Source organism: Micromonospora sp. CNB394, from assembly GCF_000374985.1.
Classification (GTDB): Bacteria; Actinomycetota; Actinomycetes; order Mycobacteriales; family Micromonosporaceae; genus Micromonospora; species Micromonospora marina.
The window spans coordinates 1-55761 of record NZ_KB895859.1 but is presented as its reverse complement, the minus strand read 5'-3'; the positions used below and the strand labels follow the sequence as shown (position 1 = coordinate 55761).

General features: G+C 73.1%; 52 protein-coding genes. 28 read left to right on the top strand and 24 right to left on the bottom strand.

What is annotated here, in order from left to right:
• A partial coding sequence (locus C569_RS0125900; RefSeq protein WP_018788650.1) for a Clp protease N-terminal domain-containing protein occupies window positions 1-261 on the bottom strand: 261 nt, incomplete at its 3' end.
• 328 nt (window positions 262-589) lie between these two features.
• On the opposite strand from C569_RS0125900, the gene C569_RS0125895 reads away from it, so the two are divergent.
• The 16 genes from C569_RS0125895 (at window position 590) to C569_RS0125815 (ending at window position 20898) form a co-directional block, all read left to right on the top strand.
• Complete coding sequence (locus C569_RS0125895) at window positions 590-2488, top strand: BTAD domain-containing putative transcriptional regulator (protein WP_018788649.1); 1899 nt, start codon at window positions 590-592, stop codon at window positions 2486-2488.
• Window positions 2489-2694: 206 nt separating this feature from the next.
• Window positions 2695-3897, top strand: a complete 1203-nt coding sequence (locus C569_RS0125890; protein WP_018788648.1) for a DUF6004 family protein — start codon at window positions 2695-2697, stop codon at window positions 3895-3897.
• A 128-nt stretch (window positions 3898-4025) separates the two neighbouring features.
• The gene (locus C569_RS0125885) at window positions 4026-4922 is read left to right on the top strand and encodes a 50S ribosomal protein L11 methyltransferase (protein ID WP_018788647.1); all 897 of its coding nucleotides are present in this window, start codon (window positions 4026-4028) and stop codon (window positions 4920-4922) included.
• Window positions 4922-5563, top strand: a complete 642-nt coding sequence (locus C569_RS0125880; protein ID WP_026268650.1) for a hypothetical protein — start codon at window positions 4922-4924, stop codon at window positions 5561-5563. The genes C569_RS0125885 and C569_RS0125880 overlap by 1 nt, the downstream gene beginning before the upstream one ends.
• Window positions 5564-5568: 5 nt before the next feature.
• Entirely contained in the window at window positions 5569-6855 is a 1287-nt protein-coding gene (locus tag C569_RS0125875; protein WP_018788645.1) for an AarF/ABC1/UbiB kinase family protein, read from the top strand.
• A 92-nt stretch (window positions 6856-6947) separates the two neighbouring features.
• A complete protein-coding gene (locus C569_RS0125870) occupies window positions 6948-7646 on the top strand; it encodes a winged helix-turn-helix transcriptional regulator (RefSeq protein ID WP_018788644.1) in 699 nt (232 codons plus the stop codon).
• Between the two features lie 247 nt (window positions 7647-7893).
• Window positions 7894-9171, top strand: a complete 1278-nt coding sequence (locus tag C569_RS0125865; protein ID WP_018788643.1) for an aminotransferase class V-fold PLP-dependent enzyme — start codon at window positions 7894-7896, stop codon at window positions 9169-9171.
• Between the two features lie 22 nt (window positions 9172-9193).
• On the top strand, window positions 9194-10333 hold the full coding sequence (locus tag C569_RS0125860; protein ID WP_018788642.1) for a PLP-dependent aspartate aminotransferase family protein: 1140 nt from the start codon (window positions 9194-9196) through the stop codon (window positions 10331-10333).
• A gap of 38 nt (window positions 10334-10371) precedes the next feature.
• Window positions 10372-11274 (top strand): homocysteine S-methyltransferase family protein, encoded by a 903-nt coding sequence (locus C569_RS0125855; protein WP_018788641.1) that lies wholly within the window; start codon window positions 10372-10374, stop codon window positions 11272-11274.
• A 65-nt stretch (window positions 11275-11339) separates the two neighbouring features.
• Entirely contained in the window at window positions 11340-11993 is a 654-nt protein-coding gene (locus tag C569_RS0125850; RefSeq protein ID WP_018788640.1) for a hypothetical protein, read from the top strand.
• Window positions 11994-12354: 361 nt separating this feature from the next.
• Window positions 12355-13692, top strand: a complete 1338-nt coding sequence (locus C569_RS0125840) for an aminotransferase class V-fold PLP-dependent enzyme (protein ID WP_018788638.1) — start codon at window positions 12355-12357, stop codon at window positions 13690-13692.
• Window positions 13689-15395 carry an ABC transporter substrate-binding protein gene (locus C569_RS0125835; RefSeq protein WP_018788637.1) on the top strand — a complete coding sequence of 569 codons (1707 nt, stop codon included), beginning with the start codon at window positions 13689-13691 and terminating at the stop codon, window positions 15393-15395. The genes C569_RS0125840 and C569_RS0125835 overlap by 4 nt, the downstream gene beginning before the upstream one ends.
• Window positions 15392-16612: a hypothetical protein gene (locus C569_RS0125830; RefSeq protein ID WP_018788636.1), complete on the top strand. Its 1221-nt coding sequence runs from the start codon at window positions 15392-15394 to the stop codon at window positions 16610-16612. The genes C569_RS0125835 and C569_RS0125830 overlap by 4 nt, the downstream gene beginning before the upstream one ends.
• Before the next feature lie 49 nt (window positions 16613-16661).
• Window positions 16662-18374 (top strand): ABC transporter substrate-binding protein, encoded by a 1713-nt coding sequence (locus C569_RS0125825; RefSeq protein WP_018788635.1) that lies wholly within the window; start codon window positions 16662-16664, stop codon window positions 18372-18374.
• Entirely contained in the window at window positions 18371-20098 is a 1728-nt protein-coding gene (locus tag C569_RS0125820; protein WP_026268649.1) for an ABC transporter substrate-binding protein, read from the top strand. The genes C569_RS0125825 and C569_RS0125820 overlap by 4 nt, the downstream gene beginning before the upstream one ends.
• Window positions 20099-20109: 11 nt before the next feature.
• Window positions 20110-20898 (top strand): hypothetical protein, encoded by a 789-nt coding sequence (locus C569_RS0125815; protein WP_018788633.1) that lies wholly within the window; start codon window positions 20110-20112, stop codon window positions 20896-20898.
• Between the two features lie 21 nt (window positions 20899-20919).
• On the opposite strand, the gene C569_RS0125810 is transcribed toward C569_RS0125815, so the two are convergent.
• Together C569_RS0125810 and C569_RS0125805 are read right to left on the bottom strand one after the other, a co-directional pair.
• A complete protein-coding gene (locus tag C569_RS0125810) occupies window positions 20920-22293 on the bottom strand; it encodes a metallopeptidase TldD-related protein (protein WP_018788632.1) in 1374 nt (457 codons plus the stop codon).
• The gene (locus tag C569_RS0125805) at window positions 22290-23795 is read right to left on the bottom strand and encodes a TldD/PmbA family protein (protein ID WP_018788631.1); all 1506 of its coding nucleotides are present in this window, start codon (window positions 23793-23795) and stop codon (window positions 22290-22292) included. Before C569_RS0125805 ends, C569_RS0125810 begins: the two co-directional genes overlap by 4 nt.
• Before the next feature lie 989 nt (window positions 23796-24784).
• Between C569_RS0125805 and C569_RS0125800 the strand changes: the two genes are divergently transcribed.
• Together C569_RS0125800 and C569_RS0125795 are read left to right on the top strand one after the other, a co-directional pair.
• The gene (locus C569_RS0125800) at window positions 24785-25849 is read left to right on the top strand and encodes a lytic polysaccharide monooxygenase (protein WP_026268648.1); all 1065 of its coding nucleotides are present in this window, start codon (window positions 24785-24787) and stop codon (window positions 25847-25849) included.
• Between the two features lie 140 nt (window positions 25850-25989).
• Window positions 25990-26574, top strand: a complete 585-nt coding sequence (locus C569_RS0125795; protein ID WP_018788629.1) for a hypothetical protein — start codon at window positions 25990-25992, stop codon at window positions 26572-26574.
• Window positions 26575-26631: 57 nt separating this feature from the next.
• On the opposite strand, the gene C569_RS0125790 is transcribed toward C569_RS0125795, so the two are convergent.
• Window positions 26632-27381: a maleylpyruvate isomerase family mycothiol-dependent enzyme gene (locus C569_RS0125790; protein ID WP_018788628.1), complete on the bottom strand. Its 750-nt coding sequence runs from the start codon at window positions 27379-27381 to the stop codon at window positions 26632-26634.
• A 142-nt stretch (window positions 27382-27523) separates the two neighbouring features.
• Between C569_RS0125790 and C569_RS33405 the strand changes: the two genes are divergently transcribed.
• Window positions 27524-27769, top strand: a complete 246-nt coding sequence (locus C569_RS33405) for a nitroreductase/quinone reductase family protein (RefSeq protein WP_018788627.1) — start codon at window positions 27524-27526, stop codon at window positions 27767-27769.
• A 368-nt stretch (window positions 27770-28137) separates the two neighbouring features.
• Entirely contained in the window at window positions 28138-29367 is a 1230-nt protein-coding gene (locus C569_RS0125780) for a serine protease (protein WP_026268647.1), read from the top strand.
• 73 nt (window positions 29368-29440) lie between these two features.
• Here the strand turns inward: C569_RS0125780 and C569_RS0125775 are convergent, their stop codons facing one another.
• The 4 genes from C569_RS0125775 to C569_RS0125760 are packed head-to-tail and all read right to left on the bottom strand — an operon-like array spanning window position 29441 to window position 32792.
• Window positions 29441-30328: a cytochrome c biogenesis CcdA family protein gene (locus C569_RS0125775; RefSeq protein WP_018788625.1), complete on the bottom strand. Its 888-nt coding sequence runs from the start codon at window positions 30326-30328 to the stop codon at window positions 29441-29443.
• Window positions 30329-30330: 2 nt separating this feature from the next.
• The gene (locus C569_RS0125770) at window positions 30331-30918 is read right to left on the bottom strand and encodes a redoxin domain-containing protein (protein ID WP_026268646.1); all 588 of its coding nucleotides are present in this window, start codon (window positions 30916-30918) and stop codon (window positions 30331-30333) included.
• 46 nt (window positions 30919-30964) lie between these two features.
• Window positions 30965-31468 carry a hypothetical protein gene (locus tag C569_RS0125765; RefSeq protein ID WP_018788623.1) on the bottom strand — a complete coding sequence of 168 codons (504 nt, stop codon included), beginning with the start codon at window positions 31466-31468 and terminating at the stop codon, window positions 30965-30967.
• Window positions 31461-32792: a molybdopterin-dependent oxidoreductase gene (locus C569_RS0125760; protein ID WP_196806784.1), complete on the bottom strand. Its 1332-nt coding sequence runs from the start codon at window positions 32790-32792 to the stop codon at window positions 31461-31463. The genes C569_RS0125765 and C569_RS0125760 overlap by 8 nt, the downstream gene beginning before the upstream one ends.
• Window positions 32793-32977: 185 nt before the next feature.
• Here C569_RS0125760 and C569_RS0125755 point away from each other — a divergent pair, with 185 nt between their 5' ends.
• Complete coding sequence (locus tag C569_RS0125755) at window positions 32978-34039, top strand: NAD(P)-dependent oxidoreductase (RefSeq protein ID WP_018788621.1); 1062 nt, start codon at window positions 32978-32980, stop codon at window positions 34037-34039.
• Window positions 34040-34087: 48 nt separating this feature from the next.
• On the opposite strand, the gene C569_RS0125750 is transcribed toward C569_RS0125755, so the two are convergent.
• Window positions 34088-35569, bottom strand: coding sequence for a hypothetical protein (locus tag C569_RS0125750; protein ID WP_026268645.1), 1482 nt, complete (start codon window positions 35567-35569; stop codon window positions 34088-34090).
• Between the two features lie 144 nt (window positions 35570-35713).
• On the opposite strand from C569_RS0125750, the gene C569_RS0125745 reads away from it, so the two are divergent.
• From C569_RS0125745 to C569_RS0125735, 3 genes are read left to right on the top strand one after another with little or no spacing between them, the layout of a single operon-like run.
• Window positions 35714-36388, top strand: coding sequence for a glycosyltransferase family 2 protein (locus C569_RS0125745; protein ID WP_018788619.1), 675 nt, complete (start codon window positions 35714-35716; stop codon window positions 36386-36388).
• A complete protein-coding gene (locus tag C569_RS0125740) occupies window positions 36385-37059 on the top strand; it encodes a DUF2064 domain-containing protein (protein WP_018788618.1) in 675 nt (224 codons plus the stop codon). Before C569_RS0125745 ends, C569_RS0125740 begins: the two co-directional genes overlap by 4 nt.
• A complete protein-coding gene (locus C569_RS0125735) occupies window positions 37056-37703 on the top strand; it encodes a bifunctional 2-polyprenyl-6-hydroxyphenol methylase/3-demethylubiquinol 3-O-methyltransferase UbiG (RefSeq protein ID WP_018788617.1) in 648 nt (215 codons plus the stop codon). The genes C569_RS0125740 and C569_RS0125735 overlap by 4 nt, the downstream gene beginning before the upstream one ends.
• Before the next feature lie 42 nt (window positions 37704-37745).
• Here the strand turns inward: C569_RS0125735 and C569_RS0125730 are convergent, their stop codons facing one another.
• From C569_RS0125730 to C569_RS34545, 3 genes are all read right to left on the bottom strand, one after another.
• Window positions 37746-38564, bottom strand: coding sequence for a formate/nitrite transporter family protein (locus C569_RS0125730; protein WP_018788616.1), 819 nt, complete (start codon window positions 38562-38564; stop codon window positions 37746-37748).
• Window positions 38561-38707 (bottom strand): hypothetical protein, encoded by a 147-nt coding sequence (locus C569_RS34550; protein ID WP_231394892.1) that lies wholly within the window; start codon window positions 38705-38707, stop codon window positions 38561-38563. The genes C569_RS0125730 and C569_RS34550 overlap by 4 nt, the downstream gene beginning before the upstream one ends.
• A 499-nt stretch (window positions 38708-39206) precedes the next feature.
• Window positions 39207-39728, bottom strand: coding sequence for a MarR family transcriptional regulator (locus C569_RS34545; protein ID WP_018788614.1), 522 nt, complete (start codon window positions 39726-39728; stop codon window positions 39207-39209).
• A gap of 70 nt (window positions 39729-39798) precedes the next feature.
• Between C569_RS34545 and C569_RS0125715 the strand changes: the two genes are divergently transcribed.
• Together C569_RS0125715 and C569_RS31080 are read left to right on the top strand one after the other, a co-directional pair.
• The gene (locus C569_RS0125715; RefSeq protein ID WP_036346944.1) at window positions 39799-40539 is read left to right on the top strand and encodes a potassium channel family protein; all 741 of its coding nucleotides are present in this window, start codon (window positions 39799-39801) and stop codon (window positions 40537-40539) included.
• Window positions 40532-41626 carry a PP2C family protein-serine/threonine phosphatase gene (locus C569_RS31080; RefSeq protein WP_018788612.1) on the top strand — a complete coding sequence of 365 codons (1095 nt, stop codon included), beginning with the start codon at window positions 40532-40534 and terminating at the stop codon, window positions 41624-41626. Before C569_RS0125715 ends, C569_RS31080 begins: the two co-directional genes overlap by 8 nt.
• A 4-nt stretch (window positions 41627-41630) precedes the next feature.
• On the opposite strand, the gene C569_RS34910 is transcribed toward C569_RS31080, so the two are convergent.
• The 12 genes from C569_RS34910 to C569_RS0125655 form a co-directional block, all read right to left on the bottom strand.
• The gene (locus tag C569_RS34910) at window positions 41631-43403 is read right to left on the bottom strand and encodes a serine/threonine-protein kinase (protein ID WP_018788611.1); all 1773 of its coding nucleotides are present in this window, start codon (window positions 43401-43403) and stop codon (window positions 41631-41633) included.
• A 140-nt stretch (window positions 43404-43543) separates the two neighbouring features.
• Window positions 43544-43672, bottom strand: a complete 129-nt coding sequence (locus tag C569_RS34795; protein ID WP_018788610.1) for a hypothetical protein — start codon at window positions 43670-43672, stop codon at window positions 43544-43546.
• A complete protein-coding gene (locus tag C569_RS31070; RefSeq protein ID WP_018788609.1) occupies window positions 43669-44070 on the bottom strand; it encodes a hypothetical protein in 402 nt (133 codons plus the stop codon). The genes C569_RS34795 and C569_RS31070 overlap by 4 nt, the downstream gene beginning before the upstream one ends.
• An 80-nt stretch (window positions 44071-44150) precedes the next feature.
• The gene (locus C569_RS0125695; protein ID WP_081636027.1) at window positions 44151-45446 is read right to left on the bottom strand and encodes a low temperature requirement protein A; all 1296 of its coding nucleotides are present in this window, start codon (window positions 45444-45446) and stop codon (window positions 44151-44153) included.
• A 75-nt stretch (window positions 45447-45521) separates the two neighbouring features.
• On the bottom strand, window positions 45522-46508 hold the full coding sequence (locus C569_RS0125690; protein ID WP_196806783.1) for a S1C family serine protease: 987 nt from the start codon (window positions 46506-46508) through the stop codon (window positions 45522-45524).
• Window positions 46509-46853: 345 nt separating this feature from the next.
• Window positions 46854-47318 (bottom strand): hypothetical protein, encoded by a 465-nt coding sequence (locus C569_RS0125685; protein WP_018788606.1) that lies wholly within the window; start codon window positions 47316-47318, stop codon window positions 46854-46856.
• A 10-nt stretch (window positions 47319-47328) separates the two neighbouring features.
• The gene (locus tag C569_RS0125680; protein ID WP_018788605.1) at window positions 47329-48561 is read right to left on the bottom strand and encodes an ABC transporter permease; all 1233 of its coding nucleotides are present in this window, start codon (window positions 48559-48561) and stop codon (window positions 47329-47331) included.
• Window positions 48558-49301, bottom strand: a complete 744-nt coding sequence (locus C569_RS0125675; protein WP_018788604.1) for an ABC transporter ATP-binding protein — start codon at window positions 49299-49301, stop codon at window positions 48558-48560. The genes C569_RS0125680 and C569_RS0125675 overlap by 4 nt, the downstream gene beginning before the upstream one ends.
• Complete coding sequence (locus tag C569_RS0125670; protein WP_018788603.1) at window positions 49298-50455, bottom strand: efflux RND transporter periplasmic adaptor subunit; 1158 nt, start codon at window positions 50453-50455, stop codon at window positions 49298-49300. Before C569_RS0125670 ends, C569_RS0125675 begins: the two co-directional genes overlap by 4 nt.
• 75 nt (window positions 50456-50530) lie before the next feature.
• Entirely contained in the window at window positions 50531-52096 is a 1566-nt protein-coding gene (locus tag C569_RS31060) for a cell wall metabolism sensor histidine kinase WalK (protein WP_018788602.1), read from the bottom strand.
• Entirely contained in the window at window positions 52089-52808 is a 720-nt protein-coding gene (locus C569_RS0125660; RefSeq protein ID WP_369754102.1) for a response regulator transcription factor, read from the bottom strand. Before C569_RS0125660 ends, C569_RS31060 begins: the two co-directional genes overlap by 8 nt.
• 67 nt (window positions 52809-52875) lie before the next feature.
• Window positions 52876-54222 (bottom strand): efflux RND transporter periplasmic adaptor subunit, encoded by a 1347-nt coding sequence (locus tag C569_RS0125655; protein ID WP_018788600.1) that lies wholly within the window; start codon window positions 54220-54222, stop codon window positions 52876-52878.
• A 209-nt stretch (window positions 54223-54431) separates the two neighbouring features.
• On the opposite strand from C569_RS0125655, the gene C569_RS0125650 reads away from it, so the two are divergent.
• Entirely contained in the window at window positions 54432-54803 is a 372-nt protein-coding gene (locus tag C569_RS0125650) for a hypothetical protein (RefSeq protein WP_018788599.1), read from the top strand.
• A gap of 138 nt (window positions 54804-54941) precedes the next feature.
• Window positions 54942-55761, top strand: an 820-nt coding sequence (locus C569_RS0125645; protein ID WP_018788598.1) for a hypothetical protein, incomplete at its 3' end; no start/stop codon positions are given.

Here is a 55761-nt window from a genome sequence, read left to right as displayed (position 1 = left end):
CACCTTCTTGGCCCGCGGCGTGAACGGGATATGCCCGCTCGGCGCCTGCTGACCCTGACCGATGATCTCCTCAACCTGCTGACGCACGCCCTCCAAAGAGATACCAAGACTCTCCAGGGCCTTAGCCGCAACACCCTCACCCTCATGGATCAGGCCCAGCAAGATGTGTTCCGTACCGATGTAGTTGTGGTTGAGCATCCGGGCCTCTTCCTGGGCCAGGACGACAACCCGTCGCGCTCGGTCGGTGAACCGCTCGAACATGCCCTCGTGCTCCTCGTTTGAGTCGTCTGACCACAGGAATACTAAGATTTCATATAGCGCCTTGTCTATCGTGGGGGTGGATTGGTCGTCCAGGCGACGGCATCACCAGCACAGCCCGCAACTTCCATCAATAGGTTCGCCATATGAAAAAGAACTCTCTGGTCGTCGACCCTCCGGTCGGCGGCCTTCGGTGCACGTCGGGGTGCCGATCAGGCTGCTCAGGCGGGTGACGCTGAATGGTCCGGCGAGTTGCGGGCGTGATAGCTGACTGTGGCAAAGCGGTAACCGGATGTGTCAGTCTCGGGCTCACGCTGAGCCTGGGGGATAGATGACGGACACTCGCGCCTGCTACCGGGTGGATCTGCTGGGGCCGTTGCACGTGCAGCGGAAGGGACATCGGTTGGAGCCCGGCCCGGCCAAGCAGCGGGCGATCCTCTCCCTGCTGGCGTTGCGGCTCGGCGACAGCGTTCCGGTGGGCGAGGTCGAGGAGGCGGTCTGGGGTGGCGCGGTCCCACCCAGCGCCCGCTCGCTCGTGCACACGTATGTGGCCCGGCTGCGTCAGGTCCTGGAGCCGGGGCATCCGCCGCGGCGGCGTGTGCGGGTCATCGCGTCGACCGTGTCCGGTTACTCGTTGCGCGCGGAAACCGTCGAGACGGACGTCGCCCGGTTCCGCCGGTACGTCGCCCGGGCCGAGAAATGGATCGGTGAGGGCGGTCGCGAGGAGGCGTTCGACCTGCTCGGGAAGGCGCTGGACCTGTGGCGCAGCCCGACCCTCGGTGAGCTGCGCTCGCTGCTGCACGACAACATCGAGGTGGAGGCGCTGGGCGCCGCGTGGGTGGCGACCGCGCACAGCTACGTCGGTCTGGGCCTGCGGCTGGGCCGCGCCGCCGCGGTGCTCGACACCGCCACCCGGCTGGCCCGGCTGGAGCCGCTGCACGAGGTGATCCAGGCCGACTACCTGGCGGTGCTCGGCAGCAGCGGGCACCGGAGCGTGGCGCTTCGCCGGTACGCGGACATCACCGAGCGACTCCGTACCGAACTGGGCGTCGACCCGGGGGAGGAGCTGCGGGCGGTGCACCGGGCGCTGGTACGCCCGCCCGGGCGGCCGCCGGTGCCCCGCCCGGCACCCGCGGTTCCCGCCGCACGGCGGCGGCCCGACTGCGGGCCGATCTCCGGGCCGCTGCACTGGCGGGCCGGGGACATCGCCGACCTGGCGGCCCTGCTGACGAAGTACCGCGCGGTGACCGTCACCGGCGCACCCGGCTGCGGCAAGTCGGCGGTCACCCTGCGCACCGCGCACCAGGCCGCCCACGTCTTCACCGGCGGAGTCCTGACCGTGGACACGCTCGACCTGAGCGACCGGCGGCAACTGGAGCGGCGGCTCGCCCGGATGCTCGGGGGCAACGGCGCCGAGGATCCGGTAGACCTGCTGCGCGACCAGCCCACGCTGGTGGTGCTGGACAATGCCGAGCACCTGGTCGACGCGTGCGCGGTGGTCGCCGACCGGCTCTTGCTCGCCGGCCCGAACGTGGCGGTGCTGACCAGTTCGTGCCAGCCGCTCGGGCTGCCGTACGAGCGGGTCCAGCGCCTGCATCCGCTCCCGGTGCCGCAGCTGGGTGAATGGCCCTCGGTCCTGTCCAACCCGGCCGTCGCGCTGCTCGCCGAACGGGCGGCCCAGGCCCGTCCAGGGTTTCACCTGGACCGGCGGGACGCGGATGTCGCCGTGGAGATCTGCCGCCGACTCGACGGGCTGCCGCTCGCGTTGCAGATGGCGGCGGCCTGCCTGTCCACCGACAGCCTGGACGGGGTTCTGCGCAAGCTGGAGGGGCCACTGGAGGGACTGCGCCCACCCGCGGCCGGCCCGGGGCCACGCCACACGTCGTTGCGCGCGATGCTCGACCGCAGCGTCGCGCGCCTCGACGTCGTCGAGCGGTGTCTCTTCCATCGCATCGCGTTGCTGCCGGGGGTGTTCGACCTGGCTGCCGCCCGGCGGTTCTGGCGGCCCCATCCGTCCGGCCCCACCGACGTCGGGGTGGTGCTCGCCGCCCTCGTGGACAAGTCCCTGGTAATGCCGGTCGGGACCAGCGGCGGGCGGTACCGGATGCTCGGCCTGCTGCGGAGGCTGGCGCTGGAGGTGGGCCCCGGTGGAGCCGCGACGGGGCCCGCCGCGGAGCTGCCCCTGCCGTTCACCCGCCCGCTGCTGCCGGCCTGGGCCGGGCCGGACTGACCGTTGGTCGCGACGACGGCCCGTTCCCCGCCGGGGAGCGGGCCGTCGTGTTCCGGAGATCCGGTGACACCTGACGATGTCTCAGGCATTGACAGTATGCTTTAAAAACACATAGCTTGAAGTTCGGCGGGACCGGTCGGGTCCGGTCCACCAGCGGCCCTCAGACCGCCGCTGACCCCTGCCGACAGACATTGGAGGTGTCTGGCTTGAGCTCCACCAGAGAGACCTACGAGTCCCTGAACCTCGAACCCAAGCCAATCCGCCCGCACATCCTCGCCGCGGCCACCGTGGTCTTCGGCGAGGACTACTACTCGGGCCGCCGCGAGACGATCAACCTGTCCGGCTTCGTGCAGCTCAACAAGTGGCCCATGCCGGGCTTCGAGCACAAGGTCGACGAGAACGGCTACGCGCAGTTCGGCACCGAGCTGATCAGTGCGCCCGAGGTGGGCATCAAGGGGTTCAGCTACGAGTTGGACGACCGGATCCAGGTTCTGTCCAACCCGTTCCTGCCCAACAGCGGGCACGTGCGGCAGATCGTGCCGGGCAAGAACTTCCCGGCCGAGTTCTACATCCGCCGCTTCGGCATCCTGGAGTCGAGCACGCTGCGGCTCGCCCACCGCAACGTGATCGACATCTACGGCGTGGTCGACAGCGTCCCGCCGTTCAAGAAGCCGCTGACCGGCCCCTACCTGGGCAAGCCGCGCGGTGACGGTCCCTTCGACGTGATGGCCGCGCCGAACGTCGTCAAGGGCACCACGCTGCCGGAGGCGTGGTACCCGGCCAACGACGAGAACCAGCCGGTCGGCATCACGCCGAACCTGTTCTTCGCGCCCAGCGCCGGCCCGTGCATGTCCATGCTGGTGGACCCGTCCATGATCATGCAGACCTCGCTGGAGGGGCAGATCGAGGTCGAGGTCAACGGCAGGACGGTGCGGATCGACCTGGCCGGGGACTACCGCAAGGCGGCCGGCGCCGAGGTGCTGCTCTTCGGCCCGGACAAGCACGACGAGGGTCCGGGCGTGCTCGCCCAGCTGGCTCGCGTCGCGGTCGTCGGGCACAGCCCGGAGCTGGGTGGCCGGGTCATGCTGCGGGCCAGCTGGCCGCGGGTCTCCGGCGGCACGCTGGGCGAGGGCAACGAGGACAGCCTGAGCCGGCTCAAGTTCCCCGGCGACCTGCACATCGACGCCGAGTTCGAGCTGGTCACGCCGCACGAGACGCTCTACGCCGCCAACTCCGTGCACGTCAACGGCAAGATGCGCGGCATGGAGGCCACGGGTACCGAGCTCAAGCTGGACGGCTCGGACACCGCCCTGGTGACCGTGGACGAGCAGCCGAAGGCCCGCCTCACCGGCGTCAACCTGGTGATGCGGGACGCGCTGGTCGGCGAGCACGCCGCGGTGAACGCCTGACCGACGGGTCCGCTTGACGGGCCTGCTGGCTGAGGGTTCTACTGGTAAAACCAATAGCAACGTACCGTCACGATGTCCCTCCCGGCCGCTACGGCGGTCGGGAGGGACGCGCGCTCAGGGGGTACCGCGTGGACCAGCGACTGCTGCTCATGCACCAGATGATGCTCGGCGACGCGCCTCGGCTGCGGGCGTACGACAGGGCGCTGGAGTCGGCCGTCACCCCCGGCGACGTGGTGGTCGACGTGGGTGCGGGGCTGCTCGTGCTCTCCCTGCTGGCGCTGCGGCACGGCGCCGAGCACGTGTACGCGATCGAGGCCGACCCGGCCACCGCCGCGGCGGCGGCCCGCATCATCGAGGCCAACGACCTCAAGGGACAGCTCACCCTGGTCACCGGCGACGCCCGCACGGTCCGGCTGCCGCGCCAGGCGGACGTGCTGGTCTCGGAGATGATGGGCAACCTCGGTCCGGAGGAGGAGATGGCCGAGGTGCTGCACGTGCTCGCCCGTCGGCACCTGCGCCCCGGCGGCCGGGTGGTGCCCCGGCGGCTGCGGACCTGGCTGGCGGCCGCCGAGTTCGCCGCCGAGGGTTGGGGGATGTGGGGCACCGACTTCTTCGGCTACCGTCTCGACCCGGTGCAGGAGCTGGTGGCCCCCGCGGCCCAGCTGCACTTCTTCCAGCGACCTCCGACGCTGCTGACCGAGCCCACAGTGGTGCTCGACCAGCCGCTCGACGGCCGGTCGCCGTCCCGGCAGACGCTGCGGCAGCGGCTGCCGGTCACCGCGCCGGGGCGGCTGCATGCCGTGCTCGGCTTCTTCACCGCCGACTTCACCGACGACGTCACGCTGACGAACTTTCCGTCGTACCCCGGTTGCAACTGGGCGGTCTGGGTGTGGCCCCTGCGGCACACCGGCGTGGCCGAGGGTGACGAGCTGTCCGTCGCCCTGCGACGCCCGGCCCGGCGCGACGTCCGCGCCGTGACCGGTTGGCGGCTGGAGTGCGGCCTGTCCCGGCAGAGGAGGTCCTGATGCCCTTCGCAGTGGGTACCGTCCGCGACATTCCCGTCCGTGGCGCGCTCAAGCTCTGCGGCCTGACCTGGTCCGCGGAGTGCCTCTGGTTCTCCGAGGCGGTCTCCAGCCAGATCGCCTCGCTGGACCCGATCAGCGGCAAGGTGGTCCGCCGGCTCGACTGCCCCGGCGTGCGCACCGACCTGACCACCATCGGCGGGCGGCTGCTCCAGGTCGCGGGCGACGACCGCGTGCTGCGGCTGGTCGATCCCGAGGACGGCGAGCTGCTCGGCGAGTTCGGCAACCCGCGCCCCGGCAACGTGCTGTGCGGGCTGGAGGCGACCCGGCACGGGCTCTGGCTGGGCTACGAGGATCTGCGCCAGGTCGACCTGCGCGACCCGGACGGCTTCGGGCTGATCGACACCTTCCCGGTCCGGCAGCCGATCGCCGGCCTGACCGTCTCCGACAGCTACCTCGTCTACGCCGACCACCACGCGGCCACCATCAACCTGTACGACGTCGCGGCCCGCCGGGAGGTGGCCGCCTATTCGGTGGCGGGCAACCCGACCGGCATCACCTGGGACGGCCGCCGCATCTGGTACTGCGACTTCACCACCCTGCAACTCCGGGCGATCGAGGTGCCGGGCATCACGAAGGGTTGACGCCGATGGCGACGACACGCGCGCTACTGGCCCGTTCGACCCGGATCGGCCTGGTCGGCGCGGCACACCTGCTGCCGGTGCTGCCACCCGCGCTGGTGAAGGCTGCGCGGGGCGACCGCCCGGCGGCCCGCCGACTGCTGTACCGCCGCCTCACCACCCTGCTGATGCGGCTCGGCCCGGCGTTCGTCAAGGCCGGGCAGGTGCTCGGCACCCGGCGCGATGTGCTCCCGTCCGCGCTCTGTGACGAGCTGTCGGTGCTCCAGGAGCGGGTCGACCCGATGACGCCCGAGCAGACCAGCCGGGCGCTCGCCGACGCGTACGGCAGCGGGACGCCCGCCGAGTTCGCGGAGGTCGACCTGACGCCGGTGGCCAGCGGCAGCGTGGCCTGCGTCTACCGCGGCCGGATGCCCGACGGCGCCGATGTGGCGCTCAAGCTGCGCCGCCCCGGCATCGAGTCGACGATGGCGCTCGACCTCGCTCTGATGCGGCGTGGCGCCCGGGTGATGGCCCGGCTGTCCGTGTTCCGCGGTGTCCCGCTGCGGGAGGTGGTCGAGAACATGTGCGACGCCGTGTTCGGCCAGCTCGACTTCGCCCGGGAGGCGGAGAACCTTCGCCGGTTGAGGGAGAATCTGGCGGTGGTGCCCCGGGTCCGGGTGCCCGCTGTCCGCGACGACGCCTGCCGGCCGCGCTGCCTGGTCATGGAGTTCGTGCCCGACCTCGACGTGGACGTAGCGCGCTCGATGTCGGCGGCCGTGCGCAAGCGGTTCGCCGCCTCCGCGATGACCACGATCTACCACATGCTCTTCGTTGACGGGTTCGTCCACTGCGACATGCACCCGGGCAACCTCTACTTCACCCGGGGCGCCCAGGTGGTGGTGCTCGACGCCGGATTCAGCGTGCAGCTCACCGAGGAGTTGCGCCGGCTCTTCGCCGAGTTCTTCATGAACATGTCGATCGGACGCGGCCGGTACTGTGCCGAGATCGTGGTCCGTAGCGGCACCGGTCTGGGCCCGGACGCCGACGTGGACACCTTCCTGGACAGAATGGCCGACCTGGTGGAGCGCAGCCACGGGCTGCCGGCCCGGGAGTTCAGCCTGATCGCGTTCGCCGCCGAGATGTTCGACCTGCAACGCCGATACGGCGTGCACGCCGCGCCGGAGCTCATCTTCCCGCTGCTCTCGCTGCTCGTGATCGAGGGGACGGTGCGCGAGCTGGACCCGGATCTCGACTTCCAGGAGCTGGCCAAGCCGGTGCTGATGCGCGGGCTCTTCGGCCGCCGGGCCGCCGCGTGACACCCGTCCGAACGGTCGGCCGGGCCTGGCCGGTCGCCTCGACCGTGTGCCCCCACCTGCGCAAACAGGCGACTTAAATATACGATAGCGGGATGGCACAGACTGGCCTTGCTGGCAAGCGCTCCTATCACCAGTACTGCGGGCTCGCGTCCGCGCTCGACGTGCTGGGTGAGCGTTGGACGCTGCTGATCGTCCGTGAGCTGCTGATGGGTCCCCGGCGTTACAGCGAGTTGCTGGCCGACCTGCCCGGCATCGGCACGAACCTGCTCGCCGACCGGCTCAAGTTCCTCGTCGACTCCGGCGTGCTGCGGCAGGTCGACGTGCACGGCACCGGCGGCCGGCTCTCCTACGAGCTGACCCCGACCGGGCAGGCGCTGCGACCGATGGTGCTCGGCCTGGCGCACTGGGGCCTGGAGTTCGTCGGCGACCTGAACGCCGAGGACACGGTCCGCCCGCATTGGGGGTTCCTCGCCGTGGAGGCGATGTTCCGGTGGGACAGGGTCTCCCCGGTCGACGAGAGCTACCAGTTCCAGGTGGACGACGAGGTCTTCCGCATCGATGTCGCCGGCGGGGTGCCGTGCGTGGCGAAGGGGCCGTCCGAAGACCCGGCGATGGTGGCGACCACCGACGCCGCCACGTTCGTCCGTATCGGCGCGGGTCGGGTCACGCCGCTGATGGCGATGGTCGGCGGCCAGCTCAAGCTGGAGGGCGACATCGACGCCGTGCTGCGCTGCTGCGAGCTGCTCGGCCTGGACGCCGGTGCGGCATCCCAGGCGGCCTCCGGTCACTGACCCGCGCCAGGGGGTGACGGGACTCGATCGCTATATTATTCTGAACTAGCCTCGGCGTTCGTCGGGGCCCGTCGTCGTCCGGCACGCCGCGCCCGTGCGGCACCTTCCGAGCACTGTGGTCCCACGGGGACTACCGGTCCGCTCCTCCGTCGCCAGAGCGCCGGTCGCGCCCGTGCGCGTCGTGGGGCGACCCCGCGCGGCGCGTGCGCCGGCACCGACGACCGGCCGTCAAGCGACAGGAGCCGGCATGACGGACACGGTGCGACATCGCCCGGAGGCGCTGCCCAAGGCGGTACGAGAAGACTTCCCACTGCTGGCCCGCCGGGCCGGTGACCTCGTCGCCTACCTGGACAACGCCGCCACCACGCAGAAGCCTCGCGTCGTGCTGGACGCGATCACCGACTACTACACCGGGGCCAACAGCAACGTCGGGCGCGGCTACCACCGGCTCGGGCTCGCGTCCACCGAGCGGTACGAGCAGGCCCGCGAGCGCGTCGGGCGGGCGATCGGCGCGGCGCACCCGGAAGAGGTGCTCTTCACGGCCGGCACCACCTCCGCGGTGAACCTCGTCGCCGACACCGCCGGCCCGCGCGTCGCCGGGCCGGGCCGGCAGGTGGTGGTGACCGGCATGGAGCACAACAGCAACCTGCTGCCCTGGCGCCGGCTGTGCGACCGGACGGGCGCCACGCTGACAGTGGTGCCCGCCGGACCCGACGGCCGGGTCTCCGCCGCCCGGTTCGCCGACGCTCTCGGCCCGGACACCGTCCTGGTCGCGGTCAGCCACGTGTCGAACGTGCTCGGCACCGTCAACCCGGTCCGGGAGATGACCGCCGCCGCCCGCCGGGTCGGGGCGCTCGTGCTGGTCGACGGCGCTCAGGCCGTGCCGCACCGTCCGGTCGACGTGCGCGAGATCGACGCCGACTTCTACTGCTTCTCCGGGCACAAGGCGTACGGGCCGATGGGCGTCGGCGTGCTGCACGGCCGCCGGGACCGGCTCGCCGGGCTGCCCCCATACCAGGTGGGCGGCGGCACCGTGAAGGGCGTCGCGGCCGACCAGCCGGTCCGCTACCTCGACGGGCCGGCGCGGTGGGAGGCCGGTACGCCGCACGTGGCCGGCGCGGTCGGCCTGGCCGCCGCCCTGGACTACCTGCGCGATCTCGGCCGGGACGCGATCCGCCGGCACGACCGGGCACTGGTCGGGCACGCCGTCGACGTGCTCACGGCTGTCGACCGGGTGCATGTGGTCGGTGACCCGGTCGCGGACCCCAGCGGGATCGTCTCGTTCGTGGTCGAGGGCATCCACCCGTACGACGTCGGGGCGCACCTGGACCGGCACGGCGTGGCGGTGCGCTGCGGCGTGCACTGCGCCAGCACGTTCCTCGACGAGCTGGGGCTGCTCGGCACGGTCCGGCTCTCCTTCGGCGTCTACAACACCACCGCCGAGATCGACCTCGTCGGCGAACTGCTCACCGGCGTGAAGCCCGGACCCTGGACCACCGACCACCCCGACGTCCGGTTCCTCTGAGCAGCGCCCGGAGGGGAGCGTCATGAGGTTCGACACCCGGCTGGTGCACGTCGGCCAGCAACCCGTCCCCGGCACCGGCGCCGTCGTGCCGCCCATCCACCTCAGCACCACATACGACCGCACCGCCCAGGACCCGCCGCGCTACTTCTACGCCCGGGGCGAGCAGCCCAACCGGGAGGCGCTGGAGGAGTGCCTCGCCGCGCTGGAGGACGCCCGCCACGCCACCGTCTACACCAGCGGCCAGGCCGCCGCGACGTCGGCGTTGTCGGTGGTGCCCGCGGGCCGGCTCGTGCTCGCCTCCGACGACGTGTACGGCGGCACCCACCAGCTGCTCGCCGCCGCCGCGGAACGCGGTGTGACGGTACGGCAGGTGGATCTCGCCGACCCGGCCGAACGGGACCGGGCACTCGCCGGGTGCGGCCGGGAACTGGCCATGGTGTGGCTGGAGACGCCCACGAACCCGCTGCTCAAGGTCGCCGACATCGCCGCGGTGGCCGACCTCGCGCACCGGCACGGCGCCCTCGTCGTAGTGGACAACACGCTCGCCGGGCCGGTGCTGCAACGACCGCTGGCGCACGGTGCCGACATCACGCTCTACAGCACCACCAAGTCCGTCGCCGGGCATCTCGACGTGCTCGGCGGCGCGCTGGTCTACCAGGACGAGGAGCTGCACCGGCGGTTCCTGGCGTACCGCACGGTGGCCGGCAACGCGCCCGGCGGGTTCGACTGCTACCTCACCCACCGGGGCCTGAAGACGCTGTCGTTGCGCACCGCCCGGCAGGTCGAGAACACCCGGGCGGTCGTGGCGGTGCTGCTGGCCGAGCCGAGCGTCGACCGGGTCAGCTATCCAGGCCTGCCCGCGCATCCGCAGCACGCGGTCGCGGCCCGGCAGATGACAGCGCCCGGCGCGCTCGCCGCCTTCGAGTACCGCGGCGACCCGGCCAAGCTGCTCGACCGGGTGCGCCTGTTCACCGCGGCGGTCAGCCTCGGCGGGGTCCGGTCCCTGATCGAGTGCCCGGCGCTGATGACCCACCGCCCGGTGCCGCCCGAGGTGCGCCGGCGGCTCGGGCTGACCGACCGGCTGATCCGTATCTCACCCGGCATCGAGGATCCGGCCGACCTCGTCGAGGACCTGGTCACCGCGCTGCGCGACGGTGCCTGACCCGCTGACGGCCGTTCCCGCCCCGCGAAGGAGGAGACATGTCCGCATTCACGATCGGCGGCGCCCCGGTGGTGCTCGACGGAGGGCTCGCCACCGAGTTGCAGCGCGCCGAGCTGCCGTACCAGGCCCCGTGGTGGGGCACCGCGGCGCTGCTGGCGGACAGCCGGCGGCGCGTGCTGCGTGACGTTCACGAGCGGTTCCTGACCGCCGGGGCGCAGGTGCTCACCGCGAACACGTTGCGCTGCAACCTGCGGGCGCTGCGCCGCGCCGGCCTGGAGGACGCCGGGCTCGGCTGGATGGTGCACGCCGCCGTCGGCGTCGCGCTCGCCGCCCGCAACGCGGCCGGCGCACCAGGTACCCGGATCGCCGCCTCGATGGCCCCGGTTGAGGACTGCTACCGGCCGGACCTGGTGCCGGCCGACGACGAACTGCGCGAGGAGCACCGCTGGCTGGCCGTGGAGCTGGTCCGGGCCGGGGTGGAGCTGGTGCTCGTGGAGACCATGAACACCGCCCGCGAGGCGCGGATCGCGGTGGAGCAGGTGCGCGAGGTGGGCGCCCGGGCCTGGGTCGGCTTCGTCTGCGACGACCGGGCCCGGCTGCTGTCCGGCGACTCCCTGGTGGACGCCGCCCGCGCGGTGCGCGCCGCCGGGGCCGAGCTGGTGCTGGTGAACTGCACCGCCCCGGAGGCGACCGAGCGCTGCCTGCGGGCGCTGTGCGACGCCGACGACGGCCCGTTCGGCGCGTACCCGAACCTGGAGGACCGCCGCGACGGCGTGCCCGGCCCGCGACCGCTGCTCGACCCGGAGGAGTTCGGCGACCTGGTCGCCCGGTGGGCGGTGGAGTACCGGCTCGCCGTGACGGGTGGGTGCTGCGGCGCGTCGCCGGAGCACATCGCCGCGCTGGCGGCCCGGTTGAACGCCTCGGTGGCGGCCGTCGACTGACCGCCGCCAGCACGTCCGCCGGCCCGGCGCGGGCCGGGTCGGCAAGACGAAGGGAGAACGAGACGGTGAGCGGCTCGACGATCGCACCGCCGGTCGAGGTGGTGCGCAGCCTGCCCGGCCCGGCCGGCTACATGTGCGGCCTGACCTGGGACGGCACCTGGCTCTGGCACTCCGACCAGGATGCCGCGCGGATCTTCGCGATCGACCCGGCGGACGGCTCGGTGCGCCGGTCCTTCGCGTACCCGGACGTACGGGCCGATCTGGGGTACGCGGACGGGAAACTGTGCCAGATCGGCGGCCGCCCGAAGCGGATCCTGCTGATCGACCCGGTCACCGGCCGGACCGTCGGGTCGAAGCCGGTGCGGCCCTCCAACGGCCGGGTCACCGGCATGGAGACCGGGCCGGAGGGCGTGTGGCTGTGCCTGCGTGCGCCCGCGGTGATCCAGCTGCGGGACTTCGAGACCATGACTGTGCAGCGGGAACACCAGGTGGTGGGGTCGCCCTCTGGCCTCACGTACGCCGAGGGGCACGTGCTCTACGCCGAGTTCGAGGACGGCCTGCTGCACGCGGTGGACGCCGGGTCGGGCCGGATGCTCTCCACGGTCCGGCTGCCGGGGCATCCGACCGGGCTGGCCTGGGACAGCGAGCTGGTCTGGTACTGCGACTTCGCCGACCGGCGGTTCAAGGCGGTACGGCTGCCGGACGTGCTCGGCGGTTGACCGTTCCGGTGGGGGCGGTACCGGCCGCCCCCACCCGCCCGGCGTCAGGGCACCCGGTCCCGGGCGTCGAACTGGTCCTGCCTGCGGTCCCGGTCACCACGGGTGTCGGGCGCCGGTGGCCGGCAGCGGTCGGCGCAGCCGCACGAGCAGCCGGACGCGGCGGACCGTTCCGTTCGGTGTGGGGCCTCGGTGTCCGGCCAACCGCCGGTGTGGCACGCGTTCATCGCTTCTCCCTGCTCTGCGGAGGTGACGCGCCGGGAAGCCCGGCGCGGTCGGACGGGCGGGCAGCAGGACAGCTCTTTACTTGAGAATCATATGGTAAGTTCGCTGGCGGGTGCCAGCTCCTGACAGGAGGGACGCCATGCGCGTCAGCGTGACCGACGACCCCGCGACCACGACGACCTCCCGCACCGGCGGACCGCCCGCACCGGCCGACCCGCTGCGCACCGCCTCCTTCGCGGAGCTGCGGTCGCTGTTCGCGATGGAGCCCGACGCGGTCCACCTCAACACCGGCACCATCGGCGTGATGCCGTACGAGGTGCTGGACGTCAACGACCGGGTGACCCGGGAGTGGAACGGCGGGCTGCGCAACGTCTACCCGCCCGGCATGTATCCCGAGCACCGCGCCGCCATCGGCCGGGCGTTCGGCGTCGACCAGGACGAGATGGTGATCTGCCACAACGCCACCGAGGGCGTGGCCCGGGTCATCAACGGGCTCGACCTGCACGAGGGCGACGAGGTCGTCACCACCAGCCACGAGTGTTACTCGGTGCTGTCCAACTTCAACCTGCTGCGCAACCGGCACCGGATCACACTCACCGTGCTCACCCCGCCGGTCGGCCCGGACGTGACCGCCGAGGAGATCGTCGACCTGTTCGCCCGGGCGATCACGCCGCGGACGAAGGTGCTGGCGTTCGCCGCGGTCACGCTGTTCACCGGCACCCGGATGCCGGTACGCCAGCTCTGCGACCTGGCCCAGCGGCATGGCCTGACCACCGTGGTCGACGGCGCGCTGCTGCCCGGCCTGTTCGACACCGACCTGCGGGCGCTCGGACCGGACTTCGTCACCTGCTCCGGCTCCAAGTTCCAGTGCGGGCCGCTCGGCACCGGGCTGCTCTACGTCCGCAACAAGGTCCACCCCGAGCACAACCCGCTGCCGCTGCCGACCTTCTGGCCGGTCATCTCCACCTGGTACCCGATGATGGGCGCCCCGCCGCCGCGTACCACCACCCGGGTGGAGAGCTACAACATGGGTGACTACCTGCAGAGCGCCGGCAGCGCCAGCATCGCCCGGGGCGCCGCGCTGGCGAAGGCGTGCGAGCTGTGGGACCGGATCGGCCGGGACCGGATCGAGCGGCACGCGGTGGCGCTCGGTGACCACACCCGCGCGCGGATCGCCGAGCGGTTCGGCGTCGAGTCCCTGTACTCGCCGCTCACCGACGGCCGGCTCACCGCGCCGGTAGTGGCCTTCAACCCGTTCCCCGACCCGTCGGACGGCTGGAACATCACCAAGTTCGCCCGCCTCGTTGACGAACTGGAGAACCGGCACCGGATCTGGACCCGGTGGACCGAGTTCGACATCGCCGGCTCGCCGCACCAGCACTACGCCGCCCGCATCTGCACCCACCTGTACAACACCGCCGACGAGGTCGACCAGGCCGTCGACGCGATCGCCGACCTGGTACGGGAGCTGTCATGACCGTCGCCCCCTACCGGCCGGAGCCGGCGCACGCCGTACCGCCCCGCCGCGGCGGCACGCTGCGGGTGGCCGCGCCCACCGACGCCGCCCCGCTGGACCCGAGCTGCGCCCCGGCGTCGGCGGCCCCGTTCGTCCGGCTGCACACCCGCCAGCTCGTCACCTGGCAGACCGCCCGGGACGTCCGCGACTGGCAGGCCGTCACTCCGGTGCCCGACCTCGCCCTCGACGTCCCCTCCACCTGGAACGCCGGGCTCGGTGCCAGCCACCGCAGCTACGTGTTCCACATGCGCCCCGGCGTCCGCTGGGACACCCCCGACCGGCGTCCGGTCACCGCGTACGACGTGGTCCGCGGCTTCAAGCGGATGTGCAACCCGGTCCGGCCCTCGCCGTCGCTCGCCTACTTCGCCACCACCGTGCGCGGCATGGCCGGCTTCGCCACCGCGTGGGCGGCGGCGACCACCCGCCGGGCCGCCGACGCGGCCACGCTCGCCGCGTACCAGAACGCGCACGAGATTCCCGGCGTCTTCGCGCTCGACGACGAGACGCTCGTCATCGAGCTGGCCCGGCCCGCGCTGGACTTCGTGCAGATGCTCGCCCTGCCCGCGGCGTCCGCCGTGCCGGTCGAGCACGACGCGTTCGTTCCCGGCAGCCCCGAGGCCACCGCCCACCTGCGCGTCAACGGCCCGTACCGGGTACGGCGGCACCGGCCCGGCGAGTGGGTCGAGCTGGTCCGCAATCCGGCCTGGGAGCCGGCCGTCGACCCGTACCGGCGGGCCGAGGCCGACCGCGTCGAGCTGCGCCTGAGCGACGGCACCGGCCGCGCCGGCGGCCCGGCCGGGCCGGCCGAGGTGTCCGCCGCGCCCGCCGTCGGCGGGCTGCCGGCCGCCGAGCCGGTCGACGGCGGGCTCGGCTGGGTGCTCGATCCGTACCTCGTGCTCAACCTGCGCGACCCGGTCTGGGCCGACCTCCGGGTACGGCAGGCCGCGGCGCTCGCCGTGGACAGGACCGCGGTGGCGGACCTGTACCGGCGCCACCGCCCCGGCGTGCCGGTACGGGTGGCGGGCTCGCTGATCCCGCCCGGTAACGCCGGGTACGGCACCGCCGACCCGTACCCGACACCGGAGGGCGCCGGAGACCCGGCGCGGGCCCGCGACCTGCTGGCCTCGGCCGGGCACGCCGACAACCCCCCGCTGGTCCTGATCCACCCGCACTCCGGCCTCGGACCCGAGGTGGCGCACGCCTGCGCGGCCGGTCTCATCCGGGCCGGTCTCCCGACCCGCGCGGTGGGGCTCGCCGACGCCGCCTACGCCGAGGCGCTGCGCCGGCCCGGCACGACCGGCGGCTGGCAGCTCGCGGTGGCCGCGCGGGTGCCCGACTGGCTGGAACACAACGGGCGGGTGTTCGCGCAGGCCATGCTGCAGGCCACCCCGGTACCCGGCGGCGCCAACCACGGTGGCTACGCCTCGCCCGAGGTGGACGCGCTGATCGAGCGGGCGCTGGACGCGGCCGAGCCGTGGCGGGCCGACGCCGCCTGGCAGGCAGCGGCGGAACGCGCGGTCGCCGACGTGGCTGTGGTGCCGATCCTGCACCGTGCGCCGGTGGTCACGCCGAGGCAACCGGACCGAGTTGACGGGCTCCGGCCGCTGCCGGCGCAGGGGTACGCCGTGGACCTGACCGCCGTCCGCCCGGAGGTGGACGGGTGAATCCTCTGGTACGCGACTACCTGCTGCTCGGCCTGCGCCTGGGCCGGCATGTCGACGGGCTCGTCGACTGCTACTACGGTGACCCGAAGCTGCGCGACCAGGCCGCCGCCGAACCGCCGGCCGATCCACGGGAGCTGTCCCGCCAGGCTACCCGGACGCTTACCGAGCTTCCCGGCAGCGACCTCGAACCGGCCCGCCGTCGGTACCTCGCCGCCCAGCTCACCGCGCTGCGCGTGGTCGCCGACCGTGTCGCCGGCACCCCGATGTCCTTTCAGGACGAGGTGCGCGCCTACTTCGACGTCGAGGTGGGCCGCACCCCGCCGGAGCGGTACGCGGTGGTGCACGACGAGATCGACGCGCTGCTGCCCGGCCGGGGACCGCTCGTGGACCGGGTGGAGGAGTTCTACCGGCGCAACACCGTCCCGCCGGAGCGGCTGCACCGTTGCGTGCAGGCGGTCTCCGACGCGCTGCGCGAGCGGACCCGGGACCTGTTCGGCCTCCCCGCCACCGAACGCGTCGAGTACACGGTGGTCCGGGACGCGCCGTGGAACGCCTACAACCGCTACCTGGGCGGCTTCCGCTCCACCGTGGCGCTGAACGCGGCGAGCGGCCGGTCGGTGGCTGCGCTGCCGATCATCGTGGCGCACGAGTCGTACCCCGGGCACCACACCGAACACTGCCTCAAGGAGGCCGGTCTGGTCCGGGGCGGCGGCCAGGACGAGCACACCATCGCCCTCGTCCACACGCCCCGGTGCCTGGTCGCCGAGGGCATGGCCGAGGCGGCCGTGGACGCGGTGCCCGGCCCCGGCTGGGGGGAGTGGACCGCGCGCATCCTCGCCGGGGAGGGCGTCCACGTCGAAGGCGAGCGGGTGGAGCGGATGCGTGGCCTCGTGGTGCGCCTCCTACCGGCCAGGGTGGACGCCGCGCTGCTGCTGCACGACGAGGGCGGCGACCGGGCGGAGGCGCTCGCGTACCTGCGGCGGTGGATGCTGCTGCCACCCGAGCGCGCCGAGCAGATGGTCAGGTTCCTCGCCGACCCGCTGTGGCGCGCGTACTCGGTCACCTACTCCGAAGGGGGCCGCCTGGTCGACGACTGGTTGGCCGCCGGCGACCCGGGCAGCGACGTCGCCGACCGCTTCACCACGCTGCTGCGGGAGCCGCTGCTGCCGTCGCAGTTGCGGGCCGGCGTGGCGCGGACCGTGCTCGCACCCACCTGAGCACGAGCGGGCACGGGCAGCAGCGACCAGAGCGACGAAAGGTGTGTCGATGAACGGCGGTCAGCCCCGGTACGGGGGAACCCTGCGGCTCTACGGGCCGGGCAGCATGGACCATCTGGACCCGGCCTGCGCCTACTACATGCTCGGCGGGCAGATCATCAGGCTCTTCGCCCGCCAGCTCTTCACCTACCGGCCGGTGGCCGACCTGCGCGACCCGTCGGCCATCACCCCGGTGCCCGATGTGGCCGAGGCGGTGCCGACGCCGGCCAACGGCGGCATCAGCGACGGCCACACCCGCTACACCGTCCGGTTGCGCCCCGGCGTGTACTGGGACACCGACCCGCCCCGCGAGGTGACGGCCGGTGACTTCGTCCGCGGCTTCAAGCGGATGGCCAACCCGGTGCTGCGGGCCGGCGGGATCGGCTACTTCACCAGCACCATCCGGGGAATGGCCGAGTACTGCGACGCGTACGCCGCGGCGATCACCTCGGCCGAGCCGACCGCCGCCGAGCTGGCCGACTTCCAGAACAGCCACGAGATCGCCGGTGTCCGGGCCGCGGACGACCGGACCATCGTCTTCGAGCTGGTCCGACCGGCGGTGGACTTCCTGCACATCCTGGCGCTGCACTTCGCCTCCGCCGCCCCGGTCGAGTACGACGAGGTGCTGCCGGACAGCGCGGAGTTCCGGCGGCGGGTGCGCGCCAACGGGCCGTACCGGGTCGTCGAGTACGTCCACGGCGAGTCGGTGCGGCTGGAACGCAACCCGATGTGGCGCAGGGCGTCCGACCCGGTGCGCCAGCAGTACCTGGACGGGGTCGAGGTGACCATGGAGGTCGCCACCCCGCAGCAGGTGGGAGAGATGATCGACAGCGGCCGCGCCGACCTGTCCTGGGCGTCGCCGATCACCGAGCCGTACGACGTGCCGCCCACCGACCCGGGCAACGACCTCGGCTACGCGCTCAACCCGTACCTGGTGTTCAACATGCTCAGCCCGAACGCCGACCGGGCGACGAGCAAACTCAGGGTGCGCCAGGCCATCGCGTACGCCATCAACAAGGCGGCGATCGCGGAGATCTACCACGACCTGGAGGCCGGGACGGTGATGCTGCCCGGGCATACCGCGATCCCGCCCGGCAACGACGGGCACGTCGACTTCAACCTCTATCCGACGCCGGGCGACCGGGGCGACCCGGAGCGCTGCCGGGCGCTGCTGGCAGAGGCGGGCTACCCGGACGGGCTCACCCTCACCGCTGTGCACCGGGACGTGGACGCCAACCCGGAGGTGGCCCGCTCCTACGCCACCGACCTGGAGAAGGGCGGCATCAGCGTCCGGCTGGTCGCCCTCGGCCACGCCGAGTACTACCAGTTCCTGCGCGACCCGGCCAACGCCCGCGCCGGGGCGTGGGACATCTCCGCGCCGTCCTGGACGCCCGACTGGTTCGGGCCGAATGGGCGCACCTATGTGCAGCCGATGTTCCAGACCAACACGTCGCGTGGCACCAGCAACTACGGCGGATACAGCAACCCGGAGGTCGACCGGTTGATCGAGGAGGCGCTCGGTGCCACCGACCGGGCCCGCGCCACCGAGCTGTGGCACCAGGTCGACCTGCACGTCATGCGGGACGCCGCTATCGTGCCGATCCTCGTGCACGCCCCGACCATCCCGCACCGCAAGGGCCGGCGGGTCCGCAACGCGATCGCCATGCCCACCGTGGACCGCTGGTTCGACCTGTCGAACCTCTGGCTGGAGGAGTCCGAATGACAGCATCTGGCACTCCGACGGTCACCGGGCTGACCTCCGGCGTGGCCGGGCCGCGCCGCGGCGGAACACTCACCCTGGTCGGCGCGGGCGACGTCGATCACCTCGACCCGGCGCTGGCGTACCACACCGTCACCCGGGGGATCATCCGGGCGTACACCCGGCAACTGGTCACGTACCCGGCCACCCACGACCACACGCGCGCCGGCGACCTGGTGCCGGACCTGGCCGTGGCGGCGGACGGACCGTACGACGCCGAGGGCCGGCGCTACCGGTTCACGCTGCGCGACGGGCTGCGCTGGGACCTGCCGAACGGGCCCCGGCCGCTCACCGCCCCCGACGTGGTGCGCGGCATCAAGCGGCTGGCCCACCCGATGGCGCCCAGCCCCGGACTGCCCTACTACCTGAGCACGGTCGAGGGGCTCGCCGCGTTCCGCGACGACCTGCTCACCCTGCCCCGCGACCTCGGCGTGGTGGCGCCCTACCTGGAGGCCGCCGAGGTGCCCGGGCTGCGGGTGCTCGACGACCGGACGCTGGAGCTGACCACCCTCCGTCCCACCCCCGACTTCCTCAACATCCTGGCGTTGCCGTTCGCCTCCCCGGCGCCGGAGGAGTACCTCTGGTTCGTGCCCGGCAGCGCCGAGTTGGACCAGCGGATCGGCTCCATCGGGCCGTACCGGATCACCCGCTACGCGCCGGACCGGCTGATCACGCTGGAGCGCAGCCGCACCTGGGATCCGGCCACCGACCCGGTCCGGGCCGCCCATGTGGACCGCATCGAGGTTCGGCAGGGGCTGGACGAGAAGACCTGCCACGACATGGTGATCGGCGGCGACGCCGACATGATGTGGGACATCCAGCCGCTGACCGAGCGGCTGCCGGAGATGTTCGCGGCCCGGGACCCGCGGTTGGAGGTCTGGCCGGCCGGGCTGTTCAGCCCGTACCTGGTGATCAACGTGCTCAGCCCGAACGAGGGCGGGGCGCTGGCCCGCCGGGAGGTCCGGGAGGCGTTGCAGTACGCGATCGACAAGACCACTGTGGTCGAGGTCTGGGGCGGGCCGCGCCTCAACGACATCGCCGAGCAGATCCTGCCGCCGCTGTGCCGCGCGCACCGGCCGTTCGCCCCGTACGCCGCGAACGATGGCACCGGCGACCCGGAGCGGGCCCGCCGGCTGCTCGCCGACGCCGGCTACCCCGACGGGATCACGTTGAAGCTGGTCTACCGCGACCGGGACATCCACCCGGAGACCGCGCGGGTGGTCCGGACCGCGTGCGCCCGGGCCGGGATCACCCTCGATCTCGTCCCGGCCGGCATCACCGAGCTGTTCGGCACGTACCTCGGCCGGGCCGACGGGGCCCGCGACGGCCGCTGGGACGTGGCGCTGTCCGGCTGGGAGCCGGACTGGCACGGCAACAACGCCCGGGTCTACCTCCAGGCACTCTTCGACAGCTCCGGCGTCTCCGACAACGACGACTGGGGGTCCAACTTCGGCCACTACCACAACCCGGTCGTCAACGAGCACATCGACGCGGCCCTGAGTTGCGCCGACGAGACGACAGCCAACGCGCACTGGCGGGCCGCCGAGCGGGAGGTGCTGCGCGACTGCGCCGTGGTGCCGATCCTCTTCGCCCACCAGTACTGGCTGCGCGGGCACCGGGTGCGTAACTGGCTGCCGTACCCGGTGCTCAACGGCGACCTGACCAACTTGTGGCTGGGGGAGGACTGACGCTCGGATCGATGAGCGGCGACGACCAGGCACTCACCGTACGTCTCGGCGCGTTGGCCCAGGCTCACGCCGACCGGGCGGCGGCGCGCGCGGGGGTGCCCGCCGCCCGGCTGGACCGGCTGGCCGCCGAGCCGCTGCGCGTCGACGAGGAGTTCTGCCGGGAGGTGGCCGACCGCTACGACGCCGCACCGATGGTGACCGACCCGACCGGCACGGCCCACGCGTACGCCCGGCTGGCCCAGGAGAACCTGCGGCAGTTCCGACTGATCGGCGAGGCGGGCATCCGGGTGCTGCCCTGGACCGGGCCGGGGCAGCCGTACCGGGACTCGCGGGACCTGGTCGCACGGGTCCGCGCCACCGGTCTGCTGCACGTGTTCCTCACCCGCCACGGGCACGGACCGGCCGGCGGGGACGGCGAGCATCCGCTGCGCGCCTCCGCCGAGGTCCGGGCCGGTGGGGAAGAGTTGCTGCACAACGACATCTTCCGGGCCGTGCACGACGTCTTCGGTCACGTCCTGTTCGGTAACACGTTCGGGCCGCGCGGCGAGTTCCGGGCCACCCGCTGCCACCTCGCGATGTACCCGGCCGACCTGCACCCGCTGGTCTTTGCTGAGCTGGTCGGCCAGCTCTGCTGGTTCTTCCACGGCCCGCACCTGCGCCGCCCGGACGGGACGCTGCCCCGGCGCGGCGAGGCCGGGTACGTGCCGCCGGCCCGGCGTCCGTACCCGCCGCAGAAACAGCTCGTGTACGACCGGCGCACGCTTGACCGGTTCGCCGCGCTGTTCGGGCCGCCGTCCTGATCGGCCCGACCGCGTCGCCGCTCAGGTCGCCGGGCTCACCGCTGACATGAGGAAGTCGGGCACCCGCAGCGGCGGCGTCACCATCCGGGTGAAGTAGTCACCCCACTCGCGGGGCAGCGCCGGCACCGGCAGGCCGACCTCGGTGGCCCGGGCCAGCAGCGACAGCGGGCTCTCGTTGAACCGGAAGTTGTGCACCGTACCGACGATCTCGCCGTCCTCCACCAGGTGCACGCCGTCGCGGGTGAGGCCGGTCAGCAGCAGCGACGCCGGGTCGACGTCGCGCAGGTACCACAGCGAGGTGAGCAGCAGGCCGCGCCGGGTGGAGCGCACCATCTCGGGCAGCGACGGCGCGTCCGGTCCGCCCTCCAGCACCAGGTTGTCCACCATCGGGGTCAGCGGCGCGCCGGTCTGCGCGGCGGTGTGCCGGGTCTGTACGAGAGCGGTCAGCACGCCCTTGTCGATCCACCGGGTCGGCCGCAGCGGCAGTCCACTGTCCACTACGGCGGTCAGGTCGTCGGTGCCCCGGCCGACGGTGAACGGGGCGCAGGGCAGCAGCGGATGGTCCGGGTCGCTGCGCAGCGTCAGCGGCAGCGCGGTGAGGCGCTCACCGATCGGCAGCCGGCCGTCCGGGCGGCTGAACGCGGTGCGCCCGTCCAGGGCGCCGCGTGCCCCGGCGGCCAGGTAGAGGTGCAGCATCAGGTCGGCGACGCAACTCGGGGTGAGCAGCACCTCGTAACGCCCCGGTGGTAGTTCGACCCGGCAGCCGGGCCGCCCCACCGTCGCCGACAGTTCGGCAGCGAGTGCCGGCACGTCCAGCTTCACCAGGTCCGGCGCTGTCACACCGGCCCAGGCCGACTCGTCGCCGTCACGCACGCTGAGGTCGAACAGGCCGCTGGACTGCAGGTGCCGGAGGCGGGCGCCGGTCGACGCGGCGAGACAGGTGGTGACCACGCGGTGCTCGGCGTAGCCGTAGAGCTGCCGCCGCCCGGCCGCCGCGAACGCGTCGGCCAGGCCGGGCAGCACCTCACGGAACGCGTCGGCCGAGGTGCCGCCGGGCGGCTCCGCCCAGGACGGCGTCCGCCACGGCGCGGGCAGCGACGCCGCGTCGGCTGCGGGCGGCGCGTCGCGGGCGGCCCGCTCGGCCGCGCGGACCAGGTCGGGCAGGTCGTCGCCGAGCGCGCCGCCGTGACCGACCAGCCCGACGTGTACGCCGGCGGCGGCGTGCCGTACCGCCACCGCCGTCACCCGGCGGGCCCGGACGCTGCCGTTTGTGGTCAGCGCGTTGCCCGCCCAGCGCACGTGCGCGGCGGCCGTCTCGTCGGCGATCAGCATCAGCTCGTCGGCGTCGCGCCGGTGCCGCAGCGCCGCTTCCAGGACGTCCTGGATCCCCCTCACCCGTCCCGCCCTCCGGTGTCGACGACGTCGATGCCACGGAACACCGCAGCCGGGCAGCCGTGGCTGGTCGCGCTCGCCTGCACCGGCTGCCCCTTGCCGCACATGTCGGCGCCGGAGAGCAGCCAGGTGCCCTCCCCGCCCAGTCCGCACAGCGACGACCAGAACGCCGTGGTCTCCGCCTGGTACGCGGCACCGGACACCTGCCCGGCCAACCGCCCGTTGCGGATGCGGTGCCAGCGCTGGGCGGTGAACTGGAACTGCCGCCGTCGCATGTCGATCGACCAGCTGTCCGAGCCGGCCAGGTAGAAGCCGTCGGTCACGCCCGCGATCAGGGCCGCCGTGTCCGGCCCGTCCACCGCCGGGCGCAGCGACACGTTCGGCATCCGGGCCATCGGCGTGTGCCGGTACGACTCGGCGTACGCGCACCCGGAGGAACGCGGCAGGCCGGCCTGCGCGGCCGAGGCCCGGTCGTGCTGGAAGCCGACGAGCACACCCTCCTCGATCAGTGGCCAGGACTGCGCGGCCACGCCCTCGTCGTCGAACCCGACAGTGGCCAGCCCGTGCGCGGCCGACCGGTCGGCGTCAACCGTCATCAACGCCGAGCCGTACCGCAGCCGCCCGGCCGACTCGGGGGTGGCGAAGGTGCCGCCCGCATACGACATCTCCTGGCCCAGCGCCCGGTCGTACTCGGTGGCGTGCCCGACCGACTCGTGGATGGTGAGCCAGAGCTGCGACGGGTCGATCACCAGGTCGTAGCGGCCAGGTCGCGCCGGTGGCGCCTGCACCTTCTCGGCCAGGTGCGCCGGCAGCCCGGCGAGTTCACCGGCCCAGTCCCAGCCCTCGCCGTGCAGGTACTCCCAGCCGCGGGCCACCGGCGGGGCGACGGTGCGCAGGGTCTGGGTGCCGCCGTCGCGCGGGTGCCGGCCCACCGCCAGCACCTGCGGGTGCACCCGGACCCGCTGCTGGGTGACGCTCGTGCCGCCCAGGTCGGCGTAGTACGTGTTCTCCTGTGCGGCGGAGGCGCGGGCCAGCACGTGCGCCACCGAGTCGTGCGCCAGCAGCCGGGCGCACCAGTGGCTCAGCAGCTCCGCCCGCTCGCTGTCCGGCACGTCGAAGGGGTTGATTCGGTACGGCGAGGTCCAGGTCACCGCCGCGTACGCGGGCTCGGGCGCGAGCGCCACCGGCATCCCGCCCACGTCGGCGCAGGCTCGGGCCAGCGCCAGCGCGTCGTCGCAGGCGCGTGCCGCCGACTCCGGCGTCAGCTCCGGCACGGCGGCGAAACCCCACGCGCCCCGGTGCAGCACCCGTACCGCGAGACCGGTCTCGGTCTCCTCCTCGCTCGCCCGCAGCGCCCCGTCGTACACGACCGTCCGCCCGGAGCGGACCCGCTGGACCCGCAGCGCGGCGTACCGCGCGCCCCGGTCCCGAGCCCGGGACAGGGCGGCGTCGGCCAGGCGGGCCAGCGGGAGAGCGAGGAAGGAGTCGTCGATCTCGTCGGGCACACGCGCCTCCGGTCGCCGTGAGGTGCCGCCATCATCGCCGGTGGCCTGGCGGCCCAGGGGGTTGCGGTGAGGAGACTAGTGCGGCGTGCCGGTGGTGCACAGGGGCCGTGCGACGGCCGGACGGCCGACCAGCACAGTCACCGCGCAACAGAGCAATCGGGAAGAAGACCGTCACCGGCAGGTGCTCAACGGGACCGTGTTCCGGGCACGGGCCGGGATGTCGAGGCGTGACAGTGCGCCGTGTCGCTCCCGGGTGTCTGCGTGATCTGTCCCCGCGCGGGAACCGGTCGCAGTGAGACTCCCCGCCCCCGAGCGGTGTGCAGGTATGTCGTGCCTGCGCCGGCGCGCAGCATGCGGACGACGTCGTCGTCGATGCTCCTGATGCTGTGTGCGAGAACCGCCATGGTTGCCGTCCGATGTGCGAATCGTGAATACCTGAACGATCGCACGGCCCGACCCCCCCGCTCTCATGTCATGTGCCCATCACCTCGCCTGATCGATCCGACGACGCCCGACGCATTGCTCACAGGTTCCGGTAAGGCGCGGGCGGGCCACCCTGACCGCCTGCTGTGGCCTCGTTGTGGCAGCCGTAGCCGCCTGGCTAGCGTCCACCCCCAAGCGTTCATGTGGCGAACCGTTACCACGTCCTCGAATCCGGCCGAGCCGCCTCGCACGGCGAGCGGGGAGCCACGGCGGAGCGGGAGGTGCGCGCGGTCCCCGCGGTCTGATCCGGTGGGTCGTGTCCGTCCGGTAGAGCGCCGCCCGGCTGGTGGAAGCCGTGACCCTCGAACCACGGGCGGCCGTGCGGGTGCGACGGCATCAGTTTACATTGACGGCTGTCTCTGCTAGGGTCGTGGCCGGGAGTCGCCAAGCGCTGCTGGGCAGCAGTGCCGTCCACCTCTCGGACGGCTTGAATCGATCGGCGTCACCTTCTCCGGGGTGGGCACCCAGCGAGGGCCACTGGGCGTCGGCGCATCCACTGGAGCATCATGAAAATCTCACGGACAGCACGCCGTCTGGGACTGGCCGCGGTCGCAGTTCTCGTCGCCTCGTTCACGATGGTCGTCGTCAACCAGGCCGGTCCGGCCTCGGCGCACGGATCGGTCACCAATCCGCCGTCCCGCAACTACGGATGTTACGAGCGCTGGGGTTCCGACCACCTCAACCCCACCATGGCCCAGACCGACCCGATGTGCTGGCAGGCGTGGCAGGCCAACCCGAACACCATGTGGAACTGGAACGGCCTGTACCGCGAGAACGTCGGCGGCAACCACCAGGCCGCCGTGCCGAACGGACAGCTGTGCAGCGGCGGTCGCACCCAGGGTGGCCTGTACGCCTCGCTCGACGCGGTCGGCGCATGGACCGCGAAGCCGATGCCGAACAACTTCACCCTGACGCTGACCGACGGTGCTCGGCACGGTGCCGACTACATGTTGATCTACATCACCAAGCAGGGTTTCGACCCGACCACCCAGCCCCTCACCTGGAACAGCCTCGACCTGGTACTCCGCACCGGCAGCTACCCGACCACCGGGCTCTACGAGGCGCAGGTGAACGCGGGCAACCGCACCGGGCGGCACGTCGTCTACACCATCTGGCAGGCGGCCCACCTCGACCAGCCGTACTACCTCTGCAGTGACGTGATCTTCGGTGGCGGCGGCAACCCGCCGACGACGCCGCCGCCCACCACGCCGCCGCCGACGACCGCGCCGCCGACGACTGCGCCGCCCACCACGCCGCCGCCGGCCGGAAACGGTGCCTGCACCGCCACCTTCCGCAAGACGAACGAGTGGTCCGGTGGATTCGGCGCCGAGGTCACCGTCCGGGCCGGCAACGCCGCCATCTCCGGATGGACGGTGGCATGGAACTGGCCCAACGGCCAGAGCATCACGAACTCCTGGAACGCGACGGTCACCTCGAACGGTTCGTCGGTCACCGCGTCGAACGTCGCCTACAACGGTTCCCTGAGTGCCAACGCCACCACCAGCTTCGGCTTCAACGCCTCCTGGAACGGCACCAACTCCACACCGACCCTCACCTGCACCGCTCGGTAACAGCATCTGCGGTGGGGTGGCGCGGCACGCGCCACCCCACCGTCGGCGGGGCCTGCGCGCCGCGGGCATCGCTGTGCCGGCAGTGCGTCGTCCGCTGCCCGCCGCCACCATCAGCAACCGCGACGAGGTGAAGATCGATCATGATTTCCCGGTTGGGCGTCAGCGGCTGGTACCGCAGTCGCTTCGTGTGGATCGAGGTGTGCCTGCTGGCCGCGTCGATCGGTGTGGCCGCCGTCGTCACCTCGACCAGCACGAGGACGGGTCCGGCGGTCCTCCGCGAGGAGATCCTGGCCCGGATGCGTACGACCCTCGAGCGGGCGGACCCGGCACATCACCATCACGCCGGGCACCCCGCCCCACAGGTGACAGCCGGAGAGCAGGCCGTGCCGAAGGTCATCTGCGGAGTCCATGTCTACGGCCACGAGCCCAGCGGGGCCAGCACACTGGCCGAGGTCCGGACGATCTACGGCTTCCACCTCTGCGGTGTCGCCGAACAGAAGCGTCACTGGGACGGGGCGGTCAAACTCGTCGGCCCGGTGATCATGGACATGACCACCGATCCTCCCGGCATCGAGGTGGTCGAGGCGACCGCCGACGTCAGGTTCGTCGACCGGCTACGGGAGATGTTCCCCGACAGGTACGAGGAACTGGCCCTCAGGGAGGCATTGCCCACATCGGAGATGGCCGACCTGCGGCGCCGCTACGACGACGCCGCCGGCCTCTGACCACGCCGAGCGGCCGACACCCGCGGAACCACGGGTGACCTTGCCGGGACCGCCGCGTCAGCTCCAGGTGACAGCGGCCCGTGTCCGCCACAGCTCCAGGACGGCCGCGTCCCCGCGTAGCTCAAGGCGTTCGGTCCCACCCCGGTTCCACAGCAACAGGTAGAGCTCGGATGCAGGTCCCGTGACGGTCAGCTGGGCCGGCATCTCACCGGCGACCAGGCGGTGCCCGGCCGGCTCGATGTAGGTGGTCCATCTCGCGTCGACATCGGTGGGCACCAGGGCCATGCTGAGGGGTGGATCGGCCACCAGACGCCCACCGGGCCGGCCGAAGAAGCCGATGAGCAGTTCGTCGATGCCGTCGGCGGCGAAGGGCGGATCCCAGGACGGGACCGTGGAGAGCGCCGAGTCGGCATCGGCGCGGTGTACGGCGGTCTCGTGAGCCTGGCGACGTGCCCAGAACGCCAACGGCGAGGGTGCGGGCAGAAACGTCCAGCACTCGACGTTCTCGTCAGCCGCTGCCAGCGCATCCACGAGTGCGCGGTGGCCTTCCCGGAACCGGTCCAGCAACTCGTCGTCGTCGACTGCCGCGAAGAACTCCGCCTCTTCCCGAGCGGCGTAAGGCAGGCGGCGTCCCGTGGTCACGTGGGCCCTGGCCCAGCGGTGTACCCCGCTGACGTGGTGCAGCAGGTCGCGGACCTGCCAGCCGGGGCAGGTGGGCACGTGTGCGTCCAGACCAGCCCGGCCCGTCGCCTCTGCCAGCCGGAGGCCGTCCTCTTCCAGCGCGGCAATGTGCTCGGCGATGCGCATGACGTGAGCGTTCCACGCGCCACCCGCCCTCCGCCAGGCCGGCATCGTGCCGTGGATGGTTCATCTGGCACCCCCTTTCGGGCCAGGTCCCGGCAACGGTCCGTGGTGCAACCGGCGTGACAGCGGTCGATCCGGTGCAGGAGTGGCCGAGCCGCACCCAGGCCCTGCCAAGAACCTGCAGGCGCACCCGGACGCGACCGTCGGCCTGGTCGGCGGGCCCCGGCCGGTGCGTGGTCGTGCGGCGACGGGCGACGAACGATCGCGGCTGTGGGCCCGCTGGCGCGAGATCGACAAGAATCTGCACGGCTACGCCGCACTGCGGTCGTCCGGAACCGCTGTGGTGGTTCTGATGCCTCGGTCCGTGACCCGGTTGCGCGACGACTCGTGACGTAGCCCGAGCCGGCAGACCGGTTGGCGGATCGCCGGCCTCGGGTCCGACTCCCGATGTAGGCCACCGCACGCGTCCGGGGCGGCGAGAGCGGCCTGCCCACGCCGGGCGGCCTGGTGGCCGGCCCGCTCTCGCGCCCGCTCCGCGGCGCCCTCGTCCGGTGCGCTCGGCGCCTTCGGCACCCGGCCCAGCACCGACGCCGCCGACCTCCACCGCCACCGCGCACGATCGACCGGACGTGGCGCAAGGGCTGACCGGCCGCCGATCCGGCGGTTCCGTATCCCGCAAGCAATCGATATGCTTCTATCAATGGCTCCGGCGAGGAGCCTGTCGGGACGGCATCCGCCGTTCCTCGGGAAGGAGTGCGGATGAGAGACATGTTGCGGCACGGCGCGCGGCACGCGGCGATTGCGCTCGGCGTGTGGGTGCTCGGGGCGAGCCTGCTGCCGGCGCCCGCCGCCGGGGCGGAACCGGCCCGGCCGGTGGCGCCGGCGTCGGTCCGGGCGCCGGAGGCGGACCAGTTCTCCGCCGAGGGCGTCACCACCGTGGGTGAGCTGCGCACTATCGACGCCGTCCGCGCCGCCGGCCGGCCGGGCGCCCGTCAGGTCATCCGGCACCCCGGTGCCACCTACATCAAGGTCCACTTCCGCTCCCTGCGGCTGAACGAGGGAGACCACGTCACGGTGTCCAGCCCGGACGGCCGGGAGAGCTATCGGTACGGCCGGAGCCTCGACCGGAGGACCGGCTCGGACTACACCACCGACGGCGGTCCGGGTTTCTGGGCGATGTCCGTGACGGGGGACACCGCCGTGGTGACGCTGCACAGCGCGCGACCCGCTCGCACGGTCGTCGACGTCGACCGGTTCTGGCGCGGCTACGACCAGGCCGAGATCGCCGCGCACAACTTCTCGACCACGTCCGTCTGCAGCACCGACGCCCGCCGGGACGTGGCCTGCTACCAGAGCACCCACCCCACCGAGTACGCCCGTGGCCGGGCGGTGGCACGACTGCTCATCGGTGGCGGCGGACTGTGCACCACCTGGCGGGTCGGGAACACCAACCGGATGCTGACCAACAAGCACTGCTTCTCGACCCAGTCCACGGTCAGCGCCAGCGAGGCGCAGTTCAACTACCAGTGCGCCACCTGCGGCGGCAACAACCCCGGCCCGGGCACGAAGGTGAGCGGTGCGACCCTCTACCGGGTGAGCAGCGGTGGCTCGGGCCAGCTGGACTACGCGCTCTACTCGGTGAACAACTTCGCCGCGATCCAGGGATTCGGCACGCTCTACCTCAGGACGACCGCGACCAGCACCGGCACCCGGATGTACGTGCCCGGGCACGGTGACGGCAGCCCGAAGCGACTGTCGATCTACGAGGACACCCAGAACGGCGCTGTCTGCACGGTGCGTAACGCGAACTACAACACCTGGAACATCAGCTACAGCTGCGACACCTCGGGCGGCAACTCGGGCTCCCCGGTGCTCGACGCCAATCACCGCGTCATCGCTTTGCACCACCTCGGTGGGTGCCCGTCCAACCAGGGGGCGAAGGCACACCTCATCTACAACGAGATCGCCAGCCTGATCGACAACGGCTGACGGACGTGTCCCGGTGGCTCGTCGGCCGCACGCGGCGGGCGAGCCACCGGCACGACGACGACCGGCCCGATCCTCAGTCGGACGGGCGACGGTCCTGCGGGGCCGGTGCTCGGCGCCGGCGCGTCAGTGTCACCCCGGTCGCCAGGGCGAGCAGCGCCAGCGCCGCCGCGGCGACGACACCCGGACCCAGCCCTGCCAGCCAGCCGCTCAGCGCTGTCTGAACGGTGCCGGCCGCGTCGATGATCGGGTCGTCCGGGTCACCTCGGCCGCTGAGGACTCGCACCTCGTACCAGCCGTACCAGGCCACGTATCCGCCGGTGACCATCAGCAGCAGGCCGGCGACGCGCCCGAGCAGCGGGGCGGCCCGCCGGGTACGGCGTACCAGTGAATCGCGGGCCAGCGCGGCCGCCAGCGCCGCGGCCCCTACCGCGAGCCCCATGCCCACCGCGTACGCCACGAACAGGCCGATTCCGGAGATCGCCGACCCGGCGCGGAAGCCGGCCACCACCACGGCCAGGAAAGGACCGATGGTGCAGCCGAGCGAGGCTACCGCGTAGGCCATGCCGAACAACACCATCGAGCCGAACCGCCGGCGGACCGCCGGTCCGGTCGCGACGCTCGGCACGAAGGCCGGTAGTTGACGACCGGCCAGCAGCCAGCCACCGGCCGCCAGCAGGGCGAGACCGATAAGTATCGACACCCGGGGCAGGTGGCGGGCGACCGCGTCCGCCGCGGGAGCGGCGAGCAACCCGAACGCACCGAACACCGCGACGAACCCGAGCGTCATCGCGCCGGTCAGCGCGACCGCCCGGCCGATCGGTGCGAGCGGGGACCGTCCGGCCGCCGGCTCGTCACCGAGCACCAGCATCGACAGGTACGCGGGCAGCATCGCGAAGCCGCACGGATTGACCGCGGCGAGCAGTCCGGCGGCGACAGCGAGGCCGTACGGGGTGTCCGGCATGGTCAGTTCAGTCCGGCGACCCGCTTGCGCAGGTCCGCCTGGGACAGCGGTCCCGAGTGCACGACGGTGCCGGCGGAGTCGAGTAGCACGTACTGCTCCTGGCTGGTCACCTTGAAGCGGCGCCACACCTGGCCGCCGTCGTCGGCCAGGTGGGGGAAGCCCTCGATGCCGGTCTCCTCGGCGAACCGCCGCATCGCCTCGTCACCGCTGCCGAGCCCGGCCACGCCGACCACGTTGACCCGGCCGGCGTTCTCCCGCTGCACGGCGGCGACCTCGTCGGCGACGCCGCGGCAGCGGCTGCACCAGGCCGCCCAGAACCACAGCACCGCGGGCTTGCCGGCGAGACTGCTGCCCGAGAACGCCCCGCCGTCGATGGTCCGCCCGGTGAACGCGAGCGTCTCCGGGACCGGCGCGTCCGTCGCGCCGCCCGCGGTCGGGGCGACAGTGGTCGGTTGCGCTGTCACGTCCGGCCCGGCGCTCGTACCGTCGCGCCCCGCGGGCGGCTCGGCGGCGCCGCAGGCGGCGAGGGCGAGAACGACCGCGGTCAAGGCGGCCGCACCGGGCAGGGAAGCGTTACGAGGACCGGGCATGAGCGGATATTAGCCCGGCCCCTGGTCGAGCAGGATTACCTGATTCTTACGTCTCCGCCGGTGGTCGACGGGCTGCTCGTCCTGACGTCCGGCGTCGCTGCGGACGAGGTGTGCCACGACGGAGGCGCAGCGCGTAGAGCGCGGCGCTGACCGCGAAGAGCGCCGCGCTGGCCAGCAGCCAGCGGACCAGCAGCGGCTGCGGGGTCAGACCGGTCGCCGCCGTGTACGTGGCACCGCCCAGCCCGAGGATGCCGGGAAGATAGACGAGCAGGAGCAGTCCGGAGGCGAGCGCGGGCACCCGCACGTGATTCAGCGCCGATCGGCGCCCGGGGCCGCCCAGCGCGGCGCGCAGCGCCCGGTCGACCAGCGCGTAGAACGGGAACAGGAGCAGGTCGTGGGCGATTACCGCACCGACGAACCAGAGCAGCATCCGCCCGGCGGCCGGTTCCGCGGACAGCCGCAGAGCCACCCAGCCGGTCACCGCGAAGCAACCCAGCAGGAGCACCAGGTGCCAGGGTGCGGCGCCGTAGCCACGCCGGAACTCAGTCATCGGGCTGCTCCTCGAAGGTGATGTCACGGACCCACTTCGTGCAGTGCACGCCCGGCAGAGCCGGCACGATGACGCGGGCGGGATAGCCGTGGTCGGCCGAGAGGTCGACGCCGTTGACTCTCAGGGCGAGCAGCGAGTCGGGATGGCGGACCTGGTTGACCTGCAACCGGGCCTGACGGAACAGGCCACCCCGTTCCAGCGACTCGACCCGCGCCACGGCGTTGCCGGGTGCGTCGACCAGCGCCGCGAGGTCCCGTAGCCGCACCCCCGTCCAGGTCTGCGTCGTCGACCAGCCTTCGACGCAGGCGATCGGCAGGTCCGCTGTGTGCTGCGCCATCGCGAGCAGGCCGTCGCGGTCCACCTCCACCGTGCGGCTGCCGGCGCGCACCGTCAGCCGCCACTGGGTACCGGTGTCGGCGGGCCGGACACCGGCCGCGGCGGCGGTCCGGTTGACCGGGAAACCGTTGGGTCCGTCGTCGTGTTGCCGGCCTCGCGGTAGCAGCAGCGCGGTCCGGCGCAGCACCCCGTCCAGGCTCTGCCCGACGGTCAGCGCCGCCAGCAGCAGGGCGCCGCCTCCGGTCAGGGCGAGGACGCCACGCCGGCTCATCGTCGCCGGACCGGGCCGGCGGGCCACCAGCCCGTCCGGATCCGCCGGCTCCGGCACGGTCTCCTCCGTGGTCGTACGCATGAGGCGCGGGCCGCGCAGCGCGGAGATCGTACGAGGAAGCTTGATCAGCACGTGCGCGACGAGGGCGGCGGTGAAGACCCAGGCGCCGTACCAGTGCGCGGTGTAGAAGTCGAATCCGAACAGGTAGGCGTACTGGATGTTGAGCAGCCCGGTGGCCGTCTCGAAGAGGATTCCGCCCACCAGGAGCAGCAGGGAGAGCCGTTCGAGCACCTGGGCCACGGAGCGGGCCGGCGGCCAGTCGAACAGCTTGGGTACCACTGACCAGAGTTTCGCCACGACCACTGGTACCAACACGATGCCGAGCGTCACGTGCAGTCCCTGGGTGAGCCGGAACAGCCAGGCGGGACGGGTCGGCCAGTCGAAGACGGGAGGGTGCAGCCAGCCCACGTCGCTGGGAAACGCCTGGCCGAGTCGGGGGCCGTACGCGATCCAGTCCAGAAAGCCGGTGATGATCACCAGCGGGAGCGTGGCGAGCAGGACGACGCCGAACACGGACGTCAGCCAGGGGCCACGCACCGGACTGCGCCACGCGTCGGCGGAGGCGTCGGCTCCGGGAGGGCGATGCCGCTCCAACGTGCGCCACAACCGCGCCGGGTACGCGGCAGGTGGTTCGGCAGACGGCGGGTCGGCTGGCACGGTTCCTCCAGTCGGCAGGGCGTCGGACCGGACGCGACGGGCTTCGTGCAGGACGCTAACCGGCAGCGGAACCCTCGGGCGGGCTTTGCCGCATTACCGAAGGCTTACCGGCCGTCCCCTTACGAAGTGCTGACGTCGGAGCCGAACGAGCCCCGGCGGCCCCTCCGCTGACCTAGCGTGACGCAATGCGGGTACTCGTCACCGGCGCCGCCGGGTTCATCGGATCGCAGGTCGCGGACCTGCTCGTCGCGCAGGGGCATCAGGTGGTGTGCCTGGACGCGTTGTTGCCCCAGGCGCACGGGAGTGAGCCGCCCGAGTGGTTCCGCCGCCATGATCCGGTCGTCGGCGACATCCGCGATCCGCACCTGCTCGACGACCTGCTGGCGGGCGTCGACGCCGTGTGTCACCAGGCGGCGATGGTCGGGCACGGGCTGGACCCGTCGGATGCCCCCGACTACGTCAGCCACAACGACTACGGCACGGCGGTGCTGCTGGCAGCGATGCACCGGGCCGGCGTGTCTCGCCTGGTGCTGGCCAGTTCCATGGTCGTCTACGGCGAAGGGCGATACACGTGCGCCCGGCACGGCGTCGTCCGGCCGGGCCCACGCCGCGCGGCCGATCTCGCCGTCGGCCGGTACGACCCCACCTGTCCGGCCTGCGCCGGTGCACTCACCAGCGCGCTCGTGCCGGAGGACGCTCCGCTCGAACCACGCAGCACCTACGCGGCCAGCAAACTGGCCCAGGAGAATCTGGCCGCCGCGTGGAGCCGGCAGACCGGGGCCGGGGTCTGGGCACTGCGCTACCACAACGTGTACGGCCCCCGGATGCCGCGCGACACGCCGTACGCCGGAGTCGCGTCGATCTTCCGGTCGGCGCTGGCGCACGGCCGGCCGCCGCGGCTCTACGAGGACGGCTTGCAGCGGCGCGACTTCGTGCACGTCTCCGACGTGGCGCGCGCGAACGTGCTGGCGCTGACCGCTCCGGCTCCGGACGGCCTGGTGCCGGTGAACGTCTGTTCCGGCCAGCCGCACACCGTCGGCGATCTCGCCACCACTTTGGCGGCGGCGATGGACGGGCCGGCGCCGGTGGTCGTCGGCGGCGCCCGGCCGGCCGACGTGCGGCACGTGGTCGCCGATCCCCGCCGCGCACGCGACCTGCTCGGCTTCACCGCCCGGGTCGGCTTCGCCGACGGGGTGGCCGCCTTCGCCACGGATCCGCTGCGGGAACGCGCCGCCGTGTCGGTCTGAACGGCCCGCCTCGGCCCGCCTCGGCCCGCCTCGGCGGCAGGGGCAGGCTCACGAGACGGTGAACACGAGGTGATTGACGGCGAGGGCGGTGAGCGCCTGCCCGGCCAGCCACCAGCGGTGCGTCGCGGCGGGTAGATGCGCCACGGCGACGAGCAGCCAGACCGTGAACGGTAGCCAGATCCGTTCCACCTCCGCCTTGCTCATGCTCGACAGGTCGGCGGCGAGCACCGCCAGCACCGCGGCGGCCGGTAGCAGGACGGTGGGCCCCAGCGCCCCGGCCCGTCGCGCGAGCACGCCGAGCCGCCGGTTCCGCACCGCGACGAGGGTCAGCGGGTCACCGACCGGTCCTGGTCCGCCGGCCCCCGGCGTCGACGCGGCCGGTGCCGGGGAACCGTCCCACGCCCGCCAGGCCCGGCGGGCCGCGTGCAGAGTGCGGCGCAGTGCCGGCCCGACGACCGGCCCGGCAGACAGCAGCAGCGCCGCCAGGTTGGCCCAGACCCAGTAGGCGTACGGACGGTCGGCCGCCCAGCCCTGGTAGTAGCGCTCGACCACCCGGTCGTACCCCTGCCACCAGTGGAAACCCGCGACTGTGAACACCGATGCCACAGTGGCCACACCGGTCGCACCGGCGAGCAGCGCGGCGACCCGACCTCCTGGACGCAGCGCGAGCACGACGAGAGCCAGGGGCGCGACGAGCACGAAACCGTAGGACAGGTACAGCGCGAAGCCGAGCAGTACGCCGCCCGCCAACGCGGTCGCGGTTCCCCGCACGGCCAGCAGTGCGAGGCCGGCGGCCACCACCCCGGTGAAGATGCCGTCGGCGGAGGCACCCACCCAGACCGCTCCGGGCAGCAGCACCAGGAACGGCAACGAGGCGCGGGCGGCCCCTCCGGCGCCCAGTGCCCGCAGGGCGATCGGCACGGACACCACGACGCTCGCCCCGACCAGGACGCAGGCCATCGCGGCCGCCGTGCCACCGCCCAGGCCGATCCGGTCGAGTGCGACGAACACCAGCAGGGCACCTGGTGGATGGCCGGCGGTGTGGGTGGACCACGAGTCCGGCTGGAAGTCCAGGATGCGGTCCGCGAAACCGGCCAGCATCCGCCCGACGTCGGTGACCCGGGGCACCTCGTGCAGATACTCCGCCTGCGGGGTGAGCCGTGTCGTCAGCCCCTCCGACCAGCCGTCCACCAGGGCCAGGGCGAGCGTCCAGCCGACCGCCGTCAGGTAGCCGGCGGCCAGCAGGGAACCCCAGCGGGCGGTGCGGGCCCACTGCGTTCCGGGCCCGACCACCGCGACGGCGATCGCCAACGCGGCCGGTGTGCCCCAGCCCAGGTGAGGTCTCCAGGTGGCGTAGAGCGGCGCGGCGTCGGCGTGCAGGCCCACCCCGGCGCGGTTCAGCATCGCGCCCACCGCCACGGCGGTGACCAGCAGCGTCGCCTCGACGCCCAGCACCAGCAGGTCCCCCCGGTGTCGATCCGGGAGGCGGTGATGGAGGGGCGAGCGGGAAACGGTGGCACCGGGTCTCATGTCGACCGGACGGTACGGCTCGGTTCCTCCGCTGTCAGCCGCTTCGCCGGTACGTCACCGGACGGTAAGAAGTGTCGGCACGGTAAGTGTTCCGTAAGGTTGAATCGAGCGCGGACCGCCTGGGCCGGCCCTAGCGTCGGCGGTATGCCGACACAGATCGACGTGGTGCTGCCGTGCCTCGACGAGGCCGCTGCCCTGCCCGCCGTGCTGACCGCGCTGCCGCCCGGGTACCGGGCGATCGTCGTCGACAACGGGTCGCGCGACGGCTCACCCGAGGTGGCCGCCCGGCACGGGGCGCGGGTGGTGCACGAGCCACGGCGGGGGTACGGAGCGGCCGTGCACACCGGGATCGAGGCCGCCGACACGGAACTGGTCTGCGTGCTGGACGCCGACGGCTCCTTCGCTCCCCGTGAGTTGCCCGCTCTGGTCGCCCTCGTCGCCGACGGGGTCGCTGATCTGGCCGTCGGCCGACGCCGGCCGGTCGGTGCCGGAGTATGGCCCTGGCACGCCCGCGCGGGCACGGCGCTGGTCGCCGCGCTGCTGCGGCACCGGGGCATGCCGCTGCGCGACCTCAGCCCGATCCGGGTGGCGCGCCGGGAGGCACTGCTCGCCCTCGGGGTCACCGACCGGGCCTTCGGCTATCCGCTGGAACTGCTGATCCGAGCCGCCGCGGCGGGCTGGCGCATCCGCGAGGTGGACGTCACCTACGCGCCGCGCGCTGCCGGCACCCGTTCCAAGGTCTCCGGCTCGGTACGGGGCACCCTTCGGGCCACCCGGGACTTCGCCGTTGTGTTGCGTACCGTCCGGAAGTCCCGGTGACCGTCGTACTGGTGATGGCCAAGGCGCCCGTGCCCGGCCTGGTGAAGACCCGGCTGTGCCCGCCGGCGACTCCCGCCCAGGCCGCCCGGCTGGCCGCCGCCGCGCTGCTCGACACAGTGGACGCCGTCCGGGGGACACCGGGGGTGACGCCGGTTCTGGCGTTGGCCGGGCATCTCGCGGAAGCCGTGGACGGCGTGGAGCTGACCGCCGCCGTCGCCGGTTGGCCGGTCCTGCCGCAGCGCGGCACAAACCTCGCCGACCGGCTCGCGCACGCCCACCTCGACGTCGCCGAGACGTTCCCCGGCCGCTGGGTGCTGCAGATCGGGATGGACACCCCGCAACTGACCCCGACGTCGCTGGCCGCCGCCGTGCGCCGGCTCGAAGACGCCAACGCGGCGCTCGGCTTCGCCCACGACGGCGGCTGGTGGGCGCTCGGGCTACGCGACCCGCGGCAGGCGGTGACGCTACGGGCGGTGCCGATGTCGACGCCGGTCACGGGCCGATCGACATGGTCCGCGCTGACCGGACGCGGGTTACGCCCCGTGCCGCTGCCCGTGCTGCGGGACGTGGACGACTGGTCCGACGCGCACGCCGTGGCAGCGGCGGTCCCGGACGGCCGGTTCGCCCGCCAGGTCGAGGCCGTGCGCCGCGACATGGTGGTACGCGCGTGAACGGGGACGGATTCGCCGCCGCGCTACGCGACCCCGCCGGAGACGTGCACTGGCTGGTGCCTGCGGACGGGCCCAGCCGTCGCCTGCCGGTGGAGCGGTGGCATCGGCAGGCCACCGCCGCGGAGGCGACGGTGGTGGCCCGCTGTGCCGGTCCCACCCTCGACCTGGGGTGCGGTCCGGGCCGGCTGTCGGTGGCGTTGACCAGGGCCGGGCTGAGCGCTGTGGGGGTGGACGTGTCGCCGTGGGCGGTGGCGCTGACCCGGTCGCGCGGCGCGGTCGCCGTGCACGCCGACCTGTTCGGCCCGCTGCCGGCCGAGGGCCGGTGGGAACACACGGTGCTGCTCGACGGGAACATCGGCATCGGGGGCGACCCGGTCGCGCTGCTGCGGCGGTGCGGCTCGCTGCTGTGCCCGTCCGGCACGGTGCTGGTCGAGCTGGAACCGCCCGGCGCCGGTGCCTGGCAGGGGCAGGCCCACGTGGAGACCGGACGACACCGGAGTTCCCCCTTCCGCTGGGCGTGGCTGGACCCGGATGCGATGTCAGGTGTCGCCGCGGCGGCGGGACTGAGGGTCGGCGAGGTGTTCCGGTCGGGCGGTCGCTGGTTCGCCGAGTTGACCCGGGTGGACCGTCCCGCCGCGCCGTGACCTCCAGCGGGTGGACACCGGTCGTCCGGGTGGCCGGGCTGATCACCGCTGCCGGGATCGCTCCTTGGCGAGTTCGCGCGGCACCCGGGCGAGCCGGAGGACGGTGACGAGGCCGACGCCGCCGACGAGGTTGCCGAGCACCGACCAGCAGAGAGCGCCGAGCCAGGCGAGGTAGCCGAACGGCGCCGGCCCGGCGATGAGCGCGGCGAACATCATGATCGAGTCGAGGACGCTGTGGAAGAGCTGCCCGCCGGTGAGTAACGCGCCGAACAGCAGGGCCGGTACGAGGCGCACGCCGAGACTCTCGGTGGCGTGCTGCATCCTGGTCATCAGCGTGATCACCAGACCGGCGAGCACGGCCAGGACGAACGAACGGAGATTGACGCCGAGCGCGGCGTAGTGCGTGCCGGTCTCGACGGCGGCGGGTCGTAGCCGGGGCAGGCCGCGGATGATGAGCCAGGCCACCAGCCAGCCACCGACCAGGTTGCCGGCCAGCGTGACGCCCCACAGCCGGAGCAGCGAGCGCACGCTTGTGCGTCCGGCGGCCACGGCGGTCACCGGCACCAGGAAGTTCTCGGTGAACAGCTCGCTGCGGGCGAGCAGGAGCGCCACGAAGCCGATGCCGAAGGCGAGCCCGGCGAGCAGGGTCTGCCCGGTCGCCTCCAGCACCAGCAGGTAGGCCAGCACGCCGGTGCCCACGTCGACCCCGCCGAGCAGTCCGGTGACGATCAGCGCCGGCCACGGGCGGGTCAGCCGGATGGTTCCCTCCTCCACCAGGCGGCTGAACGCCTCGGTGACCTCCGGCTCGGAGCCGGCGGACGAATCCGCTCCGGCCTGCCGCGGTCGCTGTTCCTCTTTCACTGCTCGCCGTGGTCGCCTTGCCGGTGCCCGCGCGGCGGCGGGTTGCCGGCCCGGATCGCCGCGTGGTCGCCGTCCGGGTCGTCCTCGATCACGGGGCGGTCGAGGCAGCTTCCGTCTCTGGACGGTGTCACCGGACCTGGCACGGATTCCTCCTCTGGGCCGTCGTCGGCGGCGACCGGGGTCCATTGGTCACGGTACGTGACCGCTGAAGCCCGGCGGCGCCGGTTCGCGAAGCCCGGCACGGGGATGCGCCGGGCCGCTCCTGGGGGAGCGGCGGTGCCGCGGCTGTATTGCCCGCGCCGCCGGACACGGCCACGCCGAGGGGTGGGTTGACCCGCCGGCACGACCCGCCCCGGTGTCCCTGGCGAGCGTCCATCTGCGGCAGGTCCTCGCCCTGGCCCGGGGGACAGGGCCCGGCACGCCGAGGCGCAGGCGCTGATCGGCCTCGCCCGGGCCTGCCGGATACGCGGCGCGACCGCAGCCGACGAGGCGAAGGCGTACGCCGGGCAGGCGTCGAACATCTGCCGGGAGTACGGCTACGAGCTGTTGGAGGAGGAAGCGTTGACGGTGCTCGACTAGCGAAGTTCCGGCCGCCACCTGGGCCGGGGCCGCAGTCGGGCGCGGCGGAGCGGCATGGGCGGCTCAGCTGCCGGCCTCGCGGTGGGCGCTGCCCGCCCACCGCCGCCACCACTGGTCCTCGGTCGGCTCGCCGGCCGCTGCCACCAGCGCGCCGATAAGTTCCACAGCGGTCGCGGCGCTTACCGGTTCCGCGGCGCGAACGAGTTCCCGGATCCGGCCGGCCCGCCCGCGGACCACCTCGCCGACCAGGTCGCGGCCGGCCTCGGTGAGCGTCAGCCAGGCCACTCGCCGGTCGGTGGTGCCCTGCCGCCGGGCCACCAGGCCGCGCCGGACCAGCCGGTCGCAGGTGCGGGTGACGGTCGACGGGTGGACATCGATCGCGGTGGCGAGATCCACCGTTCGTAACGGCCCGCGGGCGGCGAGCAGCACCATCGCGCGGTGCTGGGAGAGGGTCAGCTCCGTGCCGAGGCCGGCCAGGGTGCGCGCGGTGAGGCCGACCATGACCCGGCTCAGCGCGGCGAGTCCGTCGACGAGCGCCGAGTCGGGGTCCGTCGCCTGCGCCTCGTCCGGCACGTACAGTTCCACCACGGAATGGTTGCATGGATGCAGGGAAGGTGGTGGAGAGGTGTTCGGCTGGCGGGACGGCTCCCGAGAGATGGCTGTCGGGCGCTGGGAACGGCTCACCGCCGGCCCGCTGACGTTGCTGTCAGTGGTTTTCCTGGCGGCGTACGCGTGGCCCATCCTCGTGCCGCAACTTCCCGACCGGTGGGTCGTCGTCTGCGAGGCCACCGGTCTGGTCATCTGGCTGCTCTTCTGGGCCGACCTGCTGGTCCGGTTCGCCCTCGCCGCCGATCGGCTGCGGTTCCTGCGCACCCACCTGTTCGACCTGACCGTGCTGGTGCTGCCGTTCCTGCGCCCGCTGCGAGCGCTCCGGCTGGTCACCGTCGTGCTGAACCTGACCCGGCGTACGACCGAGTGGGCCCGCGGCCGGCTCGCCCTGTACGTCGGTGCCACGACCGTGTTGCTGGTGGTCGTGTCGGCCCTGGCGGTGCTGGACGCGGAACGGGGCGCGCCGGACGCCTCGATCACCTCGTTCGCCGACGCCCTCTGGTGGGCCGTGGTGACGATCACGACCGTCGGGTACGGAGACCTCTTCCCGGTGACCACTGCGGGCCGGCTGGTCGCGCTCGGCCTCATGGTCGGCGGGATCGGCCTGATCGGTTTCGTGACCGGGTCGCTCGCGACCTGGATCGTCGAGCGGGTCGCCGACCGGGACCGTCCACAGCCGGCCACGGCCGCCGACGTCGCGGCTCTGCGGGACGAGATCGTCGCGCTGCGGGCGAGGCTGGAGCCGGGGCGCCGCGCCGAGCCGGAACCGCTCGACGTCGATGACTGACCCGGACCGTTCCGGCGAGTCCGGCCACCGGCCGTGGCTCGGACTGCCCGCGGCGCTGGCCTTCATCGGCGTCGTACTACTGGTCGACGTGGCGGCCGCCGCGCATGCCGTACTCATCGGTTTCCTGGCCCTGGCCCCGCTGCTGGCCGCAGCGGTGGACACGCCGAGACGTACCGCCGTCGCGTCCACCGCGGCGACCGTCGCCGCCGTGCTGGCCGGCCTGCCCAGCCAGACCCTGGGCAGCCTCGACCACGTCCTGCGGGTGGCGGTGGTCATCGCGGTCAGCGTCACGGCACTGTACGTGGCCCGGGCGCGCACATTGCGCGAGGAGCGGATCCGGCGGATGAGCGAGATCGTGCGGGTCACCCAGAAGGCGATCCTGCGGGAGGTCCCACCCCGGATCGGCGACGTCGCACTGGAAGCCCGGTACGTCTCCGCGCAGCGGGGCGCGGGGGTGGGCGGTGACCTCTACGAGGTGGTACCGGGACCGGACCGGTTGCGCGTCATCATCGGCGACGTGTGCGGCAAGGGACTACCGGCCGTGCAGCTCGCCTCGGCGGTGATCGGTGCGTTCCGGCAGTCCGCGATCGTGCGCGACCGGCTGGAGGAGATCGCCGCGGATCTCGACGCCCTGGTCGCGCGGGAGCCGAGGCCCGCCTACGGGGTCACCTTCGTCACGGCTGTCCTGCTGGAGGTCCGTGGGCCGGACCTGTGGGTGACCAGTTGCGGGCATCCCATGCCGTTGCGGCACCGCCCCGGGCACCCGCCCGTCCTGCTCGGCGAGAAAGAGCCGGACCGGCCGCTCGGGCTGGGCGGCCGCCGCACCCCGCCGGCCCACCACACCTGGGCGACCGGTGACCGCCTCCTGCTCTACACCGACGGCCTGATCGAGGCACGCGACGACGCCGGCCGGTTCTTCCCGCTTCGGATGCTCGACCGCCCGCTGTCCGCTCCCCTGTTGCCGAAGGCGCTCGACGCGGTACGGCGCGCGATGCGGGCGCATGCCGACGGCGAACCCCGCGACGATCTCGCGCTGCTGCTGATGGAGCGGCTGCCGGACGACGGCGACGACGGGACCGCCCGGTGAGAGGTCAGGCCGGCACGTCGGCGTCGACCGACGTGGGAACGTCGGCCGGGGTGGTCGAGGCGGTGGCGACGGGTGTCGACCCCGCGTCCGGGCTCGACGGCGCCGACGGGCTAGACGGGGCCGACGGGCTCGACGGGCTCGACGGGGCCGACGGGCTCGACGGGGCCGACGGTGAGACGGACGGGCTCGTGGGGGAGCCGGTGGAGCCGGTCGGGTCGGCTGTCGGTTCGCGGCTGGGGCCCGTCGGCGCCGGCCGCGAAGGCGAGGGGCGGCCGGTCGGTTCTCCGGCCGAGGGCGACGGTTCCCCCGCCGGCTCGTCCCCGGCCGCGTCCGGTGGTGTCGTCGCGGGCGCGGTGCCGGCACCGGTGGATCGGGGTGCCGGATCATCGGGCCGGGCAGGCGGCACGCGACGCGTCGCCGGGGTCGCCGCCTCCCCGTCCTCGCCCGCGATGGTGACCAGCGCCGAGGATCTCCGGCAGGGCACGCCGCCGAGCGTGAAGCGGTCCGGGCCGGATCGGGCCTGCTCGGCGTAGGTGCCCCGCAGCGGCACCCGGATTCGCGACGAGGTCTCCAGCGCGACCGGGAGCCGTACCGTTCGCCCCGACTGCCACCGGTCCAGCGGGGCGGCCAGGCGCTGGCCGGGCGACAGCCGGAACACCAGGACGGGCCGTCCGGTCGGCTGCCCGCTGGCCACCTCGACGGTGAGTTCGGCGTCGAAGGTTCCCTGCCGCCGCTCGGCCGCGTAGGTGACCGTGCAGCCGGCGGTCGCGGTCGGTGACGCCTCCGACGCGCCGTAGGCGTCCTGGGTCGGGCCGGAGCCGGGAAGCTGCGCGACGAACGCCGCCGCCGCCAGGACCGCCGGGAGGCCGCCGACCAGCGCCGCCCGCCGGACGTTCGTCCGGCGAGTGCTTCCGGCCGTCGCAGGGGTGGTGGGTCGGGGATCGGGACGGTTAGTGACAGGCGGCCGCAGCCGCACCGACTCGGGGCGGGCAGCGGAGGCGAGCGACCGCGCCAGGGCGTCCGCGCTCGGCCGTCCGGTGGGATCGGGTGCCAGGCAACGGCGGCGCAGATCCTCCACCGCCTCGGGTACCCCGTCGATCCGCAGGGCCGCGCCGTGATCGTCGCGGTCGGCCCGGTCCGGGCGAGCCGGCGGTCGTCCGGTGAGGCATTCGGTGAGCAGGAGACCGAGGGCGAAGACGTCACATGCGGGAGCGGCCGGCTCGCCGCGCAGTTGCTCGGGAGCCATGTACGACGGGGTGCCGCGGATCTCGCCCCGGCTGTCGACGGTGTCGGAGCCCACAGCGAGCGCCACACCGAGGTCGACCAGCTTCGCTCCCTCGGGGGCGAGCAGCACGTTGCCGGGCTTGACGTCGCGGTGGACCAGCCCTGCCTCGTGGATCGCGGCCAGCCCGGCCGCCACCTCCGCGCAGATCCGGCCACCGGCGGGCCACCCCGCCGGCCCGGACCGGCGCAACCGGTCGGCGAGCGTCTCGCCGTCGACGTACTGCAGCACCAGGAAGGGCACCCGGCGCAGCCCCGACAACCGGGCCTCACCGTAGTCGTAGACCGCCGCGACGTTCGGGTGGTCCAGCCGCGCCGCGGCTCGCGCCTCGCGGCGCACCGCCTCGCGCCATCCGCTGTCCTCCGCCGTGCCGGGGGCGAGCAGCTTGACCGCGACCGTCCGGTCGAGCAACTGGTCCACCGCCTGCCAGACGACAGCCGAGCCGCCCCGTCCGACCTGCCGCACCAGGCGATAGCGGCCCGCCAACACCCGCATCGTCCACCTCCTCGACGGTCGGTTCGGCCGTCTCGATCTCTGCGGCGTACCTTGACCTCCTACCCGGGTCTTCAGCAGGGAAAACGGAACGGGGGACGGCGCGGCGCCCGACGGCCGGCCCGCCGGAGCGACGAGGACGGTCAGCCGCCCTCGTGGCTCCCGGCCTCCTCGCGTTCGACGACCGCGGGCGGTGGCGCGACGGGGGTCAACGACGCGGCGACCGGCGCCGGGCCGGTGATCCGCTGGCCGTTGCCGACGTCGAAGGTCACCGTGGCGTTCTGCCCCGAGCGCAGCGACCGGTCCAGTCCGAGGAGCGCGAAGGAGCGGCCGGGCTGCTCGGTGAACCGCAGGAAGCCCAGCGGAGGGAGGTCGACGCGGGCCGGCTGCCGCGGCCCGACGGCGGGTACGCCGGGACTCGGTGACCGGAGGCCGGCGGGCGGTCGGGCGTGGCGGTCGCAGGCAGGTCGCGGTTCGTCGCGACCAGGACGACCTCCCGGGCGTCCTCGCTGGTCACGGTGACCGTGACGGGGCTCTTGGAGTCGTTGTAGAGCACGGCGTGCAAGGGCGCGTCGCCGCCGGCCGGGTAGCCGTCGACACCCGGGTATGCGAGGAGCAGGCCCCGGACGGCGTACTCGCCGTCGTCGCCGGCGAGCGCGCGCCCGGTCACCAGGTTGCGTGCCCGGCAACAGGTCCGTGGGCGGAGTCTGTCGCCTTCGTCGGCTGAAAGAGGCGGTCGATGGTGAACCGTCAGAAGTGCTGCTGCCGCCACTGGCTGACCGCGCGCTCGGCGACCTCCTCCTCGTCTCGCAGGGACGCCTTGATCCTCCGGCGGGCGGCGGCGCCGGTGAACCGGTCGACCAGGACGAGGGCGAGCAGGACCACCGCCAGCGCGCCCAGCGCGGCGAGAGGCGTGACGAGCGTCGCCGGCCAGGCCAGCAGACCGACGACGGCGGCGGTGGCCAGCCTGGTGGGCCGCACCCGGCGGAAGGTGCGCGCGACCACGGCGACCTCGGTCAGCAGGAACAGTGCGGCCCCGCCGTAGAGGGCGACGACCCCGGCCCAGCTCAGCGGCTCGACGACGGCCTCGGCCACCTCTTCGAGGATGAACTTCAGGCCGAGCGCGAGGCTGATGATGCTCATGATCATTAGCAGGTGGAGATAGGTGAAGACGTCCCGGGCCAGCGAGATCCGCCGGATGTCCCGAATGCCGTGCATGGCCTGCTCGACGCTGGGCGCGAGGGTGTCGAAGTGCAGCCACCACAAGGTCGCGAGCAGTAGGATGCCGACGGCCGACCCGGCGATCACCGGCCCGGACAGCGCGAGACGTTCGAACCGGCCCGGTCCGACGCCCAGCGAGATGACCGCCTCGCCGAGCGCGATCAGGACGATCAGGGAGTGGCGTTCGGCCCAGTGCCCGGCCGAAGCCACCGCCCACCTGGAGTAGGGCAGGAACAGGCCGACCGAGTACTCGGCCAGGAGCGCGGCCGCCCACAGGCCGAACCGGGCGTCGACGCGTACGCCCGGCGGCGCCCACCACGCCGCCGTGGCGGCGAGGACGACCAGGACGGCCGCCACCAGTGGCGGCGCGGAGACGAGCGCCAGTTGCCGCCGGGCCCGGCCGGTGCCGGTCAAGGCGAAGAGGAACGCGCCCATCGTGAGTCCGCGCAGGACCAGGTACGTGACCGCGAACACGGTGGGCCCGGCCAGGTCGTCCCGCTGGTTCTCGAATGCCTGCGGGATGGTGATCGCCAGCACGAACGTGGCGACGGCGATGCCGAGCCCGAACACGGGCAGGATCCCCTTGTCGAGGCGGACGAGGTTGCCCAGGGCCGCCAGCACCGTCCAGCACCACCAGAGCAGCGTCAGCACGAGCAACCCGGCGACGACCGACCTCGGGGTCGGGTGGGTGGAGACAAGACCGGTCACGTTGAGGAACGCGAAGACGAAGATGAGGTCGAAGAACAACTCCAGCCGGGTGACCCGCGTCCCCGGCACGACCGGCGTCAGCCACCGCGACCTGCGCACGAGAACGGAAGTACCCACCGCTTCAGTCTTCCCGGGCCTCGGTGAGGCCGCCCCGGTTTCGGCGTAGCACCACCGACATCGCTTGGCGAGGGGTCAGCGGGTGGCAGCGGTCGGCGTGACAGTCGTGCTGCGCCTGTCGGACCCGCGCAGGTAGGTGACCGGCAGGCGTTGACCGGGCTCGACGCCACGTAGGGCCCCGAGGAACCCCTCCAGCGTCTCGGTGCGGTCGCCGGCCAGACCGGTGATGATGTCTCCGGGCCGCAGACCGGCGGCCGCCGCCGGGCCGTCGCCGGCGACGTCCCGGACGAGCACCCCCCGGTCGGTGGCGGCACCGAGGGACCGGGCGATCTCCGCCGTTAGCCGGGTCACGGCCACCCCGAGGTACGGCTGGGTGACCTTGCCGTCGTCCAGCAGGTCGTCCGCGATGTCGACCGCCGTGGCGACGGGAATCGCGAACCCGATGGACACCGCCCCGGTCTGCGGCGGGAGGTACGCGTCGTTGATCCCGACCACCCGGCCGGAGTAGTCGGCGAGCGCGCCGCCGGAGTTGCCGGGGGAGATGGCGGCGTCGGTCTGGATCAGGTCGACCAGGGCGTTGCCCTGACTCGCCGAGCCGGGAATCTCCCGGCCGACGCCGGAGACGATGCCGGCCGTGACGCTGTTGAGGAAGCCGAGCGGGCTGCCGAGTGCCACCACCGGTTCACCTGGCGCCGGCAGTTCGGTGCGCAGCGGCGCGGGCGGCAGGTCGGTGCGTTCCGCCCGCAGGACGGCGAGGTCGGTGACGGCGTCGGCGGCCACCACCCGGGCGGGCACCCGGGTTCCGTCGGCGAGCGCCAGCTCGACCTCCCTCTGATCGCCCACCACGTGCTCGTTGGTCAGAACCAGCCCGCCGTCGCGGAAGACCACACCCGAGCCGAGGCCCTGACCGGTCCGGACGGTGACGACGGAGGGTTGCAGCCGTGCGACCACCTGTGGCAGGCCGGCTGCGGCCGGCGCAGCCGAGACCGTCGACTGGCCGGCAGGTGTCGCCGTGGCATCGCCGTCCGCCGTGCAACCGACTGTCACGGCCAGGAGTGCCACGCTGCCGATGATCGTCGCGTGGCGCCGTCGACGTTCCACGTCTCTGCCCTCCCGGAGAACCTGAGTGGCGACGGGCTCTCCGGCGCCTTTCGCGGCCGCTACCCGCAGCCTGCAGGGACAAACGCCGGGAGGGATCGGTTCGGCCGGTTGTCACGGTGCTGACCGTCGATCGTCATGGCACTGTCGTATTGCCACCGGTCACCCGTGTCGCTGTGCGCGGCGCTTCCGCGCGTCCGCCCGTGGCGTTGCCGGCTGGGGAAGAACGCGCCGAGCGTGCCGGACACCGCCACCGAGTACGCGGCCAGCACCACCTCCAGAACAGACCGCCGCTTCCCAGACAACCGACTATTCCTGCCGGACGATCGTGGCGGCCGTGAGCTCGCCGCCCTGCCCGTCTCCCGTCACCGCGACGGTGTCGCCGGGCCGGAGGTCCTTGAGTGCGGCGGGCAGCTGGACCTGCGTGCTGTCGTCCGTCCGCACGGTGACCGTTTCACCGGACTCGCGCCGAATCTTGACGACGGTCCCGTCGATGCCGGTGACGGTGCCGGTGGTGGCCGGGGTGGCGGTGGCGGCCGGGGGAGCGGCGCCACCGCCACGGGCCCCGCCGCCGCGGGCCCCACCGGCGGGTCCGTCGACCGCTGCTCCGCGTCCCGTCGGTGCGGGCTCGGAGTCCGGCCCGTATGCCAGTTGCGCCTGGGCGCCGCCGGCGAAGCCGCCGACGAGCAGCAGCGCCGCCATGAGCCACGGGGTGGCCGGGCTCCGCCAGGGGCGGGGTCCGGCGGCGAGTGCGGTGTCGAGGTCGGTCGTCATGCTTCACCTGTCATTCGTAGCGGAGTGCGTCGATGGGCCGCAGGCCGGCGGCGCGGCTGGCGGGGACACTGCCGAAGAACAGCCCGATCGCGACGGAGACTCCCAGGGCCAGGGCGACGGAGCTGGGCACGATCACCGGTTGCACGCCGACGATGGTGAAGCGGCTGCCGATGAGTGCGGCGGCCACGCCGAGGCCGCCGCCGAGGACGCTGAGCATCGTCGCCTCGGCGAGGAACTGGGTGAGGATGGTGCGCCGGGGTGCGCCGAGCGCCTTGCGGATGCCGATCTCCCGGGTCCGCTCGGTGACGGTCACCAGCATGATGTTGGTGATGCCGATGCCGCCGACGAGCAGGCTGATGCCGGCGACGGTGCCGAGCAGGACGGTGAAGGTCTGCGCGGTCTCGGTGCGGGTGGCGAGGAGTTGGGCGGCGTTCTGGATCCGGTACGGTGCGGCGTCCGCGCCGGCCCCTCCCCGGCCGGTGGCGGTGGTGCCGGCCGGCAGGTCGAGGCGCTGGTTGAGGATCTGGGTGACCTGTTGCTGGGCGGCGTTGACGCGGTCCGGGCCGGTGGCCTCGACGAGGATGGAGTTGACCGGGCCGTACCCGGTGATGGTCTGCTGCACGGCGGTGAGCGGGGCGACGGCGAGGTCGTCGGGGTCGGCGAAGCCTGATGCCGAACTCTTCTCGGCGAGGACCCCGACGACTGTGAACAGGGCGCCGCCGACGGTGACCTGCTGGCCGACCGGGTCGGTGTCGGCGAACAGTTCGGTGGCGACGGTCCGCCCGAGCACGACCACCCGCCGCCCCTGGGCCACGTCCTGGTCGGTGAAGGCGGCGCCGGCGGCGAGCGGGCTGTTCGACGACCCGAAGTAGGTCGGGTGGGTGCCGAGGAACTGCGCCACCGGGTGCTCGGTGCCGGCGTGGGTCATCGTCGGGGCGCTGCTGACCACCGGTGAGACCGCCCGTACGTCGGGGGCGAGTGCCGGGTCGTGCAGGGACTGCGCGATGTCGACCGTGAGTGCCGACGGCGTCGTCCCGCCGCGGGCGGTGCTGGACACGGTGATGGTGTTGGTGCCCAGCGCCTCGATGCTGCGGTTGACGGCCTGGGCGGAGCCGTTGCCGACGGCGACCAGCAGGATGACCGCGGCGACGCCGATGAGGATGCCGAGCATGGTCAGCGCGGAGCGCAGCTTGTTGGCGGCGACACCGCGGCCGGCGAAGCGGAGGATCTCCAGCAGGCTCACCGGGCACCGTCCTGTCGTACGTCGGTGGTGATCCGTCCGTCGAAGAGGGTGACCAACCGACGTGCCCGGGCGGCAACCTCCGTCTCATGGGTGATCATGACGATGGTGCGGCCGGCGGTGTGCAGCTGGTCGAGGATGCCCAGCACCTCCTCGGTGGAACGGCTGTCCAGGTTTCCGGTGGGTTCGTCGGCGAGGATCAGCGCGGGCTCGGTGACCAGGGCGCGGGCGACGGCGACGCGTTGCTGCTGACCACCGGAGAGCTGGTTCGGTTCGTGGTCGGCCCGGCCGGCCAGTCCCACCATGTCCAGGGCCGCGAGAGCCCGTCGGCGTCGCTCGGCGGGCTTGATGCCGGCGTACGCCAGGGGCAGCTCGACGTTGGCCACCGCCGAGGTGCGGGGGATGAGGTTGAACGACTGGAAGACGAAACCGATACGCCGGTTGCGGACGAGAGCCAGCCGGGCGTCGTCGAGCCGGCTGACGTCGACCCCGTCCAGGTGGTAGGTGCCGGTGCTGGGCACGTCGAGGCAGCCGAGGATGTTCATCAGCGTCGACTTGCCGGATCCCGAGGATCCCATGATGGCCACGTAGTCCCCGGCTGCGACGGTCAGCGACACCCCACGCAGGGCGTGCACGGTCGCCTCGCCCTGCCCGTACACCTTGGTCAGGTCCTTGACGTCGAGCACCGGACGGGTCCGGGCCGCGGCGGTGCGGTGGTGGTGGCCGACCAGGTGGAGGGTCATCGGTTGCCCCGTCCGCCGCCACCGGTCAGGCCGCCGCCCGCCGGTCCGCCGCGCCCGCCGCCACCGGTGCTCGTCTCGGCGTCGCCGGTGCTGGGCAGCAGGACCCGGTCGCCCTCGGTCAGGCCGGAGGTGATCTCGACGAGTTGGTCGCCCCGCAGGCCCACCTCCACAGGGCGGACGACCGGGTCGCCGTTGTCCAGGACGGTCACGGTGTTCCGGTTGCCGGCGCCGGTGACCGCGAGAGCCGACACCGCGACGACGTTCTCGGCCGTGTCGAGGGTGACGGTGACCTGCACGCTCTGGCCCGGCCGGGCGGCGTCGGGACGGTCCTTCAGGCTCAGGGTGACGCCGTAGGTCACCACGTCGTTTGCGGTGGTGGCGTTCGGGTCGATCGCGGCGAGCGTCGCCTGCGCGGTGGTGCCGGGCAGCGCGTTCCAGCTGACCGTGGCCGGCATGCCCGCCTTGAGCCGGGTCGCGTCGGCCTCGGGTACGGCGGCGGAGACCTCCAGCCGGGTCAGGTCGGCGATCTGCACGAGTCCCTCGCCTCCCGTACCGGACGGCGTGCTTGCGGCCCCGGAGGTGCCGCCGCCGGTGGCCGCGCCGCCCGCCGAAGTGCCGGAGTCCCCGACGCTGCCGTTGACGGCCACCACGGTGCCCGCGATCGGCGCGGTCAGGGTGGTGCCGTCGACCTTCTCCCGCGCAGCGGCGACCTTCAGCTCCGCCTGGGTCACCGCCGCCTCCGCCTGGGTGGTGGAACCCTCGGTCTCCGCCGCCCGGTCCGCCGCGTCCCGCGCCGCATCGAGGTCGGCGTCCGCCGCCGCGAGCTCCCGCTTCGCGGCCGAGGCGTCGACCCGGGCCAGCACCTGGCCCTTCTTCACCGGGTCGCCGACGGCGACGGCGATCTCCGTGATCGTCCCGGCGGTGGCGAAGGTCGCGCTCGCGGTCGTCGCGCTGCGCACCGATCCGGGTACGGAAACCGCGGACGTCACCGTCGCACGGCTGACCGGCACCGTCCGGGCCTCGCCGGTAGTCGCGGTCTCCGGTGCGCTGAACGCGGTGTACGCCCAGCCGCCGGCGAGCAGCACCGCCGCGGCGAGGCCGGTGTTGACGAGCAGGGACGGGCCGCGGGCAGGGATGAGTCGTCGCAGACGCATGCCCGACAGCCTTCAGGTGGCGGCTCGGAGCGGACCCGGCGCCACCTCGGAGCCGGCTGGGAGTCGGGCGGCGGGTCAGCTGTGCGTGGTGCGCAGCAGGTCGACCAGCTCGCTGCGGTCGGCATCGGGGACCGAGGGCAGCAGGACCCGGAAGGTGGCCCCCCGGCCGGGGGCGGTGAGCAGTTCGACCCGGCCCCCGTGTCCCCGCACGAGGGCCGCCACGATGGACAGGCCGAGGCCGGACCCGCCGCTGCCGCGGGTCCGGCTCGGATCGGCGCGGTAGAGCCGCTCGAAGACCCGTACGGCCTGGTCGGCCGCGAGGCCGGGCCCGTCGTCGGTCACCTCCAGCACCGCGGCCGGCGTTGCGGCGGGCAGCGGATCTCCCACGGCCGCGACGGGCGGCGGTCCGGCCGGTGCACGGCGCAGCAGCCCGGTGCGGACCGTCACACGGGCCTGCGGTGGTGTGTGCTGCAGGGCGTTGTTGAGCAGGTTGGCGACCACCTGGCGCAGCCGGTGCTCGTCGCCGGTGACCATCACCGGTTCGAACCCGTCGCCGTCGAGGGCGGCCAGGCGGATCCGGCGTCGGGGCGCGCGGGCGTGCGCGTCGCGGACGCTGTCGGCGGCGACGCCCAGCAGGTCGACCGGCTGTTCCCGCAGAGGGCGTTCGTGGTCGAGCTGGGCGAGCAGCAGGAGGTCTTCGACGAGCAGACCCATCCGCGCGGCCTCGGCCTCGATCCGGGCCATCGTTCCGTCCAGCTCCGGGCCCGGTGGGGTGCCGCCCCGGCGGTACAGCTCGGCGAACCCACGGATGGAGGTCAGCGGCGTCCGCAGCTCGTGCGAGGCGTCAGCGATGAACTGCCGCAGCCGCCGCTCCGACTCACGGCGCGCGGCGACCTCGGTGGAGATCCGGTCCAGCATAAGATTGAGCGCCCCGCCGAGCCGGCCGGGCTCGGTGTGCGGATCGGCGTCGGGCACCCGGCGGGACAGGTTTCCCCCGGTGATCTGGGCCGTGATCTGCTCCATCCGGGTCAGCGGCCGGAGTCCGAGCCGGACCACCACCGCGGCGAGCGACGCCAGCAGCAGCAGGACGACCACGATCACGACCGCGTCGATCAGCAGCAGAAGGTCGGTGGTCTCCTCGACCTCGCGCAGCGACACCGCCAGCACCGCGATGCCCCGGTCGTCGCCGCGCTCGACCACCAGGACCCGCCAGGCGGCCGCGTCGTCGGCGGCCCCGACGGTGTACGGGCGGGTGCCGGCGGCCCGGGCGACCAGCCTGTCGTACGGCTCGACCATCGGCACCGTGGCCGACTCGTCGGAGCGCCGGACGTCCTCCAGGTTGCCGTCCGGGCCGTACAGCAGCACCACCTGCTCCGGCCCGAGCCGGGCGCGCGGCAGCACCCGGGTGCGCTCGTGCGGGTCGTAGGACGGGGCGGCGTCCCGGGTGAACGGTCGGCTGACCGTGCTGAGCTGCTCGTCAACCCGGTCGGTGAGGGTCCGGCGCAGCAGCACCAGCCCGGCCGCGTTCGCCAGGACCAGCGCGAGCGCGGTCAGCGCCGCCACCACCACGACCAGCCGGGACCGCAGGGTCCAGCGTCCCCACCGGCGCAACCGCCGCCGGGCGGCGCGGCGGCTACCCACCGTCGTCCGGTCCCGGACGCGGCAACCGCAGCGTGTAGCCGACGCCGCGTACGGTGTGCACCAGCGGCGGTGCCTGTACGTCGATCTTCCTGCGCAGGTAGTAGATGTACGACTCGACGATGCGTCCGTCGCCGCCGAAGTCGTAGTTCCACACCCGGTCGAGGATCTGCGCCTTGCTGACCACCCGGCCGGCGTTGACCATCAGGTACCGCAGCAGGTTGAACTCCGTCGGCGACAGCTCGACCACCCGGCCGGCCCGGCGTACCTCGTGGGCATCCTCGTCCAGCTCCAGGTCGGCGTAGCGCAGCACGCCGTCCGGCGCCGGCGCGTCGTCGGCGCGGCTGCGGCGCAGGATCGCCCGGATCCGCAGCACCACCTCCTCCAGGCTGAACGGCTTGGTCACGTAGTCGTCCGCCCCGACGGTCAGCCCGGAGATGCGGTCCTCCACAGTGCCCCGCGCGGTGAGGAACAGAACCGGCACCCCGGCGCCCGCACCGCGCAGCCGCCGGGCGACCTGGAAGCCGTCGAGGTCGGGCAGCATCACGTCGAGCACCACCAGGTCCGGGTCGAACTCCTCGGCCATGGTCAACGCCTCATGGCCGCCGCCGGCCACCCGGACGTCGAACTCGACCAGTCGCAGCGTCGCCGACAACAGGGCACGGATGTTCTCCTCGTCGTCGACGACGAGCACACGGGTACGGCGATCGGACACGGTTGCCAGGTCTATCCGGGCAACCTCGGAGCGAGCTGGGAGCGACCTGTCCCCGAGCTGAGCGGGATCATCCGGTGGCGAGGACCAGGTCGCCCTCGGCGAGACCGGACCTGATCTCCACGAACTGGTCCCCCCGGACACCGGTCACGACGGCGCGCGGTTCGGCCGCCCCGGCGAGCAGGACGGCGGCTGATCCATCCGAACGCACCCGGACCGCGCCGGCCGGTAACCGCAGCACGTCGGTGACGGTGGCGATCCGGATCCGCACGGCGGCGCTCTGCCCGATCAGCAGGTCGTCCGGAGCGTCGTCCAGCGCGAGCCGGACCCCGAACCGGACCACCTGACCGTCGTTGGCGCCCACCGGGTCCAACTGGACCACCTCGGCCGCCAGGTCGGTCTCGGACCGCCCGGCCGGGGTCACCGTGGCGGTCTGCCCCACCGCGATCCGCCCGGCGTCGGCCTCCGGAAAGGTCGCCGTGACCTGCATCCCGTCGACGACCGCCAGTTCGACGAAGCGCGCACCCGCTGACACCCGGGCTCCCACCGGCCCGGCCACCGACAGCACCCGGCCGTCGACCGGCGCGGTGATTGTCGTACCGGCCAGCCGGTCCTCCGCCTCGGCGAGGGCCAGCTGCGCGGCGGTCACCTGCTGGTGCGCCCGCAGCAGCGGGTCGGCACCCGCGTCGGCACCGCCCGGTCTCGAACCACCGGGCTGCGCCAGGCAGCCCGGATCCGCCGGAGCCGGAGCCGTCGCAGTGGCCACCGGCCCGTTCCTGGTGCCGCCCGGCGACGGCTCGGCGGGGGAGCCCGGCGATCCCGTGGGAGCCGGGTCGGCCGACGGCGCGGGGGAGTGCGAGGGCTGTTCGGAGCCGGTTCCCGGGTTGGGTGATCCCGTGTCGCCCGGGGACGTCGTCCGGACGGTGTCGCCCGTCGCGGCCGCGGCAGCCGCACCTCCCGCGCCGCCGCCCGGCGCGGCCGCGCCGGGCGACGTGGCGCAGGCGGTGGTGTCCGGCTCCTCCTCGGCCTCGAGGTCGTCGAGCGCGGCCCGTGCGTCGGCCAGGGCCTGCTCCGTGCGCGTCACCTCGGCGCGGGCCTCGCCGTCGTCGAGGACCGCCAGCACCTGACCGACGGTGACGTCGACCCCTGGACGGACCCGGACCTCGGTCACGGTGCCGGCCGCGGTGAACGCGAGTCCACGGTCGGCCGAGGGTCGTACCGAGCCGGTCGCCGCGACCGCCGAGGTCACCTCTCCCCGTTCCACCCGTACGGTCGCCGCCGGGGCCGCGGTCCGGTCGGCCCCGCCGGACAACGCGGCCGCGCCCACCGCGGCGGTGACCGCGACCAGTACGGCGGTGGTGGCGGCGGGTACCGGCCGGCGCCGGATCGCCCGCCACACGTGCAGGTGGAAGCCCATGGCTGGCGATCGTCGACCCACTTCCTGACAGTGGGCTCGGCCGTACCTCAGAGTTACCTCACAGCCCGGTGTTCCGAGGTGACTCCCAGGCCCGTCGGAGCCGCGCCGGAGGTTTGTCGTCTCTGCTGACCCGTCGTGCGGGCGTGGGCCCGCACCCGAGACCCGAGGAGAGTCAGATGCCCCGCATCCATCGACGACCGGCCCTGACCGTGGCGGTCGGCGTCACCCTGCTCGCGCTCGCGGCCGGCTGCGGCGGCAAGCCGGTGGCCGGGCAGTCGCAGCCGGCCCAGCCGCCGGCCGGTGGGCTGGCCGCGTACGCGGCATGCCTGCGCGAGCAGGGCATCGACGTACCCGAGGAGCTGCCCTCGGCCCGGCCCGGCCGCAGCGGACAGGCGGACCGGAGCGCCCGGCCGACGACCCGGCCCTCCGCCCGGCCCTCCGGCCAGCCGGGCGACGGGAACCGCCAGGGCGGCGGGCCGGAGGCGCTCCGTCCGGCCGATGTCGACGACGCCACCTGGGCGAGTGCCCAGCAGGCGTGCGAGGGCTCACGTCCGCAGGGCGGCCGGCGCGGCGAGGGCTGACCCCGGGCGCAGGGCCGGGGCAGATGAGTGCCGGGGCGACGAAACCTTCCACGACGGCGCGGAGTGTCTGTCTGCGAGCCGCCCGGCCGACAGAACCCGGCCGGGCGGCGACCACCCCCCCGTACCGGAAGGATCTCCATGTCAAGGATCACCCGTCCCGGCCTGACCGCGGCGGCCTGCGCCCTCGGGCTCGGCGTCACCGTCGCGCTGACCGGGCAGCCCGCGCAGGCCGCCGCGCCCGTTCTCAGCTATCCGTGTGAGCGGATCGCCTGGAGTTCGGACGGCAACTACCACGACCGTGACGACATCGGCGCGTCGGCGATGGCCCTGGCGCTGCTGGCCGAGCGGGGCCAGCAGTCCCGGCTGGTGCACTGGGACTACAACTCGCACCTGGGCAGCTCGACGGCGAGTTGGGAGCGGGACATGGTCACCGCGACCGAGGGTACCGGCGGTCAGTTCGGTTACGACGTGGCCGGTATCTTCCGTAACAGCCAGACGAATCTCAACGCCGCTGTGACCCACCTGCGGTCGGCGGTTGACGTCTCCACCGCCGCCAACCGGCTGTGCCTGGTCGGTGCCGGCCCGATGGGTGTGGTGTACCGGGCGTTGCAGGGCTCGAACACCGCGGCGCGTAAGCACGTCACGTTGATCTCGCACTCGGACTGGAACAACAACCACGACGACGATGACAACAAGTGGAACCTGGCCGACATCCGTCGCGACTTCCCGCAGGTGAAGTACAAGCGGATTCCGGACCAGAACGCCGGTCTGGGTACCGGTGGTGGTGAGGAGAAGTGGGCCTGGATGGCCGGTGACTCCGACCAGCGGCTGCGCTACGTGCACAACGTGGTCAACAACATCATGAACAAGAAGGGCGATGTCTCCGACGCCGGGATGATGTACTACGTGATCACCGGCGACGACTCCGGAAACGCCACCAAACTGCGCACCTTCCTGA

Excerpts from the sequence above, each read along its gene's own strand:
- C569_RS0125825 (WP_018788635.1), top strand. The coding sequence starts at position 16,662 with ATGAACGGCGGTCAGCCCCGGTACGGGGGAACCCTGCGGCTCTACGGG.
- C569_RS0125835 (WP_018788637.1), top strand. The coding sequence starts at position 13,689 with ATGACCGTCGCCCCCTACCGGCCGGAGCCGGCGCACGCCGTACCGCCC.
- C569_RS31080 (WP_018788612.1), top strand. The coding sequence starts at position 40,532 with ATGACTGACCCGGACCGTTCCGGCGAGTCCGGCCACCGGCCGTGGCTC.
- C569_RS0125840 (WP_018788638.1), top strand. The coding sequence starts at position 12,355 with ATGCGCGTCAGCGTGACCGACGACCCCGCGACCACGACGACCTCCCGC.
- C569_RS0125875 (WP_018788645.1), top strand. The coding sequence starts at position 5,569 with ATGGCGACGACACGCGCGCTACTGGCCCGTTCGACCCGGATCGGCCTG.
- C569_RS0125865 (WP_018788643.1), top strand. The coding sequence starts at position 7,894 with ATGACGGACACGGTGCGACATCGCCCGGAGGCGCTGCCCAAGGCGGTA.
- C569_RS34910 (WP_018788611.1), bottom strand. The coding sequence starts at position 43,403 with ATGCGGGTGTTGGCGGGCCGCTATCGCCTGGTGCGGCAGGTCGGACGG.
- C569_RS0125780 (WP_026268647.1), top strand. The coding sequence starts at position 28,138 with ATGAGAGACATGTTGCGGCACGGCGCGCGGCACGCGGCGATTGCGCTC.
- C569_RS0125860 (WP_018788642.1), top strand. The coding sequence starts at position 9,194 with ATGAGGTTCGACACCCGGCTGGTGCACGTCGGCCAGCAACCCGTCCCC.
- C569_RS0125820 (WP_026268649.1), top strand. The coding sequence starts at position 18,371 with ATGACAGCATCTGGCACTCCGACGGTCACCGGGCTGACCTCCGGCGTG.
- C569_RS0125675 (WP_018788604.1), bottom strand. The coding sequence starts at position 49,301 with ATGACCCTCCACCTGGTCGGCCACCACCACCGCACCGCCGCGGCCCGG.
- C569_RS0125765 (WP_018788623.1), bottom strand. The coding sequence starts at position 31,468 with ATGACTGAGTTCCGGCGTGGCTACGGCGCCGCACCCTGGCACCTGGTG.
- C569_RS0125685 (WP_018788606.1), bottom strand. The coding sequence starts at position 47,318 with ATGACGACCGACCTCGACACCGCACTCGCCGCCGGACCCCGCCCCTGG.
- C569_RS0125755 (WP_018788621.1), top strand. The coding sequence starts at position 32,978 with ATGCGGGTACTCGTCACCGGCGCCGCCGGGTTCATCGGATCGCAGGTC.
- C569_RS0125800 (WP_026268648.1), top strand. The coding sequence starts at position 24,785 with ATGAAAATCTCACGGACAGCACGCCGTCTGGGACTGGCCGCGGTCGCA.
- C569_RS0125750 (WP_026268645.1), bottom strand. The coding sequence starts at position 35,569 with ATGAGACCCGGTGCCACCGTTTCCCGCTCGCCCCTCCATCACCGCCTC.
- C569_RS0125895 (WP_018788649.1), top strand. The coding sequence starts at position 590 with ATGACGGACACTCGCGCCTGCTACCGGGTGGATCTGCTGGGGCCGTTG.
- C569_RS0125790 (WP_018788628.1), bottom strand. The coding sequence starts at position 27,381 with ATGCGCATCGCCGAGCACATTGCCGCGCTGGAAGAGGACGGCCTCCGG.
- C569_RS0125815 (WP_018788633.1), top strand. The coding sequence starts at position 20,110 with ATGAGCGGCGACGACCAGGCACTCACCGTACGTCTCGGCGCGTTGGCC.
- C569_RS0125715 (WP_036346944.1), top strand. The coding sequence starts at position 39,799 with ATGGCTGTCGGGCGCTGGGAACGGCTCACCGCCGGCCCGCTGACGTTG.
- C569_RS0125670 (WP_018788603.1), bottom strand. The coding sequence starts at position 50,455 with ATGCGTCTGCGACGACTCATCCCTGCCCGCGGCCCGTCCCTGCTCGTC.
- C569_RS0125745 (WP_018788619.1), top strand. The coding sequence starts at position 35,714 with ATGCCGACACAGATCGACGTGGTGCTGCCGTGCCTCGACGAGGCCGCT.
- C569_RS0125880 (WP_026268650.1), top strand. The coding sequence starts at position 4,922 with ATGCCCTTCGCAGTGGGTACCGTCCGCGACATTCCCGTCCGTGGCGCG.
- C569_RS0125795 (WP_018788629.1), top strand. The coding sequence starts at position 25,990 with ATGATTTCCCGGTTGGGCGTCAGCGGCTGGTACCGCAGTCGCTTCGTG.
- C569_RS0125770 (WP_026268646.1), bottom strand. The coding sequence starts at position 30,918 with ATGCCCGGTCCTCGTAACGCTTCCCTGCCCGGTGCGGCCGCCTTGACC.
- C569_RS0125855 (WP_018788641.1), top strand. The coding sequence starts at position 10,372 with ATGTCCGCATTCACGATCGGCGGCGCCCCGGTGGTGCTCGACGGAGGG.
- C569_RS0125775 (WP_018788625.1), bottom strand. The coding sequence starts at position 30,328 with ATGCCGGACACCCCGTACGGCCTCGCTGTCGCCGCCGGACTGCTCGCC.
- C569_RS0125870 (WP_018788644.1), top strand. The coding sequence starts at position 6,948 with ATGGCACAGACTGGCCTTGCTGGCAAGCGCTCCTATCACCAGTACTGC.
- C569_RS0125655 (WP_018788600.1), bottom strand. The coding sequence starts at position 54,222 with ATGGGCTTCCACCTGCACGTGTGGCGGGCGATCCGGCGCCGGCCGGTA.